Source organism: Herminiimonas arsenitoxidans (assembly GCF_900130075.1).
In the GTDB taxonomy this organism is placed as follows: Bacteria; Pseudomonadota; Gammaproteobacteria; order Burkholderiales; family Burkholderiaceae_D; genus Oxalicibacterium; species Oxalicibacterium arsenitoxidans.
Map to the genome: position 1 here is coordinate 3,627,145 of NZ_LT671418.1, position 57,671 is coordinate 3,684,815.

A 57,671-nucleotide genomic window follows, 5' to 3' on the forward strand; every position below is an offset into this window, starting at 1 on the left:
TACCGCTTGTTCCAAGGAGCCATCCAGCGTCTGGATATCTTTGACGGTTGCAGTCTGGCCGCTAGGTTGAATGACTAGCTTGTCACCCTTGCTGACTTTGCCTGCCTCGATACGACCCATGTAACCGCGGAAGTCATCTGCTTCGTGGCCATTGTGGCGCGCTACGAGTTGTACCGGGAAGCGGAATGGTTCGTCGTGCGATTCGTCGTAGACGCTGAGCGATTCCAGCAATTCGATCAAGGTTGGACCTTGGTACCAATCCAGTTTTTCGCCACGAGTCACGACGTTATCGCCAGCCAGTGCCGACAATGGAATCGGACGGATATCTTTCAGGCCCAGCGTTTTCGCGAACTCTGAATACGCCGCAACGATGCGGTCATAGACGGTTTGATCGTAGTTGACCAAATCCATCTTGTTGACAGCCACGATCACGTGCTCGATTTGCAGCAAGTGCGCAATGGTCGAGTGACGCTTGGTCTGGATCAGCAATTCCACACTGCCATCGTCGCCGAGTTTGACCTTGGAGACGTCGATCAAAATGATGACGGCATCCGCGGTTGATGCGCCAGTCACCATATTGCGTGTGTATTGCTCATGGCCTGGTGTGTCGGCGATGATGAACTTGCGTTTAGGCGTGGCGAAGTAACGATAGGCGACGTCGATGGTGATGCCTTGTTCACGTTCTGCTTCCAGACCGTCTGTCAGCAAGGACAAATCGATGGTGTCACCGACTGTGCGTTTATGTTTGGCGCGTGACATCGCATCCAGTTGATCGGCAAAGATGCCCTTGCTGTCGAACAGCAGGCGGCCGATCAATGTGCTCTTGCCGTCATCGACGGAGCCGGCGGTAATAAAGCGCAGCAAGCCACGTTCAGCCGATGCTGTGCCGGTATTCTTTAATGACAATTGTTCTGCTACTGCGCTCATCAGAAATATCCTTCTTTTTTACGTTTTTCCATCGATGCTTCGGACGTTTGATCGTCCATGCGGGTTGCGCCGCGCTCGGTGATTTGTGTGATGGCAGTTTCAGCAATGATGGCGTCGACTGTTTCTGCATCCGACGAGACCGGGCAGGTGCAGGAGATATCGCCGACTGTGCGGAAGCGCACGGTTTGCGTTTCAACTGTTTCGCCGTCTTTCGCTGGCGTCAACGGTGTCAGCGGTACCAGCAAGCCGTTGCGTGGAATCACTTGGCGCTGATGCGCAAAGTAAATCGATGGCAGTTCCAGCTTTTCGCGGGCGATATATTGCCAGACGTCGAGTTCGGTCCAGTTCGAAATCGGGAACACACGCATGTTTTCGCCCGGATGGACGCGTGTGTTGTACAGATCCCAGAGTTCAGGACGTTGCGCTTTTGGATTCCATTGGCCGAATTCATCGCGGAAGGAAAAGATGCGCTCCTTGGCGCGTGCTTTTTCTTCATCGCGACGGGCGCCGCCGATGCAGGCGTCGAATTTGTATTCAGCGATGGTTTCCAGCAAGGTCACTGCCTGTGCAGCATTGCGCGAATCGGTCAAAGGATTACGCAGGCGCACGGTACCGCGCTTGATTGAATCTTCTACCGAACCAACGATCAGGCGTTCGCCGAGTTCGGCAGCACGTTTGTCACGGAAGGCGATGACTTCGTCGAAGTTATGGCCAGTATCGATGTGTACCAACGGGAACGGGAATTTACCAGGGCGGAAAGCTTTTTCCGCCAGGCGCAACATGACGACCGAGTCCTTGCCGCCGGAAAACAGCAATGCCGGGTTGGCGCATTCAGCCGCCACTTCACGCATGATGTGGATGGCTTCCGATTCCAGCCAGTCCAGATGCTTGTTGCTGGCGCTATCGAGAAATAATTTATCAACTACTGTGTTCATAGGATCTCAGGCGTTAGTTGCTACGGGTTTGATTCTGATGAGCTTGCCGTCGACGACGTGCAAGCCGCATTCCTTGGATTCCGGGTTTTCCCACCACCAGCGTCCGGCGCGTACATCTTCGCCTGGCTGGATCGCACGGGTGCAAGGCTCGCAACCGATGGATGGAAAGCCTTTGTCGTGCAGCGGGTTGTACGGCACGTTATTGCTACGGATGTAGTGCCAGACATCTTCTTCCGACCAATCCGCGAGCGGATTGAACTTGATCATGTCGTGTGCTTCATCCTGCTCCTGCACATCAAGTGCGGAGCGGGTAGTCGATTGCGCACGGCGTTGACCGGTAACCCATGCATGCTTGCCGGCCAGAGCGCGATTCAGCGGCTCGACCTTGCGGATGCGGCAGCATTCCTTGCGCATGTCCACGCTTTCATAGAAAGCATTCAAGCCGTTTTGCTTGACGTAGGCATCAACTGCTTCCGGCTGTGGACGATACAGTTCGACGTCGTAATCGTAGGTTTCCTTGATGCGGTCCAGCACGCTCAGTGTTTCTGCATGCAGGCGGCCGGTTTCCAGCGTAAAAATGCCGATAGACAGCTTGTCGCGCAGGATCATGTCGGTCAGCACCATATCTTCCGCCGCGAGGCTGGAAGCGAACACTGCAGGCGCGAACTGATCCGCCACGCGTTGCAGTGTTTCTTTGGTGGCCGCTACCAGCGCGGCGAAGTCTGCTTCATTCATTTTGGTGCCACTGCCTGACGGTCTACACGACGGAACAGAGGTGTCTTCTTGTCCCATGATTGTTGATAGCTTTCGGAGAAGTCGCTCAAGCCCTTCAACGCATCATTGACGTCGCGGTCAGCACGTACGGCAAACGAGTTGAAGCCAACGCGCTGCATATAGAACAATTGGTCGCGCAATACATCGCCGACTGCACGCAGTTCGCCGGTGTAGTCGAAACGCATGCGCAAGTTGTAAGCGATCGAGTAACCACGACCGTCACCAAATTTAGGGAAATCGACTGCGATCATTTGCAGCGTAGCGGTGTCGTCTTTCAATGCTTCCGGACGTTCGTCGCTGGCGAGCCAGACGCCGACGTCGTTGCGTGCTTTCAAAGTAGCAGCTTGCGCTTGCCATACTGTCAGCGGCACGATGACTTTGCCAGTCGGGACGGCAACGGTTTCAGCGGTTTCGCCTTCAGCCAAGCGCAACAAGGTCCAATCGTCTTCACCGACTACGGCTTTATCTTTGATGATGTTAAGCATATGCATCTTCTCCTGCGGCGTGCGCAACCTTGATAGGCGTTGCGTACACATGTTCCTTGAATGGCGTAACGCCGATACGACGTGTGGTATCGATGAAGCGTTCATCTTCGATACGGTCACGTACATACACTTCGAGCAAGCGTTCTATCACGGTCGGCATTTGATGCGCCGAGAACGATGGGCCGATGATTTTGCCGATCGAGCTGGTATTGCCTTGCGCGCCACCGATCGACACCTGATACCACTCCGAGCCATCCTTATCGACACCGAGAATGCCGATGTTGCCGACGTGATGATGACCGCAGGCATTGATACAGCCGGAGATATTCAATTCGATATCGCCGATGTCATGCTGGAAGTCGAGGTTGTCGAAACGCTCGGCAATCGCTTCTGCAATCGGAATCGATTTGGCATTCGCCAGCGAGCAGAAGTCGCCACCTGGGCAGCAAATCATGTCGGTCAGCAAACCGATATTCGGCGTTGCCAATCCCTGTGCTTTGGCTTCTTGCCAGACTGTGTACAGATCGGACAATTTGACGTCGGACAGCACGACGTTTTGTTCATGCGTGACGCGCAGTTCGCCGAAGCTGTAGCGATCCGCCAGATCAGCCATGAAGTCCAGTTGTTCAGCAGTCGCATCGCCTGGAGGCACGCCGGTTTTCTTGACGGACAAGACCACGGCTGCATAGCCTGCAACCTTGTGTGCCTTGACGTTGCGTGTCAGCCAGTTTTTGAATGCTTTGTCTTCCGCTTTTTTCGCTTCGAAATCTGCGTTATCTGCAGATAGCGTTTCGTACGCTGGCGCAGTGAAAAATGCAGCGACGCGATTCAACTCTTCTACAGTGACGGTTCCTGGACCATCTTTGATGTCTTGCCATTCGACTTCGACTTGACGGCGATATTCTTCGATGCCGATCGCTTTGACCAGAATCTTGATACGCGCTTTGTAGATGTTGTCGCGACGACCGTATTGGTTGTAGACGCGCAGGATCGCTTCCAGATAAGTCATTACGTGTTGCCACGGCAGGAATGCGCAGATCTCGCTGCCGAGGATAGGCGTACGACCCATACCGCCGCCTACCATCACGCGGAAACCGATTTCGCCCTGTTCATTCTTGATCACATGCAAGCCGATGTCATGCACGGCAGTCGCAGCGCGATCTTCTTTGGCGCCGCTGATCGCGATCTTGAATTTACGTGGCAGGTAAGCGAATTCCGGATGGAAGGTGCTCCATTCACGGATGATTTCTGCATACGGACGTGGATCGACGATTTCATCGGCGGCTACGCCAGCCAATTCGTCTGAAGTCGTGTTGCGGATGCAGTTGCCGGAAGTTTGAATCGCGTGCATTTCGACTGAAGCCAGTTCGGTCAGGATGTCCGGTGTTTCTTCCAGATTGATCCAGTTGAACTGGATATTCTGACGCGTCGTGAAATGGCCATAGCCGCGGTCATACTTGCGGGCGATATGGCCAAACATGCGCATTTGTGCCGATGACAGCAGGCCGTAAGGCACTGCGACACGCAGCATGTAGGCATGGCGTTGCATGTACAAGCCGTTTTGCAGGCGCAGGATACGGAATTCGTCCTCTGCCAATTCGTCGGAGAGGCGACGACGGACTTGATCGCGGTATTGCGCGATGCGTTCTTTGACGATTTGATGGTCGTATTGATCGTAGCGATACATCTCAATTCCTTAGTAAACTAACTTAAAGGCAACGGTCGTCAGCGTGGTGGCCAACAGAACGCGCAATACTTTTTCCGGTATGGCTCGCGATGCCAGTGATCCCAATGTGATGCCAGGCACGGAGCCGAGCAACAACATGGCTAGCAATTCCCAATGGATCGATCCGAGCCACCAGTGGCCGAGCGCCGCAATCGCGGTCAAAGGCACTGCGTAGGCTATGTCGGTACCGGCAATTTCAGCCGGTGTCAGGCGTGGATAGAGCAGAACCAGTATGGTGGCGCCGATTGCACCGGCACCAATAGATGAGATTGTAACCAATGTGCCAAGAATTGCACCCGAAACTATGGTCGCTGTGACCAGTTTTTTGCCATGGAATTGACGGTTAGGATGAGCGCTCATCCAGTTTTGCAGGCGGGTACGGAAAATCAGGGCAATCACGGTCAACATGACCGAGCCAGCGATCGAATAACGGATGACTTGGCCGATTTCCTTGTCCAGGCCGCCCAGGTACTTCAATACGAGTGTGGTCAGCACGGCAGCAGGCAAGGCGCCTATGCACAGTTGCTTGACGATATTCCAGTGCACATTGCCTTTGTAACGGTGGGCAAAGGTGCCGGCGATCTTGGTAGTGGAAGCGAAGGCGAGGTCCGTGCCGACAGCTACCGTAGGCGATACGCCAAACAGCAGGGTGAGTAGCGGTGTCATCAGGGAGCCGCCGCCGACACCGGTCAAACCGACCAGCAATCCGACAGCAAAACCTGAAACAATATAAGTAACGGACATAAGACCTCGCGCAAAGTAGGGCGAATAGTAATAAACTTGAGCCTTATTCCAAACTACTTACTAATTATTTGCTTATATGCTTTTTTGATATAAGCAATGATGAAAAATGATTGAACGCAATTTCAGTCGAAAACATGAGGGGAAGACATGAATCTCCATCAACTTCGCTTCGTTCGGGAAGCGGTGCGACAGAACTATAATTTGACGGAAGCGGCCAAGGCGCTGTTTACCTCGCAGCCGGGTGTTTCCAAAGCAATTATTGAGTTGGAAGAAGAGTTGGGCGTGGATATTTTTTCGCGTCACGGCAAGCGGATACGCGGCCTGACCGAGCCGGGGCGGGCAGTGTTGAAGTCGGTTGAGCTGATCATGCAGGAAATTGACGGCCTCAAGCGCATAGGCAATGAATTCGCCGCACATGACAGCGGTAGCTTTACAATTGCGACTACGCACACGCAAGCGCGCTATTCCTTGCCTAAGGTGGTGCAGGCCTTTACACAGAAATTCCCAAAAGTAAGATTGTCTTTATTGCAAGGCAATCCGAAGCAAGTGGCGGATATGGTCTTGATGGGTCAGGCCGATCTGGCGATAGCGACGGAATCGATCGCCAGTATAGATGGTTTGATTTCATTGCCGTGTTACCAATGGGAACATCAAGTAGTGGTGCCGCTGGATCATCCATTGCTGAAGTCCAAATCAATCACGCTGGAAGAAATCAGCGCTTATCCGCTGATTACCTACGATAGTGCGTTTGCCGGTCGTAACAAGATTGATCATGCTTTCAGCCTGCGGAATCTCAAGCCGGATGTGTTGTTGGAAGCAATCGATGCCGATGTCATTAAAACCTATGTCGAACTGGGCATGGGCATAGGCATCATCGCGGGAATGGCTTTTGATCCTGAGCGCGACAAGAATTTGCGTGCGATCCCTGTCGGTCATTTATTTGGCACCAATGTATCGCGCGTGGCTTTGAAGCAAGGCGCTTATTTGCGCAGCTATGTATTTACGTTCATCGAATTATTGACGCCTACGCTCAATCGCAAACTGGTTGAGCAAGTATTAAGCGGCGAAAAAGATATGTATGAACTATAAAGAATATTCACGATTTTTTTGGAAGTAAAAGCAGCATGATAAAACCGGTAAACACCGATATGGCCGAGTACTATGCGGTCCGTAACAATTTCGACGAAGAAGATATTGAAAATCCGGATGGCGCAGATGCGCTCGACGACATCATGGAGAACCTGCGCAAGTTCATGACGGATCAGCATGTGCTGGAACTTGCATGCGGCGACGGTTACTGGACGGACGAGCTTGCAGAATATGCGGCATCGGTGCTGGCAACGGATATCAATCCGACGCTGATCGAGCAGGCCAAAGAACGAGAGTTGCCGGAAGAGATCGTACAGTTCGCCGTTGCTGATGCGCTGGATCCGCAAGTCGAAGGTGAGTTCAACGCTTGCTTTGCCGGCTTCTGGTGGTCGCATGTTAAACGTCAGGATCAGGTTGAAGTGATCGGGCGTATCCGCAAGATCATTGGTCAGGACGGCTTATTGGTGCTGGTTGATAACTCGCACGTAGAAACCGAAAAAACCGTGATCGCGCGTACTGATCTGGAAGGCAATACTTACCAGATTCATACTTTGCCTAACGGTGAGCGTTACGAAATTCTGAAGAATTACTACACCAACAGCACCTTGCGCAAACGTCTTGGACCTTTGTTAAAAGATATGCGCGTTCATCATTCTGAACACTACTGGATGCTGACGGCGCGTTTGCGATGAATGCTTTATCGTCGGCACATACATACGGGAGCATAGTGTGAGATCAACCCGAGCCACAGCCGCCGTCGAGCGGCTGAAAGAACGCAGTGGTAACGAACACTACGCGATGGTGCGTACTTCCGACGAATCGTTTTATCTGGTCGATAACGCAGGAGAAGGTGCACCCGTCATCCTGTGTGAACGACTGCCACTGGATGACTTTGTTACCTTCGTCAAAGCCTACGGTCCGCAAAAGCCGAGACGACAAACCAAATCCGATATCGCGTTTGAAAAGCAATTGGTCAAACGTTAAATGCAAGCCTATGGTTTTGTTAACTCCATTTAAAGCATGACAGTCGAGCAAGCTGAGTTGATCGATCTGATCAGCTTGGATCATGTGTCAGGTTCGTGTAAGTTAAGCATCCTTGATCACCTGATATGGGATGACGATCATCTCGTCAAACTTCAATTAAAAATAAATAACTATTTGCAATTGATAGAAAGCGGCGAGATTTATATCTTGTATCCCGCTGTGCGTGGACAGGATTTTCTTATTGATATCCAGTGCATCTACGCGCCGAACGCCATAGCCCGCGCCTTTCTGGAGCGAGCGCAAAACATATTGATAGATGCAGGTTATGCAATGCATTTCGGCCCACTCGGTTCTGCCTATGCGGACGATGTGCCCGATGATTGAGTAAATCAATTGGATATGAGCGGCATATCTACCGGTAAATATGGTTATTCGGAATCCGAATTGAGGTATCCTTCCTTCCCTAGGCGCAACATCCATCGCCTTTACCCTTAGCGATTCTGGTTCTGTGTGATTGTTTGGTATGCCGACAAGATCACAATCTCTGAAGCGTAGTTTAATTTTTATAAGGATTGAAGAATGAGACAAATATCCCGCGGCAGCAAATTACTTCTTTGCGCATTCGCAGCAGCAAGTTTTTCTGCAAGCGCTCTGGCCCAAAGCTGGCCGAACTCGACAGTAACCGTTGTCGTTCCATGGCCACCAGGTGGTCCATCCGATATCGCTGCACGTCCTGTTGCTAAACGTTTGACCGAAGATCTCGGCCATCCTTTTGTTATTGATAATCGCGGCGGTGGCGGCGGTAACATCGGTAGCGCGGCAGTTGCACGTGCTCCAGCAGATGGCAACACTTTGCTGATTACTTCCAGCGCACCGATTGTGATCAATCCTAGCCTGTACAAAAAAATGACTTTCGATCCGAGCAAAGATTTGGTGCCTATCACCAATCTGTTGCGCGTACCGTTGGTACTGGTTGCGAACCCTAACGTTCCAGCCAAGGACTTGAAAGAACTGATCGCTTACATCAAGACTCAGCCACAGTTCTCCTACGCATCTGCTGGTTCAGGTACACCACAGCACATGACTGGTGAATTGTTCAAGAGCGTGACCAAGCTGGATATCACACACGTTCCTTACAAAGGTTCAGCTCCTGCGATTTCCGATTTGCTGGGCGGTCATGTACCTGTGATGTTTGACAGCATGATTGCGATCATGCCGCACATCAAGAGCGGCAAGGTAAAAGCGATTGCAGTATCGGGCGCACAACGTTCACCACAATTGCCTGACGTGCCAACTTTTGCTGAAGCTGGTTACCCAGCAGTAGTTTCCTATGCTTGGTACGGTTTCTTCGCACCAGCAGGCACACCAAAAGCAATCGTCAACAAGATCAATGCTGAAACTCTGAAAATCATGAAAGAGCCAGCATTCAAAAAAATCTTGGCTGATACCGGCTCTGACTATGTTGGCGATACCCCAGAAAACTTCGCTGCCTTCGTAAAAGAAGAGTCAGTGAAATGGGCGAAAGTCGTGAAAGAAAGTGGCGCGACTGTAGACTGATGTTGATCTTCGGTCTTGCCATGGGCGAGATTGAATGATGATCTAGTCGTGGACGTATCGCGACATATTGAAATGCCCCGTGTTGTACAGCGGGGCATTTTTACATTCAGATGGTGCTTCGCGTCTTTGTCAGCACGGAAAATAAAAAAGCGCCGATTTGGTTACACTACATATTCTCTATTTATTCTTTGCGAAGTTTCATCATGTCCGATTCAATTCGTTTGGCGACTGCACAAGATGCCGCTGCTATTTGCCAGATCTACAATCCTTACATCCTCAATACGGTCATTAGCTTTGAAACGGAAGCCGTCAGTGTCGAAGAGATGGCGCAGCGCATAGAAGACGTTTCAGCGGAATTTCCATGGCTGGTATATGAAGAGCAGGGACGCATACTCGGTTACGCCTATGCGGGTAAATGGAGAATCAGAAAGGCTTATCAGCATTCGGTAGAAAGCTCGGTCTATATTGCGGAAGACAGCGGCGGCAAAGGAATCGGTACCTTGTTGTACCAAAGATTGATTGCTGAATTATCCAAGCAGTCGATACACGCCGTATTCGGAGGCATAGCATTGCCCAATCCTGGCAGCGTTGCCTTGCATGAAAAACTGGGCTTTGTGAAGGTCGGACATTTGCCGGAGGTCGGCAGAAAGTTCGATCAATGGGTAGATGTCGGTTACTGGCAACTTATTCTGTAAATCCCCACCATAAAAAATAAAGGCCGCAAAAGCGGCCTGTCAGAACTGTTTAAACGCTGCTTAATCCAGCGTTGCAATCACCGGTGTGTGATCGGATGGCTGCTCCCATTTACGCGGCACCTTGTCGATCACACAGGCAGTACACCGCTTTGCCAATGACGGCGACAACAGGATGTGATCGATGCGCATGCCGCGATTCAGGCGGAAGCCCATTTGGCGATAATCCCACCAGCTAAACAATTTTTCCGGCTGTTCAAACATGCGGAATGCATCGGTGAATCCCATCTCTTGCAATCGGACGAAAGCAGCACGTTCCGGCTCCGACACCAGTATCTGACCTACCCATGCCGCCGGATCGTGTACGTCGCGATCTTCCGGTGCGATGTTGTAGTCACCCAGCAAGGCCAGGTTTTCATGCTGCTTTTGTTCTTGCGCCAGCCATTCGTGCAGGGCACTCAACCACTTCAATTTGTATTGATACTTATCCGATTCCGGCGATTGACCGTTCGGGATGTAGGCGCACACGATGCGGATACCTTCGATGGTGCCGGCGATGATGCGCTGCTGTTCATCTTCAAACAGGGGATTGTTTTTGACGACATCTGTAATCGGGTGACGTGACAGGATGGCGACGCCGTTATAGGTTTTTTGGCCGCTGAAGACGACGTGATAGCCGGCGGCTTCGATTTCCGCAGCAGGGAATTTCTCATCGACAGTTTTTGTTTCTTGCAGACAGAGCACATCGACTGGATTGTCGGTCAGCCATTGCAACACTTGCGGCAGGCGGACTTTGAGGGAATTAACGTTCCAGGTAGCTATTTTCATGTTTTGTTGCAATCCATTCGTGATGCGGGTTTGTGGCGTGAGCGAGAGGATAGTTTTGTTATCCAGTTTTTCGCTTTTGATGCGGGATTGTATCAGTCGTACCGCGGTAGGCGGCGCGGCGCGATATTGTCATTTATTTATCTTGGTCTGTGAGGCATGCTGCTTGCCCAAAACAGACGCTTGCCGTAAAATCTACGCACCATTTCGTCTCACGTGACTGGCGAATCCGGCCGATTTTCTCCGCTTTTATGGGTAAATCAGGTCGTAAGGTGGGTCTATCCACCGTGAAGCGTGAGATTTCATTGCCGTGCGCCTGGGTAGCCCGAATGGAGAGTACGACTGAGGCTGCCTGCGCGTTCACATTTTGGCACCCTCATTCGATCCCAGGTTGTTGTTTTGCTTTGTATAGGCATGTCTTTACAGTTCGTTCGATTCTGTTTTGGCGTGCTGTTGTGCATTGGATTATGGCTTCCTGCCCATTTTTTTGAACGATTGGAGTGATTCATGTTTTCAAAAGACCAGACCCTGGCAAAAACAGATGCAGAATTGTGGTCGGCCATCCAGAAGGAAAATAACCGTCAGCAAGAACATATCGAGCTGATCGCATCCGAGAACTACACATCGCCTGCGGTGATGGAAGCGCAAGGTACGCAACTGACCAACAAGTACGCCGAAGGTTATCCAGGCAAGCGTTACTACGGTGGTTGTGAATTTGTCGATATCGTTGAACAATTGGCGATCGATCGCTTGAAAAAATTGTTTGGCGCAGATGCTGCCAACGTACAGCCGAACTCCGGTTCGCAAGCTAACCAAGGCGTGTTCCTGGCTGTATTGAAACCAGGCGACACTATCATGGGTATGTCGTTGGCAGAAGGTGGTCACTTGACGCACGGCATGGCATTGAACATGTCCGGCAAGTGGTTCAACGTTGTCTCCTACGGTTTGAACGAAAAAGAAGAAATCGACTACGACGCGATGGAACGTCTGGCACGTGAACACAAGCCTAAGCTGATCATCGCTGGTGCATCGGCTTACGCATTGCGCATCGACTTCGAACGCTTCGCTAAAATCGCAAAAGAGATCGGTGCCTACTTCATGGTCGACATGGCGCACTACGCCGGTCTGATCGCTGCTGGCGAATATCCGAATCCAGTGCCATACGCAGATTTCGTCACATCGACCACGCATAAATCCTTGCGCGGCCCACGCGGCGGCTTCATTCTGATGAAGGCTGAACACGAAAAAATCATCAACTCGGCGATTTTCCCAGGCTTGCAAGGCGGCCCATTGATGCACGTGATCGCTGGTAAAGCAGTTGCGTTCAAAGAAGCGCTGGAGCCTGAATTCAAGGCGTATCAACAGCAAGTCGTGAAGAATGCGGACGCATTGGCCAAAGCACTGATCGCACGTGGTCTGCGCATCGTTTCCAGCCGTACCGAATCGCACGTGATGCTGGTTGATCTGCGCGCGAAGAAAATCACCGGTAAAGATGCAGAGGCCTTGCTCGGTTCCGCACACATCACTTGCAACAAGAACGCGATCCCTAACGATCCAGAAAAACCATTTGTCACTTCCGGTATCCGCCTCGGCAGCCCGGCGATGACCACACGTGGTTTCAAGGAAGCGGAAGCAACCAAGGTCGGCAATCTGATCGCCGACGTATTGGATAATCCAAACGATGCAGCAACCATCGAACGCGTGAAAGCAGAAGTCAAAAAATTGACCGCAGCCTTTCCAGTCTACGGTTGATCGTTTGATTTAAAGTTTGTTGTAGTTGAAAAGTGCTCTTCATTGAAGTGAAGGGCGCAGCAAAATGGCCTTGTCAGAGTAATTTACTCAGACAAGGCCATTTTGGGATGTTGGCTTAGGTAACATTGGTATTTGCTTTGCATCATTTTGCAGGTGAACATATTTGTTTCGCTGACGTAACGATTCATAAGGCCACGCACCGCGATGAAATGTCCTTTTTGCCAGCATGACGATACCCAGGTTCTCGATACACGCGTTTCGGAAGAGGGCGACAGCATACGTCGTCGTCGTCGCTGCGTGAATTGCGATAAGCGTTTTACGACTTACGAGCGCATCGAATTAGCGATGCCGGTGATCGTGAAGAAGAACGGCAGTCGCACCGACTACGATCCCAAGAAGCTGCAAGGTAGCTTGCAACTTGCCTTGCGCAAGCGTCCTGTCTCGGCTGAGGCAGTTGATGCGGCGATTCATCGTATAGAACAAAAGCTGCTTTCCAGCGGCGAACGCGAAGTGCTTTCTGGTCAGATCGGTGAGTTGGTCATGCGCGAGTTGCAACGCCTCGACAAGATTGCCTACATTCGTTTTGCCTCGGTCTATAAGAGTTTTGAAGACGTGGCCGAATTCCAGGACGCGATTGCCGAAGTGGGGCGTGAGCGCAAACCTCCAGCCAAATAACGTTAGCTAACGACGAATGAAATTCGCCTACACCATCATTTATGTTCCGGATGTAGCTGCATCCTTGCAATTCTTTGAGCAGGCATTCGGATTCTCGCGACGCTTTCTGCATGAGTCCGGCACCTATGGTGAGCTGGAAACCGGCGCGACGACGCTAGCATTCGCATCGCACGACCTCGCTGAGATGAATTATTCAACAGGGCATATTGCTGCCCACACTTCACCCAAACCACTCGGTATTGAAATCGCCTTCACAACAGACGACGTACAAGCCGCGCATGCAAAAGCTTTGTCTATCGGTGCTACAGAACTGTCACCACCGACGGCCAAGCCGTGGGGGCAAATCGTTTCCTACGTGCGTTGTCCTGACGGCTCCTTGGTAGAGCTGTGCACGCCGATTGTCTCTTGATTCATCCATGAGTGACGCCAGAGTCGAGCAACTGCTGAGCGATTTTCGCCTCGTTAATCCGGATCGATACGATTTGGTGCAGGCAGTTCGCAAGACGATTTATGCGACGGTAGCGCATGCTTCAGAGCGTGTGATGTATGGCGGTTTTATGTTCGCAGCGCCGAAAGACTTCTGTGGTGTCTTTGCCTACGCTGAACATGTATCCATCGAGTTTGGACGTGGTTGTGATTTGCAGGATGATTGGCGTGTTCTGGAAGGTAAGGGCAAGTTGCGTCGCCATATCAAGATACATGCTTTGGATGAAATCAAGAGCAAGCATCTTGCTACTTACATCGCGCAAGCATGTACGAATGTGAATGATTAATTCGGCCGCATCGCAGTAAGCTTCATTAAATATCTCGTACTACATCTAGTGCGTATCCAATAGTTTTTCATTGCTTCACTCTTCGAATTCTCAAGCTTGAAAGACTGTGCATCTGCTTGCAGACCACGGTGTATATAGCATTTCACTTTCCACTTAATAAAATTTCCCATATTGATGGGATACGAAAAATACTAAAAAATTGCCACAATAATAATTGTCAAAGAGGCTATTTCTCTTTGAGGAATGCAGTTCACCTTAACTGAGCATCACGCGCATTGGGGAAAGACACTGGATGATGGCATCGACGGAACATGGATTTTCACTGATTGAAGTATTGATCTCGGTTTTTGTCTTGGCAGTTGGTGTGATCGGTGCGGCCGGTATGCAACTGACCGCTTTGCGGACGACGCAACAATCTGTATTTCAAACCAAAGCATTGCATCTTGCGACGGAAATGGCAGACAAGATGCGCGCCAATGTCACCCAGATGCAACTTGACGATGCGATCAATCCATATTTGCGCGTCGACTATCAATCATCTTCAATCACAACATCTCATCAATCTACCCATCATTGCTACGGTACCGATACGCATTGTGATGCCGGACAGCTAGCCAGTTTTGATATCGAGCGATGGTTGCGGCGTATCGATAAGGAATTGCCTGGTGGACGCGTACGTATTTGTCGAGATGCCGAGCCATGGAATACGGCAAACCTCCATTTCAATTGGGATTGCGTAGCGGCGAACGGGATGGCATCGATTGCATCATTGGTAATCAAAATCGGTTGGCCGGATAAAAATCATGATGGCAGGTCGACTGGCGAGAGCAGCAAACAATTTACGCCAACTATAGTGCTGACTGTTGCACCGTATGCCAAATGAAGCGGGGGAATTCAACTCGTTGCTTGCAAGTGATTGGCATGTCACGTCAACAAGGATGGACGATCGTTGAGCTAATGATCGCCATGACGCTGGGTTTGTTCATCCTCCTAACGGTAACCGGCTTGCTGTTATCGAGCAAGGCTGCTTACGTCGCGCAGGATCAGAGTGGCCACGTCCAGGAAACGGGGCGCTATGCGATGGAAATTTTATCGCGCGCGATACGCCAATCTGGTTATGAAAACTGGAATAGTGAATGGATGCCTGTTCTTGCTACCGCAGACTTTAGCCCGAGCGTGATGGGCATGGATGCGATGACCTTGAAGAAAACAACGGCTGGACTGGAATCACCTGTCTCTTCGTCTTCCGACGTGGTCAATGGTAGCGATATTCTGGCCTTGCGTTTCTTCGGTGATGGCGATGTTGTCCTTAACTGTGCAGGCTTGATCGTTCCTGCTGCAACATCAACAGTTGATGCGGAGCAGGAACGAGGCTGGAGCATCTTCTTTGTAGCAAAGGATAGTGCAGGCGAACCTGAGCTGCGTTGCAAATATCGTTCCAAAACAAGTTGGAATGCCGACGCTATTGCGCGTGGTGTGGAATCCTTTCAGGTCTTGTATGGCGTCGATGTAGATGGTGACGGTTTGCCTGATCGTTTTATCAATGCCAGTGCAGTCGACGATTTGGATGATGGCTTGTTGTTGACGGGCGTTAACGCCGTGGCACGTGCAGCAGACAAAAATCGCAAGACGCATTGGAAGAAGGTGCGTTCAATCAAATTTGCATTATTGATACGCGGCTCGCAAACAGCGCGTGATGATGCCCTGATTGCCGAACACGATTTGTTTGGTGCTGAATACGCGAATATGCATGCAGCCAGCGATAAAGGTGTACGTCTCAAGGAAGATGCACTGCCGAGCGCCATGCGCAATCGGATCAGGAAGGTTTTTACGCAAACCATACAGTTGCGTAATGATGTCGCGGGTAGTGGTGCGTGAGAGCTTGTTTGGCATCGTGCCGACGTCATCAGTATGGCGTGACTTTGGTCGTCACGTTATTGATGCTGGTTGTGGTTTTGCTATTGGGGATTGCCGCGGCGCAGATTGCCTTGCAGGGTGAGAAATCATCACGCAACGATAGAGATAGGCAGATTGCTTTTCAGGCTGCCGAAGCTGTATTGCTGGACGCAGAAATGGATATTGAGCATTCGCCGGATGCGGATAGATCACGTAGCTATATTTTCTCCAGCAGCAGTGCGCTTGGTTTTCCGGGGGAAGCAGATGCTGCTTGCGGTAGTGGTACACAGAATATTTATCTGGGTTTGTGTCGCTCTGCGGCAGAAGGTGTTGTACCCGTATGGCAGACCGTCAACTTCATGGATGGGGATGATAAAACAAGCCACTCGGTGCCATACGGCAGATTTACAGGACAGTCTTTTCAAACTGGTGCCGGTTCGTTGTCGGCCAGAGTACCTCGTTACATCATCGAATTGATGACGCATAGAAAGGTCGGCGAGAGCACTGATCAAGCTGATTATCTCTATCGGATTACGGCTATCGGTTTTGGTACGCGCGAGACGACACAAGTGGTATTGCAAACGGTTTATCGCAAGGCTGGTCGATGAGCGTTCGTTTCGTTCTTTCGTTATTCATTTTCATAAGCACTCATGCGATTGCAGTGCCGGAAGTTGACCTCGCCAGTTCCCTCTTGATTTCTATGCGTTGTACTTCTGATCCATCAGGGAAATTAACCATTTCAGGTGCGACGGTATCTACAGATGGTGCACATCTGTATCAGACAGGACTCAATCCGCTGACATGGAGCGGCAGTTTGAAGAAATTGTCGTTAAAGCAGACAGGTAGCCGCGGTGCTGCAGCACTATCTGCCGAGTGGGATGCGGCAGATATCTTGACTGGTAATGGACTGGTTCCGGCGAGACCGGATGCAGATGCGCGTCGTATTTACACTGCAAGAATAAACGCCGATCTATCGTTAAGCATGATTCCGTTCTCTTGGACTAACTTGTCCATTGCGCAAAGAGCTGCGCTGAATACCTCGCCACTTAATAGTGCTCATGATGACTTGGGCGAAAAGCGTCTGTATTATTTACGTGGTGGCCGTAGATACGAAATAGGTCAGGCAGAGGGCATCTTCCGTGCACGTGATCGCGTGCTTGGTGCGATTGTGCATAGCGCTCCGGTATTTGGTGGCGCGCCTTCCAGCAATGTGCAAGGCGTTGATTATCGTGAGTTTCATGAAGCAAATAGGGCGCGTCGTCCAGCGGTGTATGTAGGAGCGAGTGACGGTATGTTGCATGCCTTCGATGCAACGACTGGTGAAGAGCTATTTGCTTATATCCCCCATGCATTGTTTGAGCGTCTCGGGCAATTGACATCACCGAATACTGCTTATGTTCCGTATGTGGATGGTGCGATTACGGTCGCAGAGGCACGTATAGGCAAGCAATGGAGCAGCGTGCTGGTGTCCGGCATGGGCGGCGGTGCGCAGGGAGTGTTCGCACTGGATGTGACTGTGCCGGAGCAATTTGAGAAGGGAGCGGGTGTTCTATGGGAATTTACCGATGCAGATGATCCTGACATCGGTAATCTCTTTGCTCCGGCAGCCATTGCAAAATTCAAAATGAGCGTCGTCAAAGGCGTACCTACGTACCGATACTTTGCCGTCGTTACTAGCGGACTGAATAACTACCGTGATGACGGTAAAGGCAAATTCAATGTAAGTGCATCAAACGCACTTTTCTTGCTGGCTTTAGATAAAGCACCATCAGAAAAATGGGTAGCAGGCCTTAATTATTTCAAATTTATTGTGCCAATCAGCGATCAAAATTTGCCAAATGGCTTAGCTGCGCCTGCATTCACCCTTGCCGGGGACGGCGCAGTGGATGTTGTTTATGCAGGTGATTTGCAGGGAAATATGTGGCGTTTCGATTTCAGCGGAAGCGCACCGTGGCTGAATGTCTTTGGTGGTGCATCACCAAAGCCTTTATTTGTCGCGGTGGATGCCAACAAGAATAGACAAGCCATCACACAAAAGGCCAATGTCGTCTTTGCGCCTGAACGCGGTTATCTAGTGTCGTTCGGTACGGGGAAGTTTATGGAGGCAAGTGATCTTCAGGAAAACGCTTTCAGAAAACAATCCTTTTACGGGATTCTAGATAATGCAGGCGAGAAGATCGCAGGACGTCAGCAGCTAGCAGAAAGACGTTTGGCAGTCAGTACTGCTCGCAACGATACGCTGGAAATTAGTGGCGACGTTTTCAAATATGGCAGCGCTGGTTCTGGCGAGAAGGGCTGGTACTTCGACTTCATTGATTCCGATAAAACAGGTGAGCGCAGCATCAGTTCCGCACAAATTATCGATGGAAGATTGTTCTTCAATACCTTGATTCCCAGTAATGATCCTTGTAAAAGCGCGAGTGGACGTTCCTATGTTCTGGATATCTTCACTGGTTTGTCTGCCATTGCAAACTGGACGGGCTATTTATCAAACATGAGTGTGGCGAATGTTCCGATGATGGTGATAAGCACTTCAAGCGAAGTGACGGAACGAGATGCCACTGGCAAGCGTCGCATCAAGGAAAAACTGGAAGTTATCGATCCTCTTACCGGCAAGGTAAAAGAGGTGATCGTACCGACCAAAGAAAACGTACTTGAGACAGTCAAGACGGCTGGTCGCCTAAGCTGGCGTGAAATCGTCAACTGGGTCGAATTGCGTAGCTCTCTTAACAAAAAATAGGACGACATCATGCGAAACAGTAGCGGTTTCACAATGATAGAAGTGATGGTTGTATTAATCATCATGGCAGTTCTTTCTGCAATTGCCTTCCCGTCATATCAGGAGTCAATATTAAAGACGAAACGGGCAGAGGGACGCGCAGCATTGATGAAGACGATGCAACAGCAAGAACGTTATTATTCTTTGCATACGACTTATATGCCGTTTTCTTCAACATCCACAGATGTAAACGAAAAGAGATTCAACTGGTTTTCTGGCGAACACGCGAAGGTGAGTGCTTATGAAATTAGCGCACAGGCATGCAATGGGGAAGAAATCCGTACTTGTGTTCTATTGATCGCACAGCCGGGAACGGCTAAGGTAAATGCCAGCTATCGTGATCCAGTCTGTGGTCAATTGATGTTGACCAGTACTGGCGAAAAATCGGCTGGTGCAAATCATTGTTGGTGATGTCATGCATTCTAAAATCAAATGGTGCAGTGGATTCTCCGTTGTTGAGTTGATGGCAATACTGGCAATCGTGGGAATTGCCTTGTCTATAGGCATTCCCAGTTTTCGCAGCATGATACAAAACCAACGATTGGCAACAGCGACGAATGCCTTGTTTATGTCGGTTAATCTGGCACGTTCGGAAGCGATACATCGCGGTACGCGTGTCGATCTGGTGCCTAAAGATGGATTGAAATGGAATAATGGCTGGGTCGTTTTCATCGATGAAAACAATAATCAACGTCCGGATGCGGATGAAATCATCGTGTATTCGCACGATGCGTTGGATCGTGAGATGCGGATCACGCCCAGCTTTACCGATTCGAAAGTACAATATATCGCATTCAATGGCACTGGACGCACGCGCACCAATGCGAGCAGCCAGACTTCGCAATCGGGGAATTGGTTGCTGGAATTGGGGCCGCAATCGCGCAAGATCGTGATCAATTTTCTCGGTCGGCCACGTGTGTGTAATCCGGCCAAAGAAACGGCAACTTGTTGATCAGCATCAGCGACAGTTGCATATACCAATTATTTATCACCATACACAAAGAGTCTCGTGGAAATTCATAGCGACGTACAAGGTATCCGCCTGGCATTGGAGCTTGCCGCCAAAGGCATGTTCACGACGACGCCTAACCCGCGCGTTGGTTGCGTCATCGTCAAGGAAAACAAAGTCATAGGCACCGGTTATACGCAACCGGTCGGTCATGCACATGCCGAAGTACAAGCGCTGAACGATGCAGCTGATCGCGGCTTCGATGTGGCTGGTGCAACTGTGTATGTGACGCTGGAGCCATGCAGCCATCACGGCCGCACGCCACCTTGTGCTGATGCCTTGATTCGTGCGCGTGTGGCGCGCGTGGTCGCGGCTATCGCCGACCCGAATCCATTGGTGGCAGGGCAAGGATTGGCGCGACTGGAAGCAGCGGGAATACAAGTCTCATGCGGCGTGCTGGAAGAGGAAGCGCGCGAAATCAATATCGGCTTCCTGTCACGCATGCAGCACGGCAAGCCGTGGGTGCGCATGAAGTCGGCGGCTAGTCTGGATGGCATGACCGCGCTGCATAACGGTATTAGTCAATGGATTACCGGAGATGAAGCGCGTGCCGATGGTCATTACTGGCGCGCACGTGCTTGCGCCATTCTGACCGGCATAGGCACCGTGATGGAAGATGATCCGCAACTGAATGTGCGTGCCATCGATACACCACGCCAACCGCAACGCATCGTGATCGATAGCCATTTGCAGATCAGTACACATGCGCGCGTGTTGACGGGTGGCGGTACCTTGATCGTGGCGGCACAAGCCAATCCCGAAAAAGAAAAAATTCTGCGTGATCTAGGCAATGAAGTCATCGTCTTGCCGAATGCCAGTGGCAAGGTCGATTTGGCAGCACTGATGCTGGAACTAGGTCGTCGCCAAATCAATGAGCTACATGTGGAAGCTGGCTTCAAATTAAATGGCTCCCTGATTCGTGAAGGCTGCGTCGATGAGCTGCTGGTTTATTTGGCACCGACATTGCTGGGCGATGCGCAGCGCATGTTTAATCTGCCCGTGCTGGAGTCGCTGGAGCAGAAAAAGAATCTGACTTTCCATGAGGTCAAGCAGATCGGTCCCGATTTGCGTATCCTTGCTCGTTTCATCTAACTTATTTCGTTTTCATCATGTTTACTGGAATCGTCGCCGCCATCGGCAAAATTACTACCATTTCTCCTCTCGGCGATGCTGCTGCGGGGCATCGCCTGACAGTCGATGCGGGTGGCTTGCCACTGGCCGATGTAGCCTTGGGTGATTCGATCACTTTGAACGGCGCATGCATGACGGTGGTGGCCAAGACAGACAAGCAATTCGAGGTTGATGTTTCTCGTGAGAGCTTGAATTGCACGGCTGGGCTGGATGCAGTCGGTGAAGTCAATCTGGAAAAAGCAGTCACCTTGTCAGAGCGCCTTGGGGGCCATCTCGTATCCGGCCACGTTGATGGTTTGGGCGTTGTCAGCAAGTTCGAGCCAGTAGGTGAATCGTGGCTGCTGGCTGTAACTGCGCCTAAAGAATTAGGTAAATTTATCGCGGTAAAAGGTTCTATCGTGATCAACGGTGTATCGTTGACGGTGAATACTGTTGCCGATAGTGCTGATGGCTGTACCTTCTCTGTGAATCTGATTCCGCACACCGTTCAAGTCACTACGCTCAAGCATTTGAAAGTGGGTAGCAAGGTGAACTTGGAAATAGATTTGATCGCACGCTACGTTGAGCGCATGCTGAGCGCAGCCAAATAAGTATTTGAATTCAACAAAAATCCATGAGAAGCAAGTTTGCTCCTCATGGATTTTTTTTGAATCTAATGCTTCAGTTTTTGCCACGCCTGCTTATCCCAAGTAATGCCATGGCTATAACTTTAATATCTTGCTCACTTTGGCACGCCGGATAGTGTTTTAAACGTGACGTATTGGCTTGCAGATCGACAGCTTAAAACACCCAGCGATAGTTGGCCGCTAGCCAATATGATGGTGCTTCTCCTTGAGTTGTTGCATTCAGCATCACAGAAGTCATTCCATTACCGACTTTGCTTTCGATTCCCAGTCCAACGCGTAACCACTTCTGCATCAAATTCTGTCCCGGGAAAGTGAATGGTCCGCCACCTGCGCCGATGATTTGACCACTAGTAGTTGTTCCCGTGTTTTCAAAACGATGCGCGGCTTCCATGCGACCCAAGATGTTAATAGAGTCATTGAGTGGGCGGACTGCATCTATACCGATACGTGCTGTGGTCGCATGTTCAGTGCGTTCGTTCCACAGCACCGGGAAGCCATTACCTTGTTCTGTATATTCATCAATACGCGTTTTCATATATGTAAGGCTGGCGTATGGTGTCAGTTTGTTCTTGCCCAACGCAACGGCATCTTTCCAGTCCAAACGTATGCGCGCACCCAATGATTTCATATCCGGAGCGCCATATGTGTGTGTCATTGTTCCTGCATTCAGATACGCACGGTCAAGGCGCAAATCTCCGCTTCCGTAATAAGCACTTAGCGTTGCAAATACAGACGTATTCGGTAGCAACAGGATTAACTCGGGTAATACATATGTACTTTGGGTTGTCGTATCGCCACCCAATCCCGTACTTGCACTACTGTATGTGCGGCCAACTGCCATATTCAACTGTGCAGATGTATTAAAGCGATGAGCGTAACCGACTTCTGCTGCACCCAGCTTACTATCATAAGCACCATGATCTTGACGACCCACATCGCCACTGGTCCATATGCTGGAACGTCCTGCAGGCAAGAGTGAGCGCATCGGATTGCCATGTATGCCATGCATGACAAGGTCAGCATCGTTGTGAGCCAATAAGGCAGAATTGGCCACGCGCTGTAAGCCGGCTGTGAATTCTGGGACGTTAATCATGCCCGAGCCCATGCTAGTGACGCGAGCAATGAAGGCTGAGTCATTATCGAGGACCCCTGCCACAACGTTGCCATCGGCACTAACGACACGTGCATCTTTAGTATTTTGGCCAGTAACAGTTACGCCGTTCGCAGCCAGCCATTGTTCGATGGATTGCATGCCAGTGGCCTCAGTCCATCGAAATGCGCGATCAGCACCGCTAGCTAGCTGACTTTTTCCGACGACAACATCACCAACGGAATTAACACTATGTGCGAAGGAGGTAGTGCCACCTAATGTGCCAAGGTCGGTCATTGCATTGCTAGCTTCGGTCCAACGGAAAGCGTGATGTATATTGCCGCCAATGTCAGATTCTCCGACAACTACATTGCCAGCGGAATTGACAGCATTTGCAGACGCGGTAGTGCCGCCTAATGTGCCGAGATCGATCATAGTATTGCTGGCTTCAGTCCATCGAAATGCGCGGTCATCAGCGCCAATCTTACTTTCTCCGACGACCACATTACCAGCTGAGTTAACGGCATTGGCAAAGGAAGATGTGCCACCTAATGTGCCAAGGTCGGTCATTACATTACTAGCTTCGGTCCAACGGAAGGCGTGTATTACATTGCCGCCAATATCAGATCCTCCAACGACTACATTACCAGTGGAATTAACACCAGTAGCGATGGAGAAGCCACCTAATGTGCCGAGGTCAGTCATTGTATTACTGGCTTCTGTCCACCTGAAGGCGTGATTTGTTAAGCCGCCAGTAACGGTATCGCCCAACCAACAACCACAGTGCCGGTGGAATTGACGGCGAAGGCAACCGAGGAATCACCACCTAATGTGCCAAGGTCAGTCATCGTGCCGTTAGCTGCACTCCAGCGGAATGCACGAATGAATACATCGCCGTTAGTAAACGAATCGCCAATGACAACATCGCCGTTAGAACTGACTCCGCGGGCAAAGGAAGTAGAGCCGCCTAATGTGCCTAGCTCAATCAGTTCTGTTGCCAGTACCTGTTGTGATGCATATGCTGTAGCCACAAGCAGAAGCATGCCGATCGCACGTTGTAATTTCTTTTTCTTGTGCTTGAGTTTCATATTGCGTGCCCCTTTGACTCTACACCAGAGAATTCCTTGCCTTTCGCATGTAATAATTTTTTGTATATGCAAAGCTTCGTTTCTTTCTGTTTCTCGCATGCGACGTTTTAAAACGAAGATGTTCAGAAAAGCATAGTTCCTATACAGAGACGTTTGAGGAGAACGTCATCAAGGTGTCATAAATCTATTATGATTTTTAGTTATAGTACAAGAACTGCAATATGTAGTAGTCAAAAAACTTGTTCCTCAGATGGGAGTAACGGCGTGTTATGACTTTGAAACACGTCGCAACTGCGATAACCAGACTGCTTCTGTCAAAGCGAGCCGGATGTTCTAAGGGCGAAAATGTAATTGAATAAAAAAGGGCACCTGCAGGTGCCCTTTTTACATCCAGTGCTTGACGTCTGTTTGATAACTAGAATTGTGTTTTAAACATAGGGGCAGTGTTGGATGAGAATTAACGGTTAGCGGTGGGCTGGCAACTGATTATATCCATGCTTCACGTTGTCACTAGCAAGCGCATAGCAAGCCCGCCCATCGTCGATGAGTGTACGTTCCATGGCATAAGCCGGTGTTGATTTTCTGGAGGCAATTAATTCGATAAACCACAAGGTACGTGGTTGTTGCCCGAGCAAGTCTTCATGATTCTGTACAGTAACCTGGCTTTGGTGCCAGACGACGTTGCTGCTTGAAGGCTGATTCATCTGAAATTATTTCTGCAGCAATGTGGTGTTGGCGAGGAATTTTACTATTTGGATTCAGCCCAGGTTTTGATTCACACGACCGAGCTGGATATCTTTACAGCAGTAAAGATGCGTAGCTTGGCCCAATAGTGATGGGAGAGGAAGCCTATCTGAAAGTTTGATGCATACGATCTCACGATTGATGCACCGATATCATATCCATGCGCTACGTTGATGCACACAAATGCCAGCCGAATAGGTCGCGGTGATGGTGCGGTCATCGCCCAGCATGGCAAGCGCAAACAATTGTTCTTCAAGACTGTTGGTAGTCGCGCTGCGACGCGAGAGCAGCGGCGTGGATTGTGGATCGAGCACAATGAAATCTGCCTCGCAACCTGTTGCGAAACTACCGATGGTTCCTTCCAGTTGCAGTGCGCGCGCACCGCCCAGCGTTGCCATATAAAACATGCGCTGTGCAGCGAGGTGGATGCCGCTCATCCGTCCGACTTTGTACAGCTCGTTCATGGTTTGCAGCATGGAGAAACTGGTGCCACCACCGACATCCGTTGCGAGTGAAACGGGCATGTGCAATTTATCGGCGCCGGCAAAATCAAACAAACCGCTGCCAAGGAATAAATTGGAAGTAGGGCAGACCGTCGCCACCGAGTGTGTGGCCGCCATACGTGCGCGATCACCATCATCCAGCCAGATGCAATGTGCATACAAGGCGCGTTTGCGCATCAGACCGCAACGATCGTAGACATCAAGATAGCTGCGGCTGTCGGGAAATAATTCTTTGACCCATTTGACCTCATCGGTATTTTCGGCAACGTGAGTCTGAATATAGGTGTCCGGATATTGGGACGCTAGTTCTCCGGCCAGTTTTAATTGCGCATCGCTGGAGGTCGGTGCAAAGCGAGGCGTGATGGCGTAATGCTGGCGACCTTTGTTATGCCAGCGATTGATCAGGGTTTCGCTGTCGCGGGCGCTGCTTTCTGGTGTGTCCAGCAGGAATTCAGGCGCGTTTCTATCCATCATCACCTTGCCGGCAATCATGCGCAGATTGAGTGCATGACTGCGACCAAAGAACGCATTGACCGATTGCGGATGCACAGTGCAATAGACTGCAGCAGTAGTCGTGCCGTTGCGCAGCAATTCCGCGAGGAAGAAATCAGCTACTTCGGTCGCGTGTGCTTCATCGTCGAAGCGTCCTTCAGTTGGGAAGGTATAAGTATTGAGCCAAGGCAGCAGGCCGGATGCTGGCGAGCCGATGATGTCCGTTTGTGGATAGTGCACGTGGGTATCGATGAAACCAGGCGTGATGATCTTGCCACGCCAGTCATGGACCGTTGTGCCAGCTGGGAGCGTAGATAACAACTTGTCGTAATCGTCGGCCGCAACGACTTTGCCATCGGCGATGACCAGCAAGCCGTCGGTATGCCAGAGCGTGGCATGTTCGTCGAATGCAGGATCATTGCAAAAATGCAGCAGGCTGGCGCGGTAGGCTTGTACGTTAGAAGTCATGGCTAGTAGTAATCGGTAAAAGTAAATGTAGAGTGAGAGCTGGTTTTCAGGGCTAGGTCAGTAGCGGGAATACTTGCTCTTGATGCTTGTCGAGATGTTTGTGGCTTTGCAATTCCCATAACTGCATGAGTTGCGCAACGACCGCGATTGCAATGCTGGCAGGCTCCTTGCCATAAATGCCGGGGATGCCGATAGGGCAGGTCATCTTGTTTAATTGTTGAGCAGTGATGCCTCGATCTTGCAGACGATGTTCGAATTGCTTGCGCTTGGTGTAAGAGCCGATCAGGCCGAACCAGGCGACATCATCGCGCCGCAATATCTGTTCTGTCAGTTGTTGATCCAATGCGTGGCTGTGCGTCATGACGATAAAGTAGGCGCCGGGATCAGCCTTGGCGACGACGGCATTGGGAACATCTGTTGCTTCGATGGTGACGTGCGGTGGCAAGTCAGTCGGGAACATGTCTTCGCGTTCATCGACCCAGATGACGCGGCAGGGCAAGGTGCTTAACATGCGCACCAGTGCGGTACCCACATGTCCGGCACCGAACAGCACGACCTGTGGCTGGTGGGCGTGGCATAAGTCGAGCAACCAGCGACGTCCGTGCATATCCTTGGCAATATGCGTGGCGCTGGCAGTGCGGAACATGCTTGCCTCCAAGCCATTGTTAGGCACACTTAAATCGTATGCTTCGCCATCGATTTCATACAGCATGGATGGGTCATCCGATTCCAGCGGAACCGCACGCCAGACATTGACGCCATCACGACGGCAACGCTCCAGACCTGCCAGCATCGTCGCGGCATGCTGATCGATGATTTCAAAAGCCAGGAACACGACTCCGCCGCAGCATTGACCCAGACTCGGGCCGAGAGCGATGCGTTCGATTCTAGCCACCGGATGTTTATTGTTGTGCTCAGCCAGCATGGCGCGCGCAATCTGCGCGGCGCGCCATTCCAGATGACCGCCGCCTATGGTATCGAATTGCTGCGTGGCGTTAAACACCATGCGCGCACCAGCTTCACGCGGTGCTGAGCCCTGAATGTTGGCGACTGTTACCAGTACGCAGGGAGTGGTAGCAGCTTCCGGTTTTTGCAAGGCTTGTAACCAGGTAGTCATGGTCTTGCTCCTTCCCTAGTGCGTTGCGGCACGAACTGCATCGACCGCATCCAGTATCGCTTCGCTGGTGGCCGGTGCACGCAGTGGCGGATTGATGCGCTTGTCACCCACTGCGGCAATCGCATCGCGTATGGCCAGGAATACGGAAAACGGCAACAACAATGGTGGTTCACCAACCGCTTTGGAGCGGTGTATGCTGTCCTGCACATTGCTGTTCTTGAATAGCTTGACGCGGAAATCTGCGGGGCAATCCGAGACGGCAGGAATTTTGTAAGTGGATGGCGCATGCGTCATCAGCTTGCCCTCTTTGTTCCACCACAATTCTTCCGTAGTGAGCCATCCCATACCTTGAATGAATGCACCTTCAACCTGGCCCAGATCAATCGCCGGATTGAGCGCTTCTCCAGCGTCGTACAGCGCATCGGCGCGCAACAACTTCCATTCGCCAGTGAGAGTGTCGATCACCACTTCGGATACTGAGGCCGCGTAAGCGTAGTAATAGAAAGGATGGCCGTTCATGGTCTTCGCATTCCAATGTACGCGTGGCGTCGAGTAAAAACCGTCAGACCAGAGCTGGATGCGCGCGACGTAGGCCTGCATCACCAATTCAGGGAAGGAGATCGATTGTTCGGCTGCGCTTACTTTGCTGTCGGCGAAACTGATGGCAGTGACTTCGACGCCGAAACGCTGCGCAGCGAAGACGGCGAGACGATCACGTATCTGCAATGCCGCATGTTGTGCTGCCTTGCCATTGAGGTCGGTGCCGGTCGATGCAGCAGTAGCAGACGTATTGGCTACCTTGCTGGTATCGGTTGCGGTACAGCGTACGCGGTCCAGCTTCAGGCCGAATGCATTCGCGACGACTTGAGCGACCTTGGTGTTGAGGCCCTGACCCATTTCGGTGCCGCCGTGATTCACGAGTATCGAACCATCGGTATAGACATGTACTAGCGCGCCAGCCTGATTCAAGTGCGGTACGTTGAATGAGATGCCGAACTTGACCGGTGTCAGCGCCAAGCCTTTTTTCAGGATTGGGCTGCTGGCATTAAATGCGTCGATGGCGAGGCGGCGCGCCTGGTAATCGCTGCTGGCTTCCAGTTCGTCGACCAGCGCGTGGATGATATTGTCTTCGACCTTCTGTCCGTAATGCGTGACATTGCGGGCGTCAGGGCCGTCTTCATCACTACTGCCGTAGAAATTGACGCGTCGTACTTGCAGCGCATCTTTGCCCAGATTGCGCGCGATTTCATCGATGATGTATTCAATCGCAATCGCACCTTGTGGGCCGCCAAAACCGCGGAATGCCGTATTTGATTGCGTATTCGTTTTGCCGCACATGGCATGGATTTCAACGTCCGACAGATAGTAGGCATTGTCGAAATGGCAGACGGCACGCGTAGCAACCGGACCAGACAAGTCGGCGGAAAAACCTGCGCGTGAAATCATGTCGATCTTGGCGGCCAGAATGCGACCATCATCGTCGTAGCCTATCTCGTAATCGTAGGCAAAGCAGTGGCGCTTGCCGGTGACGATCATGTCGTCATCGCGATCGGCACGCAGTTTGACCGGACGGCGCAGACGAGCGGCACCGATAGCGGCAGCACAGGCCCACAAGGCTGATTGCGATTCCTTGCCGCCGAAACCACCGCCCATGCGGCGGCATTCGACCAGGACATCGTGTGAGGACAGATTCAAAACGTGTGCGATGTGATGTTGCATTTCGCTCGGGTGTTGCGTCGAGCAATGCACATGCATGCCGCCACCTTCTTTCGGAATGGCATAAGAAACCTGGCCTTCCAGATAAAAGTGTTCTTGCCCGCCGACATTGAAATTACCTTGCAGCTTGTGTGGGGCAGCGGTGAATGCGACAACAGCATCGCCGCGCTTCAGGTGCATAGGTGGCAGGACATAGGATTGCGCGGCATGCGCGGCGCGCGGTGTCAGTACCGCTGGCAATTCTTCATAGTCGATGACACCGAGTCGTGCTGCACGTCGTGCGGATTCGTGGCTATCGGCGATGACCAAAAAGATAGGTTGACCAACATATTGCACCAGACCATCTGCCAATATCGGATCGTCGTGAATGATGGCACCGCATTCGTTTTCACCGGGGATGTCATCGGCAGTCAGGACGGTGACGACGCCAGGTGCTGCTTTAACTTTTGTCAGATCGAGCGAACGGATGCGCGCATGTGCTTTTTGCGATAAGCCCAGTGCAGCGTGCAGAGTGCCCTGCAACTCAACGATGTCGTCTGTGTAGGTTGCTTCGCCAGTGACGTGCAGGATGGCAGATTCGTGCGGGTGTGGTTTGCCGACTGCGTTGCCGCTTTGTAGCGCGGTGGCAGAAAATTTTTCAGACATGAATAATTCGGTTTGCTTGTTCATCATGATTTCCTCAAGCAATCTGCGCAGTGGCAGTGCTTGCCGCAAAGGCGCGTAAAGAGCTTGGCGCCATGGGTGTATCGGCGCGTGTTTCCAGCCAGTAGCGATACAACAGATTTTGCGCAGTCTTCATGCGGTAGGCCGATGAGGCACGCATGTCGGACAGCGGCGCATAATCCTCGGCCAGCAATGCGATGGCAGCACGCACGTTTTCTTCACTCCATGCCTTGTCGTTCAGCGCAGCTTCGGCTGCTGCTGCACGTTTGGGCGTGGCTGCCATGCCGCCGTAGGCGATGCGCGCATGACGTACCTCACCATCAACAAGCTCGAAGGCGAATGCAGCGCAGACAGCAGAGATGTCCTGATCGAAGCGTTTCGATAATTTATAGGTGCGGAATACGACGCCAGTGCGCGGCAATGGTATCCGTACTGCTTGTACAAACTCGTTGGTTTGCAAGGCTGATTTTTGATACGCCAGATAAAAATCTTCCAGCGGCATGCTGCGTTCACCATCGACACTGTGCAACACGATGTATGTGCCGAGCGCGATCAACCAAGGCATGGAGTCACCGATAGGCGAACCATTGGCCACATTGCCGCCCAGCGTGCCTGCATTGCGCACGGGTAGTGAGGCAAAGCGTTGCCATAGTTCAGACAATTCCTCCGGGTAATGCACGTGAGCTGCGGCGTAGGATTTTTCCAGTGTGACGCCAGCGCCGATTTCCAGCCAGCCGTTTTTTTCTTCTATGTTTTTCAGTTCTTCGACCTGGCCGATGTAAATAATGTCGCCAAGGTCACGCATGTGTTTGGTCACCCACAAGCCGACATCAGTAGAGCCGGCCAGGATGCGTGCCTTGGGCAGTTCGGCGCGTAATGCTGCCAGTTGCGCCAGCGTACGCGGCGCATGAAAAGTCTGGCCAGCGTAGCTGATGCTGAGTGGTTCCTCGCGTTGCAATCCGCGCAAAGCGTCGGCAACGTGAGCGCGATCGAAATGTACTTCTGGCAGTTCACCCATGCGACGTGCCGCATCAATGATAGGGCGGTAGCCGGTGCAGCGACAGAGATTGCCTGATAAGGCATCGTCGATCTGTCTGGTGCTCGGAGCTACATTGGATTTTTCATGTTGCAGATACAAATTCCACAAGGACATGACGAAGCCAGGCGTGCAGAAGCCGCATTGCGAGCCGTGGCATTCGACCATAGCTTGTTGTACTGGGTGGAGGCAACCATCGGCCTGTTTCAAATCTTCTACTGTGAACAATGCCTTGCCATCCAGCGTGGGCAAAAATTGTATGCAGGAATTGACGGTGTTCAGTTCCAGTTTGTCGCCGCGCAGTTCGCCGACGACGACGGTGCAGGCGCCGCAATCACCTTCGGCACAACCTTCTTTGGTGCCGGTGCAATGCAGGTCTTCGCGCAAATGTTGTAAAACGGTACGGGTATTGGACTGGCCTGTCACTTCGTGAGTGGCGCCGCGGAAGTAAAAGCGAATCGGTTCTGACATGATCTGTGTGCTCTGTTGAGGTACGACGTATAGATAATTAAAAACAATCACATGCTGTTTTTATTTCTTTTGGAAATGACACAACAGCTGCTCTCGTCTGTTGATGCCATCTCTTTTCTTAACGTTGCCGCAGAATATTGCGCACCTGGTATGGCAAGAGCCGACGAGGGCGCAACATCTGCTGCTTGTTGCTTTGTTTACTTGTTCAACCCAGATAAATCAGCTTGAACATGAACAAGGCGGCAATAATCCAGATCATGAACGACACTTCTTTTGCGCGGCCGGTCAGCAGTTTCAGTGCTGCGTAGGTGATGAAGCCGAGTGCCATACCGTTTGCAACGGAATAGGTGAATGGCATGACGATGGTGGTGATGACTGCCGGTATGCATTCGGTCGTATCTTCCCAATCAATATCGCGCAGTTCTCGCAACATCAGGCAGGCAACGAAAAACAATGCAGGCGCTGTAGCGTAGGCAGGAACGACACCAGCCAACGGTGCGATGAACAGGCACAGCAGGAACAGAACGGCGATGGTGACGGCGGTCAGACCGGTACGGCCACCGGCTTGTACGCCAGCTGCACTTTCAATATAGGCGGTTGTACTGGAAGTGCCAAGCATGGAACCTGCAATGATGGCGCCACTGTCTGCGAGCAAGGCTTTATTCAGACGTTCTATCTTGCCGTTTTTCACCAAACCAGCGCGTTGTGCCACGCCCATCAAGGTACCGGTTGCATCAAACAGTTCAACCAGGAAAAAGACCAGTACTACGTTGATCAGGCCCATGCCCAGCGCACCTTTGATGTCCAGTTGGAACAAGGTTGGTGAAATCGCAGGAGGTGTGTCGAACACGCCGCTGAAATGATTGCCGCCGAAGAAGAAACTCATGACGGTCACGGCCAAAATGCCGATCAGCATTGCACCTCTTACCTTGAGGCGATCCAGTGCGACGATCACGATGAAGCCGATGACTGCCATAACGGCTGGAGCTTTATGCAGATCGCCCAGGGTAACCAGAGTGTTCGGATTAGCGACGACGATGCCCGCATTTTTCAGTGCAATCAAACCGAGAAACAGTCCGACACCGGCGGGGATCGCCGTTCGTAAGGAGTTCGGGATGCTGTTGATAATCAGCTCGCGGACCTTGAACAGACTGACCAGCATGAACAGGCAGCCGGAAATAAATACTGCGCCCAGCGCGGCTTGCCACGAATATCCCATACCAAGCACGACGGCATACGAGAAATAGGCATTGAGGCCCATGCCTGGTGCCAGGCCGATAGGGTAGTTGGCGTACAGACCCATGATCAATGTACCGATCGCGGCTGCCACGCAAGTGGCGACGAAAACCGAGTCCTTAGGCATACCCGCGTCACCCAGTATCGATGGGTTGACGAAGATGATGTAAGCCATCGTGAGGAAGGTGGTTAACCCTGCCAATAACTCGGTACGTACGTTCGTACCGTGGTCGCTTAACTTGAAATACTTGTCCAAAAATGTCATCTGCTTGTCTCCTGATTATTATGCTTTGTATGCTTGGACGTTTGCCATCTAATGTGGATGTCGTTCAGCGTATCTAATGTCGTCGAAATTTGCTTAAGCAATGTAATGCAGATGGAATATCCATTATAGGATTGCCGCTATATGGCGCAGGGCATTTCCACGGCTTTGAACACCGGCGGCGACGGTATTGCCTGATCGGTTGCAGATAAACAACTCCTGTCGGCTGGTACATGCATTGCCATCTCCTGTCCGGTGTTGTTTTCTGGCTTATTTTGCAGGTTTTTCAATATCGATTGTTGCAGATAGCAGACGTGACCGCTGGATTTTCATCTCAAATGAAAATCCAGCTCATTTCGCGTTGCTCGGCGGTGTTTGCCACGTCGTACATGATGGATGGATCGGCTGAATTGAAAGCCGATTTGTCCTTGCGTGCGGCTAGCGCAAAGCGGCTTGTCCTGCGATGGGCAAGGGCGTGTCTTTTTCTGCAACAGGGCTGTTGTTCCCACTGAGCTGGATCACGACTACACCTGCGATCAAGAGGAGGGCGCCGAGTACGCGTCCGCTGCTTAACTGCTTGGTTGCGAGGCCGAGCATGCCGAAATGATCGAGTGCCAGCGACGCGATGATTTGCCCTGTCATGGCGGCACCAACAAAGCCCATCGCTCCCAATCGCGGTATCAGCATCAGCGCCAATGAAATGAAAATGACGCCGTAGAGGCCGCCGGACCAGATCCAGAGCGGTGCTTTGGATGCAAAGTCCATGGAAGGCATGGGCAGGCGCAGCAGCAAGATGAGCGGCAGCAATACGCAGATGCTGAGCAGCAGCGAAACCAGTGTCGCCCACAGCGGATGTCCAAGGCCTTTTCCCAGTATCGCGTTGACGCCGCCTTGCAATGGCACCATCGCACCGACGCCGGCAGCGATTAGCATCATTACGAGTGATTGAATCAAATGCATCATGTATCCTTTTCATTGAAGATTTGTTGAAACTTTATTTCATCGACTCGGCAAAGTGAAATTCCATTTACCTATCCAGGACATGCATGAAATGAATACATTGCGTCGCATCGATCTCAATCTGCTGGTGATACTGGATGCCTTATTGGCTGAGCGGCATGTCACGCGTGCAGCCGAGCGTTTACATTTGAGTCAACCGGCAGTCAGCCATGCGCTCGCTCGTCTGCGCGAGTTGCTGGATGACCCCTTGCTTGAACGTGTCGGTAGTGTGTTGGTGCCTACGCCGCGTGCGCTGGACCTTGTAGAGCCGCTGGCTGAAGCGCTGGCGAAGGTGGAAGCGTTGCTGACACCGGACGTGTTTGAGCCAGCTGTGGCGAGAAGAAGTTTTCGTCTGGCGATGTCGGATTATGGCGCGGCCTTGCTGTTACCGAATCTGGTAAGAGATCTCCGCCGCGAAGCGCCGGGTATTGATCTGGTGATTACGCAAGGCAGTCGCGATGCAGTGCTGGATCAATTGCTGAATGGTGAAATTGATCTGGCCGCCGGTGTGTTCCCCAATATGCCGCAAGAGTTGCGCTCTGCCAGTCTGTTTGAAGAAAGCTTTGCCTGTCTGCTGGATAAAAGCACTTTATCGTCAGGCGGTAAATTAACTCTCGCAAATTATCTTGCGCGTCCACATGTCGGTGTTGGGCGCGGCGGCGGTGCAGTGGAGGTTGGTCAGGCACTGACTGCGATACGTGAACACAGGCGCGTGGCCGTTGCTCTGCCGCATTGGAGTGTGGCACCGCAATTGATAGCCGGCACCGATCTGATACTGACGGTTGCTTCCAGAGTTTTGCGTCAGATACGGCATCCGGAACTGGCAGTGGTTCCGGTGCCGTTTAAAGTGCCTGCGTTTTCGTTTGTGCTGGTCTGGCACCAGCGACGTGATGACGAGCAGGCACTGACTTGGTTGCGCGAGCGGATCGCGGAAAATGCCTGTGCAGATTGAAGTGAGTCAGGCAATTATTTACGACGCAGCTTAGCTATCGCTAAGCGCGTATCAGTGCGACATCAGGCAGCGTTACTGGCGATAGCTGTGCGTTGCGGCATGGTTGGTGTGCTCACTAGACGCAGTTTTTCTGGTGCCGTTCGAGAAGTAGATATCTCCACAGCTTGCCGTTCGAGTTTGAAAATGCTGACCACCTGCATCAGTTGATCGGCCTGATCCTGTAGCGATTGCGCAGCGGCGGCGGATTGTTCTACCAGTGCAGCATTTTGCTGTGTGCCTTCATCAATCTGCGTGATGGCTTGTCCGACTTGTTCTATACCCGCACTTTGTTCCTGGCTGGCGCTACTGATCTCGGCGACGATCTCGGTGACGCGCCCCACGCTGGCAACGACTTCATTCATGGTAAGACCGGCTTGCTGTACCAGCTTGCTGCCGTTGTCGACTTTTGCGACTGAGTCATCAATTAGTGCTTTGATTTCTTTGGCCGCCGCCGCGCTGCGCTGTGCCAGGCTGCGTACTTCAGATGCCACTACCGCAAAACCGCGTCCTTGCTCGCCGGCGCGTGCAGCTTCGACCGCGGCGTTGAGCGCCAGAATATTCGTCTGGAAGGCAATGCTGTCGATGACGCCGGTAATGTCGACAATCTTTTTCGATGAGGCATTGATTGCTGCCATCGTATCGACAACCTGATTGACGACGCTACCGCCTTGTCGCGCTACATTCGAGGCGGAGACAGCAAGCTGATTGGCTTGTTGTGCATTATCTGCATTCTGCTTCACGGTCGAGGTCAGCTCTTCCATTGCGGATGCGGTTTCTTCTAGTGAACTGGCCTGTTGTTCTGTACGCGACGATAGGTCGATATTGCCACTGGCGATTTCGCTGGAGGCGCTGGCGATGGTTCCGGTGCCGCTGCGTACCTGCGTGACGATGCGGTGTAGATTGTCGTTCATGGTTTTCAATGCGGCCATCAACTGACCGACCTCGTTGGTCGTCTTGACGAGCACCGTGCCACTCAGATCACCTTCAGCCACGCGTCGGGCGACGCCGACTGCTGTATTGAGTGGTCGGGTGATGCTGCGCGTCACCCACCAGCCCACTGCAATCGACAGCAGCAGAGTGATACCGGCCAATATATTGATGATCGTACGTGCTTGCCCGGAGTCACCGCTGGCAGCGTTGCCAGCTGCACTCATCAAGCCACCTTGATAGTCGAACATCGCATCCAGTGCGATAAAGTATTTGACCTGTACCGGCATGAAGACATTATCCAGATAGGCTTGGGCTTCTGCTGTCTTGCCATCTTGTGCCAGTTGCAGCAGGGCGTCGCGCGCCGGGACATATTGATCGCGGGCGTTGATGGCAACGTTGATAAACCGCTTGTCTTCTTCGGTTTGTGCAATGGCCTTGATCTGGTTCAGACCTTCATTCATTTTTCTATCTGCCAGCTGCGTGTCGTCTAGCAGATTTTTTATTTTGGCCGGATCGCTGCTCAGCATGATGTCGCGCAGGTTCAAGGCTATCTTGTTGACTTGAATTTGTATGGTGTTGGCTAGCACCGTTTTGGGATAACGGTCTTTGGTGATTAGATTGATGCTGTTGTTGAGTTGTAGCAATTGGGTATTGCTGAGTACGGTAATGACGATCAGTAATGCAATCACGATGCCGAAACTGAGAGTCAACTTCTGACCTATTTTCATGTTGGCAAGCATCTTCATGGGTTTACCTTTAAGAAAGGGTGATCGCAAGCCACAGTCGCGGATGGACTGTGGCTCATAGGATGTTTTTGATTCGTCGTGGTGTTGTGTCTTACTTTGCTTGGAAGTTGCGCAAGAAATCGAGCAGGATTTGGCCGGATACTTCAGCATCATCTGCTGTCATGGTTTCCAGAGGGTTATGACTAATACCACCGTTGCCGCAACGGGTGAAGAGCATGGCGACATCGGTCATTTTGGAGATCGCCATGGCATCGTGACCGGCACCGGATGCAAGCTTGAATGGCTGTACGCCAGCGCGTTCTGTTGCTTCTGATAATTGTTGCATCAGCCATGGTGCGCATGGTGCGGCCGGCGCGGAAACTGTTTGTTCTGCCTTGTATTCGATATTGCGTCGTGTGCAAATGTCAGCGATTTGTTGCAATACATCGGCGACGGCGGCTTCGCGTACTGTATCAACCGCAGCGCGTATATCCAGCGACAGTACACAGCGGCCGGGGATGACGTTGGTTGATCCGTTTGGCACCTGCAATTGGCCGACCGTGCCAACCAGCGATGCGCTTTGATGTTGGGCGCAGCGTTGTTCAACGTAGAGAATGATTTCAGCAGCGGCAGCGGCAGCATCCTTGCGCATAGTCATAGGCGTGGTGCCGGCATGACTGGCGACGCCTTGCAACTCAATCAGGTAACGCGAACTACCTGCGATGGAGGTGACGATGCCGACCGGCAAGCCATGTTGCAGCAGCACCGGCCCTTGTTCGATATGTACTTCGACATAGCCGAGCACATCGCTTGCATCGCGGGCAATCGATGGAATCGTGTTGACGTCATGTCCGGCTTGCGTGATCACGTCGCGCATGCTGATGCCGTCACGGTCTGTAATATCGAGTAGAGACAGATCGAACTGGCCAATCACGGCATTGCTACCGAGGAAAGTGCTTTTGAAGCGTACGCCTTCTTCTTCTGCAAATCCGATCACTTCAAAATGAAATGGCAGTGTCTCGCCGCGCTCATGCAAGTGTTTGACGACGGCTATCGGTAACAAGATACCTTCGCGACCATCATATTTACCGGCGTTACGCACGGTATCGTAATGCGAGCCGGTGATCAAAGTCTTGGCTGCCGGATCGGTAGACAAGTAACGGCCAACCACGTTACCGACGGCGTCGATGTGCGCGTACATGCCGGCTTCGCGCATCCAGTTCGCCAGTTGTTCAGCAGTACGTTTATGGGTAGGCGTCATGTATGTGCAAGTGAGACCATTTTCGTCTTCACTCCAGTCACCGATTTCTTCGGCCCATGCCATCACGGCATTGCCTAATGTCGGAACATGACCGAGCAAATCGTTGATGCGCATTTCTGCGATGCGTCCGATTTGTCGCAGCGCTTCTTGTAACTCATCTTCAGGATGGTTTCTGAGGCGACGTGTAAATGTGGCGATGATCGCTTTGCGCGTCAGTCCTTTACCAGTTGCTCCTTTGACTGCGAGGATGAAAGGGAAGCCGAATCTGGCGTTGTAGTTGGCATTGAGTTGTTGCAGCGCTGTAAATTCTTCCTGGCTGCATAAATGCAAACCAGCCTGGGCTTGTTCGCCAGTTGATTCTGCTGTCAGCTCGCCTGCAATCGCTGCCTTGCCTGCCAATTCCGGGTGAGCCAGGATCAGACCGAGCTGTTCCTCGCGGCTGGCATGCGCAACGACTTCCTGCATGGCTTGCTTGAGTGCTGTGATGTTGCGTAGCGGACGTTGTGCTGCGGTTCTTTCCGGTATCCAGGGAGAGTGCTCATAGATGCCGTGCAGAGTGTCCACGAAGGTTTTCGTGTCGCAGTTATTCAAATGTTCCAGAGTCGTCATGTTCTTATCGGCAGCTTAGGTCTGACCGATCCTTGTCTTGTATGCTGAGCGAGTGAGTCCCGCCGTTGGCCGCCGTGAAAATGGCGTATGGGCAGAGCGGCATTTTTCGGAAAAAGTGCCGTTGATCATCGGAGTAATGGCTATGCTTGGGTCGCGAGTTTTGCTATCGCGTATCTTTTATCCACTGGATGGCTATTGCTTTCCATGGCTGTCTCCTGAATGTTTTAATTTACTCTGCATCGCTTTTTAAGCTGCAGGTTTGTGAGTCGATACTAAAGTAAATTGCACAGCACGATATATGGAATAGCAAATAGTCGAATTCTAGATTCGGATATAAAGGGAAGGCCGGGAAGCCTTACTTTGTCATGCTTTTGGCGGCAGCGCTGACTTGCGCTCTGAGCCATTTATGTTCGGTAGCCTGATGCACGCGTTCATGCCACAACAGGTAAAAACGTAATGGCGGAAATTTGATCGGTACCGTATAACTTTTGAGCCCTAGCGTCTTTTCGTAAAAGCGTGCGAATTGCTGACCTGCAGTCAATACCAGATCCGTTTGCGCCACCATATAAGGCAGCATGCGGAAATGGGCTGACTCCACCACAACATTGCGTTGCAGATTTTGTTTTTCCAGAAAAGAATCGATCGTGCCGTGATAGCCGGGCAGAATTTGTGACGGTGCTGCATGCGGCAAGCTCAGATAATCTTCTATCGTCATATCTTCAGCACTGGTGCGTCGCGCGTAGGCACAATCGGAGCGCATCAAGCAGACAATAGGATCATCGAACAGTTTAGACAGGTGCAGGTGCTCGGGCATTTCATCCCAGTTGGCGATCACCAGATCAAGCTCGCCATCTGACAGCAATCGCACGTAATCTGTTTCCGGTCCGAGCGCATGAATGACGATGTGGCTTTTTGGCGACTCGCGACGCAGACGGGCAATCACTTCCGTAAAGAATTGCGTATTCATGTAATCGGGTGCGGCGATGTGAAAGGTGCGCGCTTCTTCTTGCGGCACGAAGGCCGTCTTCGGAATGAACAGATGTTCTGCTTCATCGAGTATGCGTTTGGCCGACTTCATCAGGCTCTCGCCATGCTGGGTCGGGACCATGCCGCGCGCTCCACGTACCAATAAAGGATCGCCAGTCAGCTCACGCAATTTGCGCAAGGACGCTGAAATGGATGGTTGTGGACGATTCAATTTCAATGCCACGCGCGAGACATTCTTTTCGCACAGCAGCATATAAAGAATACGAATCAGATGGATATCGAGATGATCGGGCAGCCTGGACATTCGTTGTCTCCGGTAGGTGATTGCACGCAGGCAAACATTCGGGATAAATCAAATACCGAATGTCCCACATTTCGAACTCATTGTTGTATATCAAATTCTATATGTCAAATATAAGAGATCAGCAATGTATTAAGTGGCTGGGACGTTTATCGTTCCAATAGTCTGGTTGCAAGCAGGTATATAAATCTGTGTGGCTGGATGTTGTGAAGATCATAAGGTCGCAGCGGCATGTTCGGTAGCGGGAAGGTGTGGCGTAATACGCTGCTACCAGTCTCGTTACTGACAGATACGACCAATTCGGGACGCATAGTCCTGCTCATTTGCAGAGCGCGCAGTGGCGGATGAGAATCAAACGTGGGGAAGACATGGAAGCATTATTCGTATCGTACGGCGTCGAGTGGCTCAATCTGCTGGTGCGCTGGTTTCACTTGATTACCGGCATCGCCTGGATCGGCGCGTCGTTTTATTTTGTCTGGCTCGATAACTCTATCCGTCCTCCCAAGCCAGGCAGCGACTTGGCCAAGAAGGGTGTCTCTGGCGAATTGTGGGCTGTGCATGGTGGCGGTTTTTATAATCCGCAAAAATATCTGGTTGCACCGCAAGAGTTACCGGAAGAATTGCACTGGTTTAAATGGGAAGCGTATGCAACCTGGCTCAGCGGTTTTGCCATGTTGTTTATCGTCTACTACTTCAATGCATCAGCCATGATGATAGACAAGTCAGTCGCTGATTTGTCTTCCTGGCAGGCTATCGGCGTCGGTCTTGGCACCTTGCTAGTTGGTTGGGTTGTCTATGATTTGCTGTGTCGTTCGCCCTTGGGCAAGCGCGAAGGTTTGCTCGGCATCGTCATGTTCGTGTTTATTGTCGGTGCAACGTATGTGCTGACTCATTTGTTGAGCGGTCGTGCTGCTTACATTCATGTCGGTGCGATGATCGGTACGATCATGGTTGGTAATGTGTTGATGGTGATTATTCCTGGACAGCGCAAACTGGTCGAAGCGATGAAAGCTGGAAAATCGCCAGATCCCATCTATGGCAAACGCGGCAAGCAACGTAGTGTGCACAATAACTATTTCACGCTGCCGGTGTTGTTCATCATGATCAGCAATCATTACGCGATGACATACACGCATGCTTATAGCTGGCTGGTGTTGGCAGCGATCATGGCAGCGGGCGTACTGATTCGTCACTTCTTTAATCTGCGTCATGCCGGCAAAGTATCGTTGGCTTATCCGATTGCAGGTGTGTTGTTATTGGTGGCAGTTGCCATTGCGATTGCACCGCGTCCGATACCGAAACCCGCAGTAGCTGCTGTGACAGCTCCAGCAGTCGCGGCTACAGCAACGACCGCGGCAGTAGCTAGCCCTGTAGCAGTGGCAGCTACGACGACAAGTGATTTTGAGCATGTGCAAAACGTCATTATGCAGCGCTGTGCCAGTTGTCATTCAGCTCAGCCGACGCAAGCAGGATTTGCTACAGCTCCTGCTGGCATGATGTTGCAAACGCCAGAATTGATACGCCAGCATGCGACCAAGGTTTATCAGCGTGTTGTGCAAACCAAGGACATGCCATTAGGGAATATGACGCACATGACAGATGAAGAGCGTGCCTTGATTGGGACATGGTTCGAGTCTGGAGCGAAATAAAAAGCGCAAGAAGTTGCTCGCCTAGCCGATACTGAAAACATCATAAAAAATATAACGAGGAAACATATGACCACAATCACGATAGACGGCTTCACCCTGACAGCAGAGCAGGTAATTCAAGTTGCGCGCGCACAGAACGGTAGTTACGCCCAGGTTGCGTTGGCTGCTACTTCCCGCGCTGCCCTCAAAGAAAGCCGCGACTACATCGAATCGACCTGGATGCACGACGAAGCACCGATGATGTACAGCTTCAACACCGGTGTAGGTTTGCTGAAAGACACCCGCATCAAGGTTGAACATATCGAATTGTTCCAGACCCAATTGATCAAGGCGCATTGCGCCGGCATCGGTGAACCGTTCTCGGAAGAAGTCAGCCGCGCCACCATGCTCTTGCGTGCCAATGCCTTCGCCAGCAATTACTCGGCACCACGGGTAGAAGTGGTTGATCGCCTGTTGGCCTTCATCAATGCAGGTATCCATCCCATCATGCCGCAAAAGGGTTCAGTTGGCGCTTCCGGCGATTTGGCCCCATTGTCCTATCTGGCCGCAGCCATTGCCGGTTTCGACGAAGCAGAAGTGATGTACCAAGGTCAGCGCATGAGTGCACCACAAGCCATTACCAAATCCGGTGTAGGCCCAGTCAAGTTCGACCTGAAAGCTAAGGATGCATCCGCCCTGATCAACGGTTGTACCGCCTCGCTGGCAGTTGCTGTTCTGGTCGCACGGGACGCCCGTAATTTGCTGAGCGACGCCTGCCTGTCACTCGGTTTGACCTTGGAAGCCATGCGTGCAGAAATGGCCGCCTTCGATCACCGCATCCAGCAAGCCCGTCCACACGCCGGTCAAATCAAGACCGCCGCCATCATCCGCAAATTGCTGACGGGTTCCACCCGCACCACGCATGAAGCACGTGCCGTACAGTTCCCGGAAGAGTCACGCCGTACAGATATTCCCTACAGCGCCCGTATTCAAGACGTCTATTCATTGCGCTGCTCACCACAAGTCTACGGCCCGGTCTTCGATGCACTGGACTACATCGACAACATCATTGACAAGGAAATCAACTCCGCTACCGACAATCCACTGATCTTTGGCAAAGAAGGTGGTGGCTTTGAAATCATTTCCGGCGGTAACTTCCATGGCCAATACCTCGCACAAGCGATGGATTTGCTGGCGATGGCCATTACCGATCTAGGCAGCATCTGCGAACGCCGTGTGGCACGTCTGATCGATCCAACCTTGTCATGGGGCTTGCCACGTAACTTGATGAGTGGTGTCCGCGGCGTCAACACTGGCTATCCGGTGGTGCAATGTTCCTTGAGTTCACTGGTGATGGAAAACCGTACGCTGTGCATGCCGGGCAGCGTGGACAGCATTCCGGCCAAAGGCAATAGCGAGGATCATGTCTCGAACTCGACCTGGTGCGCACGCAAGGCAGCGACGGTCGTCACCAATACGCAATACATCATCGGTGTGGAGATGTTGCTGGCAGCGCAAGCGCTGACGATGACGGAAGATTTATTGCCGGGCTTTGTGCTGGGACAAGGGACGCAGGCAGCGTATGACGAGATCCGCCAGCAGATTCCGGCTTGTCTGGACGGTGATCGCTGGTTCCACAACGATATCCAGATGGCGCATTCCTTTGTAACCAGTGGATCGGTGCGTGAGGCGGTGGTCAAGCAGATTGGTGAATTTGTCTGATTGTAGTTAGAAGGCGGAGCGATCATATCGATCGCTTTGTTTGCCGCCGAATATAAAAAAGAGCCACGTTATCGTGGCTCTTTTTTATTGTCTTTAACATCTAAAAATCAAACGAAACATCATTTATTCATGCACGAATCTAAATAAAAAACGCGCAACTTGTATAAACAAGCTGCGCGTTTGAAATGGGATTAGCTTGTTTGTATCAAGCTATTGAACCATCAGAAGCGATGGCGCAGACCCAAGGCCAAACTGTTACCTACGGATTGCTCGGTAATCTTGTCGTACATATAGATCGCATACAGATCAGTGCGTTTCGACAGGTTGTAGTCGTAACCAACTGATGCGGTATTGCGTTTGAGTGCAGAGCCGATTGCCAGGCCATCACGCTTGGTATTAGCCCATGAAGCGAGTATCGCACCTTGGCCCAGCGGGATGCTGGTACCGAGTTGCAGAGTCTTGTCCTTGAAGTCTATGTCATGCGCAGTTTGGTTGTAGGTGGCAAACAGCTTGGCCACAGTGAAGTCGTAGCTACCACCGACAAACCATGCTGTTTGGCGTGCTGCTGTCATGCCGCTTAGCAGTGGAACATTGGTCGCGGGTTGAACATTGTTCTGCGATTGCTCCAGAGGATTGTTGACTTTCACCTTTTGGTAGAACGCAGTCAGTGCCAGTGGACCATTGAAGTACAAGACGTTGGCACCGACGTTGTTTTTACCTGACTTGCCTGCTACTTCACCAAACTGGTAATGGAAGTTGGCTTTCAGGCCGCCGATATCTGGCGTGGTATAGATGATTTCATTACTCCAACCGGTGTCGCCGGCTATCGTGTTGGTCCAGCCGGATGCATTGAACCAAGGTACATCCATGTGCAAGATCAGTGGCGACAGTTGGAATGAGTCGCCGAACGGATTGAACAAAATCGATGGCAAGAAGTTGGGCGCTAAATCGCGACCGAGAGAAATCGCACCAAAGTTTCCAACCAAGCCGACGTTGGCATCGCGGGAGAAGAATGTTTCATTGCCGTTGAAGCGGCCGGAAGCGCCGGTGTCAGCACGGAAGAAGGAAGTCAGATTGAATTTGGCTTTGAGTCCGCCACCGAGATCTTCGGTGCCTTTGAAGCCGAACCATGATGTGGTCAAGCCGCCGCTGTTGACGCTGTTGGTACGTCCTGTGTCGCCGCTGTATTTCATCGAACCGACATAGTTATCGACCAGACCCGTTACTTCGACTGATGATTGTGCCATTGCCGGCAGCGCGACCGCTGCGCTGATGGCAATAACGAGTTGTAGTTTTTTGAACTTGTTTTTAGCTGGGTACATCCCTGTCTCCTGATTTTTATATATAGAAAATATACTTCTGGTCACCTTCATCTGAAGAAACACACGTCTGTGTCTGAACAGCTATCCGTGGAACCGCCACGCCGGTACAAAAAACTTGAGAAATTAGATGGAAAACGGATGGGTAGCGCGCCAATGGTTGGCGATATCAATACGACGCGTTATCCACACCTGATCATGTGCTTGCACGTAATCCAGAAAGCGGGCCAGAGCTGCCGCACGTCCAGGTCGACCGATTAGACGGCAATGCAGACCGACCGACAGCATCTTCGGCTGGTTCAATCCTTGTGGATCACCTTCGCGGTACAAGACGTCGAACGCATCTTTCAAATAGTCGAAAAATTGCGCGCCAGAGTTGAAGCCTTGCAGTGCGGCGAAGCGCATGTCGTTGGTATCTAGCGTGTAAGGAACGATCAGTTGTGGCGTCGTGACCGGCTTGCCGTTTGCATCGTGATGGGCAACTTGCTCCCAGTACGGCAGGTCGTCGGCATAGCTGTCTGCGTCATAGGTAAAACCACCTTGTTCCATTACCAGTCTGCGCGTGTTGGGAGAATCTCGACCGGTGTACCAACCCAGCGGCGCACTACCAGTCAGTTCGCGAATGATGGAAACAGCTTCGGCTATATGTTTGCGTTCGGTTGCTTCATCGATGTTTTGATAGCTGATCCAGCGCAAACCATGCGCCGCGATTTCATGACCGAGTTCACGGAAGGCGGCGACGGCTTCAGGATTGCGTTGCAAGGCGCGGGCTACGCCGAAAATGGTCAACGGTATCTTGCGTTCTTCAAACATGCGTAGCAGTCGCCACAGACCGGCACGGGAACCGTATTCATAAAGCGATTCCATACTCATGTGGCGCGCCGGGAAACTTTGTGCGCCTATGATTTCGGAAAGAAAGGTTTCTGAACCGGCATCGCCGTCGAGTACAGAGTTTTCTGCGCCTTCTTCGTAATTCAGGACAAATTGCAAAGCGATGCGGGAGTGTCCAGGCCATAGGGCATGCGGCGGCTTGCGGCCGTAACCGATTAGATCGCGGGGGTAAGATTGCTTGCTCATGTCTCCAGCCTTTGTCGTGATGACGCGTGATGCGGCTTTATGTGTATTTGCATTGAATTATGTCTGCTGAAGTGATGATTGATATAAGGTGAATCGTATATAGATCAAAGGTTAGCGGTATATGATCTGCGCCAGAGACCAAGAGTAATGCGGCACTGAAAAATAGGGGGAATGATGGGAAAACTAAGTACACATGTGTTGGATATTACGCAGGGAAAACCTGGTGCAGGCGTCAAAGTAGCGCTGTATGCCGTCAACGATACTGGCAAGAAACTACTCAAGAACGCGACTACCAATCAGGATGGTCGCTGCGATACGCCCTTGTTGCAAGGCGATGAAATGCAGGCTGGGCGCTATGAACTGGTATTTGCCGCCGGCGATTATTTTGCCGGGCAGGGGGTGGATTTGCCATCGCCGAGATTTGTTGATGAAGTTGTGCTGGCCTTCGGCATTGCAGATGCAACGCAGAATTATCACGTACCTTTGGTGGTGTCGCCCTGGTCATATTCGACTTACCGAGGTAGCTGAATATCTCGCTTAGCCACGGTGATAACAACAACGCCCCTACTTACGTAAGTAAATAGGGGCGTTTTTCTAAGTGCAGCTCGTCATTCAAAGCCGGTTAGACGCGGCTTTACGGTTAGTCCACCAGACAATGCCTGCAGTAACAAGCAACAACAATGTGGCTGTCGCCATAACAGCTACGAATGCACCATCGAATGAAGTGCGAGCAGCAGCATTGACCATCTGCGCCATATCCGGCGTCAGGTCTTTACTCACGATGAGCGCTTCATCCAGACTGTCCCAGGTGATGTCTGGCAAGGCCATGCTGTCGGGTAATACCAGTCGGCTTGCATACACCAGGGACAAGATGCTGCCCATGAGCGTGACACCGACGACACTACCCAATTCGTAAGAAACTTCCTCGATAGACGCGGCCATACCGGCACGGTCAGTAGGCGCGCTTTGCATAATCGTGCTGGATGCCGCCGTCATGGCCGCACCGATACCAGCGCCGAGCACGATCAAGCATGCGATCTGTATGGCAGTTGCTGCATCATGCAGAAACAAATATGCACCCATGCCCAGTCCAGATATCAGCAGTGAAAGCGACAAGACAAAAGCACTACCCAGACGCGGCAATATACGCCCCGTCAGTGGGCCGGCCGCGAAGGCTGCAAGCGAGAGCGGGAGTATGAAAATACCCGCTTCCAGCGGTGACATGTCGAGCACTAATTGCAAACGCTGAGTAAATACCAGCTCCATCCCCAAGAGTGCAGCAGCAGAGACGATTGCTGCGGCTACGGAGGATGAAAACATCGTATTTCTGAAAAGAGAAAAGTCGATGAGCGGATGCAAACTACGCTGCTGGCGTCTCACGAAAATGGCGAGAAATACGATACCGATCAACAGCGCAACAACAGCGATTGCCCAGGAAGGTTCACGCTTGCCGATTTCCTTGAGGGCATACGTTACGCCGACCAGGCCAGCCATGATCTGCAAGGAGCCTACAAAATCCCAAGGACGTGTCTTGTTCGCTTGTCCTTTCGGTATATACATCCATGCCAACGGTATTGCCACCAGTACGATAGGCACGTTGATGAGGAATACAGAACCCCACCAGAAGTATTCAAGCAACAGTCCACCGACGACAGGTCCCAGCGCGGCACCGCCAAATGCGACTGCTGCCCAGATACCAATCGCGACAGAGCGTTCGTTTTCATCGGTAAAGGTTAAGCGAATGATGGATAGCGTTGCCGGCATCATCATTGCTGCACCAACAGCCAGTAGTGCACGCGATGCAATCAATGCGCCGGATGTTGGTGAATAGGCCGCGCACAAAGAGGCGATACAGAAGATCACAAGGCCAGCAATAAACAGAGACTTGTGTCCCAGCCTGTCGCCCAGCGTCCCCATTCCCAATAACAGTCCGGAAACGATCAAGGCATAAATGTTGACGATCCACAGCTTGGCAGAAGCCGATGCAGACAGATCGGCTGTCAGACGTGGCAGTGCCGTATACAGCACCGTCATATCGACGACGATCAGCAGTAGCGCGATGGAAACGATGGCCAATACCAGCCACCGACTGGAGGAAGGGATGGCAGGAGAGTGTGTCAGTGCGTGCTTATTCATGGCTGAGCTCCTTCATCATCACGACGGATACGGTTTGAAAACCATGCGTCTTGAAAAACCGATGGGCGGCATGATTCTCTACGCCGCTTTCAAGGAACAGGCGTTTGATGCCGCGTGCCAGCATTTGCTGTTCTACCCATACGATCAATTGATGGCCTAGACCTGCACCGCGATAGTCCGGGTGCACGATCAGATCGTCCAGCGAGGCATAAGGAGTGGACGCATCTTGATTGCCAATAGAAACAAGCGCCATCCCGGCGATCACGCCGTCGATGTCTGCAACCGCGATCAAGCTGTCTGCACTTGATGGGTTTTGTGCGAGGGTTATTTTGAACTCTTCACGTAGCGTTGCAGCAAGATCGCCACGCCAGCGGGTAGGCGTTTCTGCACGCGGGCCTTGCAGCTCCGAGTGTGAGATGTATTCTGTGCGTGCATTCATCACGAAGAGCTGGGTAAGCGCCTCGATCTTTGCCGCGTCTGTACACCAGCTTATGGTGACAGTTTTTGGAGAAATGGATTTTTGGTTCATGACTATTTTGGTTCTAAAAAGAGCCTATTTGTTGTGTAACGGTGACTATCATCCATCAATATTAGATTTGGACAAAGTTAAGTACCATCTATAAAATAGATGGATGGAATGGACTATTGATCGTATGAAGCAATTTGTCGCGACTGCAGAGGCAGGATCTATCTCTGCGGCTGCGCGTCGCTTGGGTAAAGCGCAATCCGCTGTCAGTACAGCGATAGGCTTGCTGGAAGCAGATCTTGGCTTCGAGTTATTTGATCGCTCCCGACGCAATGTGCAACTGACGCCAGCCGGCGAAGTGATGCTGCTGGAAGCGCGGGAGTTATTACGCCAGGCGGAAGGATTGGATCAGCGCGCGTTATCACTCGCGGCAGGACAGCAGGCCAAGCTGTCATTGGCATTGGATGAGGCCTTGCCTTATCTTGCTGTCGGTGCGCTGGTAAAGGAAATATCCGAACATTTCCCCTCACTAGAATTAACCCTGCTTAACGGAACCGCAACCGAGGTTGCCGAGTATGTGGAAAAGCAGCGCGCAAGCGTAGCCTTTCATTTCGACCGCGGGCCAAGTTCGCTCTCATTTGCGCAAAAGCATATTGGCAGCGTGCCGCAAGGAATCTTTGTTGGGCGAGGGCATCCGCTCACAAAAATCAAAAAAATTACACAAAGAGATCTCGCCAAGCATCGCCAATTGTTGATGCACATGGATGACTTTTCCGATCCTGCACTCAGTCCTTCTGTTTGGCACTCAGATAGTTTTTACAGTATTGCCGGCATGGCAGCCGATAGAATCGGCTGGGCCATACTTCCCTTGAATATTGCCGAGTACGAAGAATATCGATTGCAGTTACAAGAGCTTCCTTGTGAGGAATTTACGCTGCCGGTACTGTCGGTCCGCATGCTTTGGTTGCAAGGACATCGACCGGACGCCACAACACAGTGGGTGCAAAAACGTTTGGCAGAATTGCTGCATACTGTGCTTTGAATTTATATCGCCAGCATGTGTCTATGCCTTGCGTATCAAATTTCCAACATGTAACAAGTGAGTTAATGAGGCATCAATTAATCGATAGAATTTGTCGATAGTTGGCGTGTTATTGAATAGTCGTTATGTTCGCTCCGGTAAGCAGTGAGCCGGTCAAAACAAATCGCTGAATTTTTTGAATGAATCCATTTCAGGAGAATAACGATGTCGATCGATAAAGTCCTTTACCGTGCTCACGCAACTGCAACTGGCGGTCGTGATGGTCGTGCTGTCTCATCCGATGGCGTGTTGGATGTCAAGCTGGGCACACCGAAAGAACTCGGTGGCGCAGGCGGTGCAGTTACCAATCCGGAGCAACTATTCGCCGCTGGTTATTCCGCCTGTTTTCTCGGGGCAATGAAATTTGTCTCTGCACGTGAAAAAATCACATTTCCACAAGATGCAACCGTGCAAGGCAATGTCGGCATCGGTCAAATTCCAACCGGCTTTGGTATTGAAGTTGAGCTGGAGATATCACTTCCCGGCCTGGACCGAAAAGTAGCAGAAGCATTGATTGAAAAAGCGCACGTTGTTTGCCCATATTCAAACGCAACTCGCGGCAATATCGACGTCACCTTGACTTTGGTCTGATCAAAAGCACGCTCCTACTTACATGCGTAAGTAGGAGCGTGCTTTAAGCGCGAGTTCTTTTGCGATACAAATCAACTGTATTAATGCGATGCGATCTTTGCGGCAGACATTGCATGGACCTCATGCATGAATTGCTGAGGCGATACAGGTCTTCCCATCCAATAGCCTTGCAGCGTGTCGCAACCCAAGGAAGTCAGAAAATCCTGTTGCATATCAGTTTCAATTCCTTCCGCGACTATACGTAAATTCAGCGCATGTCCCAGAGCGATGATTGCAGCAACAATAGCCGCATCGTTAGTTCCATGTGACAGTTCGCGTATAAAACCACGATCAATTTTCAGCTCACTGGCCGGCATGCGTTTTAGGTAGAGCAAGCTGGAGTAACCAGAGCCAAAATCATCGATCGAAATTTCCACACCTAATTGCGCCAGGCTTTTTAATACCAGCAAACTAGTCTCGACGTTATACATCGCAGTCGATTCAGTTACTTCCAGAATCAGGCAGTTCGCCGGCAGACGATTCCTCGTGAGCGTTGCCGCGACTAATTCGACCAGGCTGTCTTGACGGAACTGGATCGCTGATACATTGACCGCCATCTTCCAGGTCGAGTAACCGGCGTCATGCCATACACGCATTTGTCTGCATGCTTCATTCAGAACCCATTCTCCGATGGGGACTATTAATCCTGTTTTTTCCGCAATGGGAATAAAGTCATCAGGCTCAATGATTCCGCGTGTTGGATGCTTCCAGCGCAACAAGGCTTCAGCTCCTGCAACTGCGCCATCAACTGCGTGAAACTTTGCCTGGTAATCCAAATAGAATTCACCACGCTTCAATGCATTACGTAGATCTTGAATGAACTGGAGTTGATTGTGCGCGTTGGTATTCATCGATGTTTCGAAGAAGCGATAACTCGCACGGCCAGTATTTTTGGCGTGGTACATCGCTGCATCGGCATTGACTAACAAGTCATGATCCGTGACGCCGTCCTCAGGAAATATGGCAACGCCGATACTGCTGGAGATACAAAAATCATAGCCGTTTATTTGAAAAGGCTGATTGATGATGTTGACCAGTTTATTGGCGACGGGAGCCGCATCTTCCGGATCAATAATGTCGATCAAAACCACAAACTCGTCACCGCCCAAACGAGCCACCGTATCTTGCTCGCGTAGACTGTTGCGGATACGCGCTGCGACTTCGATCAGTAGCAAATCACCGGTGTGGTGGCCGAGCGAATCATTGATGGTTTTAAAGTCGTCCAGATCAATGAACATGATTGCGAATCGGCTTTTTTCACGGGTAGCGTCCGCCAGCATTTGCTTCAGTCTATCTTCCAGAAAACCACGATTTGCCAGCTTCGTTAAATTGTCATGCAGCGTTTGTTGCGTTAATTTTGAGTTTGCATCAGCGAGTGAGCGGGCGAGTTTTGCTGTTTGCGACTCTAATCTTGCATCCAGAACGGATGTTAGTAATGCGAGTATCAGAATGGCCAGCGTAGCACCAGTGACTATGATAGTTAGTCGGCTCGACTCAATACCATCGGCCGCTGCGGTACAAATGCTACCAATTGGAAAGTTGGCTGCAGCCATCCCTGTGTAATGCATACCAACAATCGCACCGCCCAGCACGATGGAAGCCAGTGCTCTGAATATCTTCGTATGACGCGTGTCTTTGCGCAGCTTGAATGCGATCCACAGTGCTACACCTGATGCAAGGATGGCGATCGCAATAGAAGCGATAAATAGAAAGATGTCATATTCAATAGCGGGACTCATGCGTAATGCAGCCATGCCTGTGTAGTGCATGGCGGCGATAGCGAAGCCCATAATCACGGCGCTAACGACTAGGTGAGTGATAGGAAGCTGAGGTCGATTGATTTGCCAAAGAGCAAATCCAGACGCGAGCACGGCAATGATTAAAGATAAGACTGAAATCTTAAAATCGTAGCTCAGTGGTATTGGTAGTTGAAACGCCAGCATGCCTATGAAATGCATGGACCAGATTCCGACTCCCATCGCGATCGCTCCGACAGTCAGCCAGCCAAAGATGTTTTTGCCGCGGAGAGAGTTGATCCTGCCGGCTAGATTCAGTGCCGTGTAAGACGCCAGAATGGCGACCAGGAAAGAGAGAAATACCAATGACGAGTTATAACTGGCACTTAGCATGACGTACCTCATTCAATAAGGCAGAACATTGCGCAATTACACAGTGGCGGTATTTCTCCAGTCATACGGCTAGCAATCAGCCGAAAACGTGAATTTGTTAAAACACCTTATATTTACTGTTGATTCTCGTCAATAAAATTAACAAATTTCTGACATGCCCTTTAGTGTCAGAGGGCATTTGTGTATGTATTTTTCAGAATGAATTTAATGCGTCTCCCATAAATATGAGAGGCGTAGCGCACGAGACTATCTACGAGCGGTATGAATTAGTCGCAAACAAACTGGCATTGCGGCCCACTACGACCAACCGATTTTCCGCTCGGACATTGCTTGATGTCCATGGTGCACATTGTTACATTCGAACCCGATGATGGTTCTGGCGCTGCTTGTTTAACTGGCGTGCTGCTGCATGCAGTCACTGCCAATAAAGCGAATAGAGTAGCCATATTTTTTAGAAAATTCATGATCTTTGTCTCCAAGTGATGGGCACGAAGGAAAAACGATACTCTCGCTTTTGGATTAACGATGCAACAATTGCTGACGATGTTCTTAGAATAAAACCAGAACGACAGAGCCCGCCACGATCAAGCCAGCGCCCAATGCGGTGGCCCAAGTCAGTTTCTCTCCAAGAAAAATCACTGCCAGCAGAATCGCGAGTGCGACGCTTAATTTATCGATAGGTGCGACTTTGCTGACAGGGCCTAATTGCAACGCGCGGTAATAACACAACCATGACAAACCAGTGGCGATGCCGGACAGAATCAGGAAGAGCCAACTGCGCGTGCTGATCGTATCCGGGTATTGCCATTCGCCGCGCAGCGAAATGATGAGGCAGCACACGCCGAGAATGACGATAGTGCGTATGAAAGTCGCCAGATCTGAATTCAGCCCGGTTACGCCCAGCTTGCCGAAGATCGCGGTCAGTGCTGCGAAAAAGGCGGATGCCAGTGCGTACGCAATCCAGTTTGACTGTAGGTTCATGAATTCGCTATTCAGTTAATTTGGCTGCTTGCGTGCATGCAACCAGCTAAACACGGCCGGCATGATGGACAGGATGACGATGCCGATCACTATCAAGGTCAAATTCTGGTTGACCCAAGGAATGGTGCCGAAGATATGTCCCGCTGCGACCAGCAAACCGACCCAAATAATTGCGCCGGTGACATTGTAGAAGAAGAATATACGTGGCGGCATGGCACCGAGTGCAGCGACGAAAGGTGCCAGTGTGCGGACGATGGGAACGAAGCGGGCCAGGATGATGGTCTTGCCACCGTGTCGTTCAAAGAAGGCGTGCGTGCGAGCAATATGTTCTTCCTTGACGAAAGGTATGCGATGCGTATCGATAGCCTTTTCCCTGACGATAGTACCTATCGTAAAGTTGAGTGCATCACCGATGATGGCGGCGCTGCTCAGCAGCACAAACAGTATCCACGGATCGAATAAACCTTTTGCTGCGAGTGCACCGGCAACAAACAGCAATGAATCTCCTGGCAGGAAAGGCATGACGATCACGCCGGTTTCTACAAAGATTACCAGGAACAAAATCAGATAGATCCATGCGCCGTGCAGCGCCACCAGTTCGGCAAGGTGGGCATCCAGATGGAGAAACCAGTTGAGCGCCAGATCGATGATTGTTTGCATATCTATTCTTTATAAATGTGGATCAAGCTCGAAGTGAGCTGTAAATACATGCCGACGCCAGCCAAAGGCGATGACGTCTTGCTATCTCAGGCGTGATTATGCCTTGATGCCGGCAACAGGCGCTTTGCGGCAAGATTAAATATTTTTCATATTCGCCGTGCCTAGCGAGCACTTCAGTTGACCAGAGTCGAACTAAAACGTTTCATTTTGGCAGCTTGATGCCTTGGTATGGGCGGATGAGGTGTGAAGAACGACATTTGAACAAGGTATTTTCTCGAATAGAGATGAAACGAGTTCTACTTGCTCGGGGGGGGAGATGTGATGTGGGCGGGATTGCAGAGCGGAAAAACTAGCTAGTTTTTCCGCTCCATGGTTTTACCAGCGATAAGTTGCGGTCAATTTTGCTGTACGCGGATTACCGTAGATGCAGCGTGTTTCGTCATAGCAGCCGGAAATGTATTCCTTGTCCAGCAGATTGGTGACATTGAAGGCATAGCGCCAGCGGCCATAATCGTAATGCATGGCAGCATCGAGCACGGTGTAGGAAGGAATGCTCAGCGAATTATCCGATGCGCCAAAGCTGGAGCCTACATAACGCACACCTGTTGCGACGCTCAAGCCGCCGCCGAATGTGTAGTCAGCCCAGAGTGATGCAATCTGTTTTGGTACCGGAATGCTGACCGGCCAATGCCCGAGACTGTCGTTGTCTGCTTTCACATTGCGCACATCCTGATTGGTATAAGACGCAATGACTTTGAGGCGCTTGCTGACTTGCGCCAATGCTTCCAGCTCGATGCCGCGTGAGCGTATTTCACCGGTTTGTTTCCATGCAAAAGTACTGGCCCAATTCATGACATTCGTTTGATTGACCTGGAAAACAGCAGCAGTGATAAAGCTTTGCGAACCTGCAGGCTGGTATTTGACACCCATTTCAATCTGCTTGCCTTTGGACGGTTTGAACTGCTTGCCGTTTTCATCCAGACCATATCCTGTTTGTGGTGCGAATGAAGTGGCGTAGCTGATGTAAGGAGCCAAACCATTGCTGGCTAGATACACGAGACCGGCTCGGCCTGTGGTCGCGCTATCTTTCTGTGAGTCTGATGTACCACCGATAATGTCATGAGTATCTGTTTTTGATTGGTCGTGTCGCGCATTCAGCGTCAGTACCCAACGATCATTAAATTTCATTTGATCTTGTACATAGACACCAATCTGTTGCAAACGCTCTTTGACCTGTGATGGATTGTTAAAGTCAGACAGATTAATTGGTGTGTAAACCGGGTTGTACAGATTCAGTGGCGAGGTGTGTATGTAATTCTCATCCTTCGTTGAATTTTGAAGCTGGAAATCCAAACCAACCAAAACCTTGTGTGCCACATTGCCAGCGACAAAATCGGCCTGCAACTGGTTATCCATTGCCCAGCGGTCGTATTGGAATTTGGCGATTTCCGCATCGCGGTTAATAGTCGTTAATGAACCAGGCTGGAAACCAACCCCATAGACCATATTGTTATCGAGACTGAGATTGGAGTAGCTCAGGTTTTGGCGAAACTTCCACGTATCGTTGAAGCGATGCTCGACTTCATAGCCGAGTGAGTACTGTTTCTTTTCATACTTCACAAAACTCTGGTCGCCGGTATACACATTGCGCGGAATGCGACCATTGGGATTGGGCAATATGGTACCCACGGCCGGATAGAAATTGTCATCCGGTGCGCTGATATCGTCGCGCAGATAGCTGGCGAATACGGTCACGCTGGTATCGCTGTTAGGCCGCCAGGAAAAAGACGGTGCCAACATCTGGCGTTTGTCGGTGCCCGGATTGTCGTGAATATTCTGTTGTTTGACCAGTCCGGTTAAACGATAGGAAAACTCACCGTTGTCATCAATCGGGCCGCTGAGATCTATTCCAGTCTGTACTCTGGCATCAGTGCCGTATTGCATTTGAACTTCGCGATAAGGTTGTGTTGTAGGTCGCTTGCTCACCATATTGATGACACCGCCCGGGTCGCCTTGGCCATACAGAACGGAAGCAGGGCCACGCATGACTTCTACACGTTCCAACTGATAGGGGTCGATCATCCAACTGGCCAAATTGATGGTGCTTGGCAGTTGCAAGCCATCTTTGTACATGGTCGGAAATAAGCCGCGTATCGCGGTGTACCAGTCGGAACGATTGTTCGCGCCGTAGGAAGAAACGCCAGGGGTATAACGCAAGGCTTCGTTGACGGATTGCACGCCTTGATCTTCCATGCGGTCGCGCGTGACGACAGAAATTGATTGCGGGATTTCAATCAAGGCCGTATCGGTTTTGGCACCTGTTGCGCTGCGTTTGGCAACATAACCCTTGACTGGGCCGTTGGCGGTTTCTTGTTCAAGATTGCCGACGACGCTGACAGCCGGCAGGGTCGTGTCTTGCGTCAAAGGCTTGCGTTGCAGACGATAACCGCCATTCGCGCCATGGATGGCTTCCAGTTGATGTGCGGTGAGCAGGGCTTGCAATGCACCTTGCACTGAATAGCTTCCTTGCAGGCCGGGACTGCGCAAGTCGCGTGTCAGATCGGGATCGATGGCAACCATGACACCCGCTTCGCGGCCGAAGCGACCAAGCACTTGATCCAGCGAGCCGGCCGGGATGTTGTATAGACGTGCGGCGGTGCTGCTTGTTGTATCTGGCGTCGCGTTCTGTGCGTAGACAGGGATGAGAGTCGTGGTGCTGACGAGCAGCAGGCTGCACAGTGCGAGTCGTGCCGCGTAAGCGACTGGTTTCAAGGTCGGCGGCGTGTCACCACATAAATCGATGGCCGACGGTGAGCGGTAAGGCATGGTGTTTCCTTTCTGTACATGGTCCTGGAAGTAAGGTGCTGCTTGTGTTTGCAGCGTTCTTATTCCTGTTGATGCACGAGTTCGGGAAATCTGCCTGCCATTTGAAAAATATTTTTGCCTTGCATACGCGTACTTGCATGTATGCATATCGAGGTCACGTTTGTCCTGCAGCCTCTACGGTAGTCCAGTAGCGTGTTCGTGTGCGGATTTGTACTGGCAGGATTTCGCTCAATAAGCCAAGTACGGCATCCACATCGTGTAGCGGGAAGGAGCCGCTGACGAGCAGATCGGCGACCTTGGATTCGCAGCGCAAGATGCCTTTGCGATAGCGCGCCAGTTCTGCAATGAAGTCAGTCAAGCGCATGCGTTCAACTACCAGCATGCCGTCTATCCATGCTGTCAGCGCGTTATCTAGTGCGTATGGCGGTAACACAGCGATGGCGGTAAAGCGTGTTTGTTGTCCAGCATTGACGCGTACTGGTGTATCGCCGCTGGCGGCGGTGACGTCAACCGCACCTTCCAGCACGGCGACGGCAGTAGCTGCCGAGCGATTGGCAACATCGTGCGCGACAGTGAAGCGCGTGCCGATAGGATGAATGCGACCATTTGCGGTGGCGACTTCAAACGGTCTGCCTGCAGCATCGTGCGCAGTGGTGACCATGATCTCTCCGCTGTGCAGGATGATCTGTCGCAGCACGCCGTCAAAATGTACGTCGATAGCGGTGGCTGTATTGAGCAGTACTTGCGTACCATCGGCCAGTACGATGTTGCGTTGTTCACCAGTAGCCGAGTGATGATCGGCAGCCAGCGTGTGCCATATTGCTTGTTCGCGCGCGATCATCACACTGCCGCTGATGACGCCGAAGCCCAGCAGTGATTTCAATACCATACGGCGTGTATTGCCATCAGCGCTACGTAATACCGAACGCAGGAGCGGTGGCGCGACGCCGCTGCCACCATTGCGCACATCCTGTCCTAGTGTGGTCAAACGTTGCCATGCACGTTCATGTTCACGATTCGCGCTACGCCATGCGATACAAGCGCGTTTATCCACTTCATTGCTGGTACCAGATTGCAGAGTCACCAGCCAGACGATGGCTTGCTTGACGATGGCAGGATCGATCTGTGCATCGTTATCGGGAGCGAATAAAGGGCGGGATGACATCGTGAAAATATTCTTTATTACGTCGCGTAGACAGCCGCATAGCAATGCTGAAAAGCTCTGATCATGGATTTCTGCACGGCGTTAACCGACATGTCGAATTGCGCACCGATTTCTGCATAACTCAATCCATCCAATTGTGAGAGCAAAAAGATATCGCGTACACGCGGCGACAAACCATCAAGCACACGACTGACGGCGGTCAGTGCTTCCACGACTAGCATGCGGGTTTCCGGCGAGGGTGAAGTTTCTTCCGGCAGCGCGGCCAATGCATCCAGATACGCACGCTCCAGTGCCAGCCGACGAAAATATTGCGCCATCAATCGTGTGGCGACGGTGGTGAGGTAGGCACGTGGTTCGCGTATCGATGCGGTATCGCGTGCCGTTAGTATGCGAGTGAAAGTGTCTTGCGCCAGATCGTCGGCATTGTCGATATTGCCTAATTTGCGGCGCAATAAGCTGACCAGCCAACTATGGTGATGGCTATATAGATCAGAGACAAAATTGGAATGAACTGCTGTCGCCACAAAAAAAACTCCAGACGTATGCCGACTATAGCGGCAAGCTGGCTGGCGACCGATGATGGGGCACTGGCTTGCTTATTTGAGAATGATTCTCATTATTTCATTTGAGGATTGTAGGCGTCAATCTTTGCATGGTGCTGTGTTGCGCGCGGTGGACAAAGGGAGGGTGTTTGTCTCTGAATATTCATTCAGGTAAAACGCGGGCGAAAAAAAGCCTGCATCCGTGAAGAAGCAGGCTTGAGGGGTGTTCGCCACTAACCTA

General features: G+C 51.4%; 54 protein-coding genes and 1 riboswitch (1 of these 55 running past the window's edge). Of the genes, 24 read left to right on the plus strand and 30 right to left on the minus strand.

What is annotated here, in order from left to right; genetic code table 11:
- The 6 genes in view from BQ6873_RS17155 to BQ6873_RS17180 are tightly spaced (at most 9 nt apart) and all read right to left on the minus strand, a layout consistent with a single transcriptional unit that may run on beyond the window.
- Window positions 1-927, minus strand: the 5' portion of a protein-coding gene (locus tag BQ6873_RS17155; RefSeq protein WP_076593743.1) for a sulfate adenylyltransferase subunit 1. It extends 405 nt beyond the left edge of the window; the window shows 927 of its 1,332 coding nt (coding positions 1-927); the start codon lies at window positions 925-927; its stop codon lies off the left edge, out of view.
- Window positions 927-1,862, minus strand: coding sequence for a sulfate adenylyltransferase subunit CysD (gene cysD / locus BQ6873_RS17160; protein ID WP_076593744.1), 936 nt, complete (start codon window positions 1,860-1,862; stop codon window positions 927-929). Before cysD ends, BQ6873_RS17155 begins: the two co-directional genes overlap by 1 nt.
- A gap of 6 nt (window positions 1,863-1,868) precedes the next feature.
- Complete coding sequence (locus tag BQ6873_RS17165; RefSeq protein WP_076593745.1) at window positions 1,869-2,597, minus strand: phosphoadenylyl-sulfate reductase; 729 nt, start codon at window positions 2,595-2,597, stop codon at window positions 1,869-1,871.
- Window positions 2,594-3,121: a DUF934 domain-containing protein gene (locus BQ6873_RS17170; RefSeq protein ID WP_076593746.1), complete on the minus strand. Its 528-nt coding sequence runs from the start codon at window positions 3,119-3,121 to the stop codon at window positions 2,594-2,596. Before BQ6873_RS17170 ends, BQ6873_RS17165 begins: the two co-directional genes overlap by 4 nt.
- Window positions 3,114-4,808: a nitrite/sulfite reductase gene (locus BQ6873_RS17175; protein WP_076593747.1), complete on the minus strand. Its 1,695-nt coding sequence runs from the start codon at window positions 4,806-4,808 to the stop codon at window positions 3,114-3,116. Before BQ6873_RS17175 ends, BQ6873_RS17170 begins: the two co-directional genes overlap by 8 nt.
- Before the next feature lie 9 nt (window positions 4,809-4,817).
- The gene (locus BQ6873_RS17180) at window positions 4,818-5,591 is read right to left on the minus strand and encodes a sulfite exporter TauE/SafE family protein (RefSeq protein ID WP_012080304.1); all 774 of its coding nucleotides are present in this window, start codon (window positions 5,589-5,591) and stop codon (window positions 4,818-4,820) included.
- A 147-nt stretch (window positions 5,592-5,738) separates the two neighbouring features.
- On the opposite strand from BQ6873_RS17180, the gene BQ6873_RS17185 reads away from it, so the two are divergent.
- From BQ6873_RS17185 to BQ6873_RS17210, 6 genes are all read left to right on the plus strand, one after another.
- On the plus strand, window positions 5,739-6,680 hold the full coding sequence (locus BQ6873_RS17185) for a CysB family HTH-type transcriptional regulator (protein WP_076593748.1): 942 nt from the start codon (window positions 5,739-5,741) through the stop codon (window positions 6,678-6,680).
- Window positions 6,681-6,715: 35 nt separating this feature from the next.
- Complete coding sequence (locus tag BQ6873_RS17190) at window positions 6,716-7,372, plus strand: class I SAM-dependent methyltransferase (RefSeq protein WP_076593749.1); 657 nt, start codon at window positions 6,716-6,718, stop codon at window positions 7,370-7,372.
- A 37-nt stretch (window positions 7,373-7,409) separates the two neighbouring features.
- Complete coding sequence (locus BQ6873_RS17195) at window positions 7,410-7,664, plus strand: hypothetical protein (RefSeq protein WP_076593750.1); 255 nt, start codon at window positions 7,410-7,412, stop codon at window positions 7,662-7,664.
- Window positions 7,665-7,700: 36 nt separating this feature from the next.
- Entirely contained in the window at window positions 7,701-8,048 is a 348-nt protein-coding gene (locus BQ6873_RS17200; protein ID WP_076593751.1) for a DUF6572 domain-containing protein, read from the plus strand.
- Window positions 8,049-8,243: 195 nt separating this feature from the next.
- A complete protein-coding gene (locus BQ6873_RS17205) occupies window positions 8,244-9,221 on the plus strand; it encodes a Bug family tripartite tricarboxylate transporter substrate binding protein (RefSeq protein ID WP_076593752.1) in 978 nt (325 codons plus the stop codon).
- A gap of 203 nt (window positions 9,222-9,424) precedes the next feature.
- Window positions 9,425-9,916 carry an arsinothricin resistance N-acetyltransferase ArsN1 family B gene (locus tag BQ6873_RS17210; protein WP_076594203.1) on the plus strand — a complete coding sequence of 164 codons (492 nt, stop codon included), beginning with the start codon at window positions 9,425-9,427 and terminating at the stop codon, window positions 9,914-9,916.
- Window positions 9,917-9,976: 60 nt separating this feature from the next.
- Here BQ6873_RS17210 and xth read toward each other — a convergent pair whose 3' ends face one another.
- Entirely contained in the window at window positions 9,977-10,741 is a 765-nt protein-coding gene (gene xth / locus BQ6873_RS17215) for an exodeoxyribonuclease III (RefSeq protein WP_076593753.1), read from the minus strand.
- A gap of 203 nt (window positions 10,742-10,944) precedes the next feature.
- A riboswitch (ZMP/ZTP riboswitch) is annotated at window positions 10,945-11,067 on the plus strand.
- Window positions 11,068-11,245: 178 nt separating this feature from the next.
- Between xth and glyA the strand changes: the two genes are divergently transcribed.
- From glyA to BQ6873_RS17275, 12 genes are all read left to right on the plus strand, one after another.
- A complete protein-coding gene (gene glyA / locus BQ6873_RS17220; RefSeq protein WP_076593754.1) occupies window positions 11,246-12,490 on the plus strand; it encodes a serine hydroxymethyltransferase in 1,245 nt (414 codons plus the stop codon).
- 204 nt (window positions 12,491-12,694) lie between these two features.
- Complete coding sequence (nrdR, locus tag BQ6873_RS17225) at window positions 12,695-13,165, plus strand: transcriptional regulator NrdR (protein ID WP_076593755.1); 471 nt, start codon at window positions 12,695-12,697, stop codon at window positions 13,163-13,165.
- A gap of 16 nt (window positions 13,166-13,181) precedes the next feature.
- The gene (locus BQ6873_RS17230; protein WP_076593756.1) at window positions 13,182-13,574 is read left to right on the plus strand and encodes a VOC family protein; all 393 of its coding nucleotides are present in this window, start codon (window positions 13,182-13,184) and stop codon (window positions 13,572-13,574) included.
- A 7-nt stretch (window positions 13,575-13,581) separates the two neighbouring features.
- Window positions 13,582-13,938 (plus strand): DUF1801 domain-containing protein, encoded by a 357-nt coding sequence (locus tag BQ6873_RS17235; protein ID WP_076593757.1) that lies wholly within the window; start codon window positions 13,582-13,584, stop codon window positions 13,936-13,938.
- A 295-nt stretch (window positions 13,939-14,233) separates the two neighbouring features.
- On the plus strand, window positions 14,234-14,821 hold the full coding sequence (gene pilV, locus BQ6873_RS17240) for a type IV pilus modification protein PilV (protein ID WP_231949393.1): 588 nt from the start codon (window positions 14,234-14,236) through the stop codon (window positions 14,819-14,821).
- Window positions 14,822-14,859: 38 nt separating this feature from the next.
- The gene (locus BQ6873_RS17245; RefSeq protein WP_076593759.1) at window positions 14,860-15,816 is read left to right on the plus strand and encodes a PilW family protein; all 957 of its coding nucleotides are present in this window, start codon (window positions 14,860-14,862) and stop codon (window positions 15,814-15,816) included.
- An 8-nt stretch (window positions 15,817-15,824) separates the two neighbouring features.
- Window positions 15,825-16,442, plus strand: a complete 618-nt coding sequence (locus tag BQ6873_RS17250) for a pilus assembly PilX family protein (RefSeq protein WP_231949395.1) — start codon at window positions 15,825-15,827, stop codon at window positions 16,440-16,442.
- Window positions 16,439-18,574 carry a pilus assembly protein gene (locus BQ6873_RS17255; RefSeq protein WP_076593761.1) on the plus strand — a complete coding sequence of 712 codons (2,136 nt, stop codon included), beginning with the start codon at window positions 16,439-16,441 and terminating at the stop codon, window positions 18,572-18,574. The genes BQ6873_RS17250 and BQ6873_RS17255 overlap by 4 nt, the downstream gene beginning before the upstream one ends.
- A gap of 9 nt (window positions 18,575-18,583) precedes the next feature.
- A complete protein-coding gene (locus BQ6873_RS17260) occupies window positions 18,584-19,024 on the plus strand; it encodes a type IV pilin protein (RefSeq protein WP_076593762.1) in 441 nt (146 codons plus the stop codon).
- Window positions 19,025-19,028: 4 nt separating this feature from the next.
- Window positions 19,029-19,565: a GspH/FimT family pseudopilin gene (locus tag BQ6873_RS17265; RefSeq protein WP_076594204.1), complete on the plus strand. Its 537-nt coding sequence runs from the start codon at window positions 19,029-19,031 to the stop codon at window positions 19,563-19,565.
- 57 nt (window positions 19,566-19,622) lie between these two features.
- Complete coding sequence (gene ribD / locus BQ6873_RS17270; RefSeq protein WP_076593763.1) at window positions 19,623-20,714, plus strand: bifunctional diaminohydroxyphosphoribosylaminopyrimidine deaminase/5-amino-6-(5-phosphoribosylamino)uracil reductase RibD; 1,092 nt, start codon at window positions 19,623-19,625, stop codon at window positions 20,712-20,714.
- 17 nt (window positions 20,715-20,731) lie between these two features.
- Entirely contained in the window at window positions 20,732-21,343 is a 612-nt protein-coding gene (locus BQ6873_RS17275; RefSeq protein WP_076593764.1) for a riboflavin synthase, read from the plus strand.
- A 190-nt stretch (window positions 21,344-21,533) separates the two neighbouring features.
- Here BQ6873_RS17275 and BQ6873_RS17280 read toward each other — a convergent pair whose 3' ends face one another.
- The 9 genes from BQ6873_RS17280 to BQ6873_RS17320 form a co-directional block, all read right to left on the minus strand.
- Window positions 21,534-23,174, minus strand: coding sequence for an autotransporter domain-containing protein (locus BQ6873_RS17280; RefSeq protein WP_076593765.1), 1,641 nt, complete (start codon window positions 23,172-23,174; stop codon window positions 21,534-21,536).
- Window positions 23,175-23,212: 38 nt separating this feature from the next.
- Entirely contained in the window at window positions 23,213-23,557 is a 345-nt protein-coding gene (locus tag BQ6873_RS17285; protein ID WP_076593766.1) for a hypothetical protein, read from the minus strand.
- Window positions 23,558-24,021: 464 nt separating this feature from the next.
- Window positions 24,022-24,261, minus strand: a complete 240-nt coding sequence (locus BQ6873_RS17290) for an adenylyl-sulfate kinase (RefSeq protein ID WP_076593767.1) — start codon at window positions 24,259-24,261, stop codon at window positions 24,022-24,024.
- Between the two features lie 192 nt (window positions 24,262-24,453).
- Window positions 24,454-25,764 carry a guanine deaminase gene (gene guaD, locus BQ6873_RS17295; protein ID WP_076593768.1) on the minus strand — a complete coding sequence of 437 codons (1,311 nt, stop codon included), beginning with the start codon at window positions 25,762-25,764 and terminating at the stop codon, window positions 24,454-24,456.
- A gap of 52 nt (window positions 25,765-25,816) precedes the next feature.
- The gene (xdhC, locus tag BQ6873_RS17300) at window positions 25,817-26,881 is read right to left on the minus strand and encodes a xanthine dehydrogenase accessory protein XdhC (protein WP_076593769.1); all 1,065 of its coding nucleotides are present in this window, start codon (window positions 26,879-26,881) and stop codon (window positions 25,817-25,819) included.
- A 15-nt stretch (window positions 26,882-26,896) separates the two neighbouring features.
- Window positions 26,897-29,266 carry a xanthine dehydrogenase molybdopterin binding subunit gene (gene xdhB / locus BQ6873_RS17305; RefSeq protein WP_076593770.1) on the minus strand — a complete coding sequence of 790 codons (2,370 nt, stop codon included), beginning with the start codon at window positions 29,264-29,266 and terminating at the stop codon, window positions 26,897-26,899.
- A gap of 10 nt (window positions 29,267-29,276) precedes the next feature.
- Window positions 29,277-30,767: a xanthine dehydrogenase small subunit gene (gene xdhA, locus BQ6873_RS17310; protein ID WP_076593771.1), complete on the minus strand. Its 1,491-nt coding sequence runs from the start codon at window positions 30,765-30,767 to the stop codon at window positions 29,277-29,279.
- A gap of 205 nt (window positions 30,768-30,972) precedes the next feature.
- Window positions 30,973-32,268: an NCS2 family permease gene (locus BQ6873_RS17315; RefSeq protein WP_076593772.1), complete on the minus strand. Its 1,296-nt coding sequence runs from the start codon at window positions 32,266-32,268 to the stop codon at window positions 30,973-30,975.
- A gap of 435 nt (window positions 32,269-32,703) precedes the next feature.
- Window positions 32,704-33,225: a DMT family transporter gene (locus BQ6873_RS17320; protein ID WP_076594205.1), complete on the minus strand. Its 522-nt coding sequence runs from the start codon at window positions 33,223-33,225 to the stop codon at window positions 32,704-32,706.
- Between the two features lie 91 nt (window positions 33,226-33,316).
- Between BQ6873_RS17320 and BQ6873_RS17325 the strand changes: the two genes are divergently transcribed.
- Window positions 33,317-34,216, plus strand: a complete 900-nt coding sequence (locus tag BQ6873_RS17325) for a LysR family transcriptional regulator (RefSeq protein ID WP_197685182.1) — start codon at window positions 33,317-33,319, stop codon at window positions 34,214-34,216.
- A 62-nt stretch (window positions 34,217-34,278) separates the two neighbouring features.
- Here BQ6873_RS17325 and BQ6873_RS17330 read toward each other — a convergent pair whose 3' ends face one another.
- The 3 genes from BQ6873_RS17330 to BQ6873_RS17340 all read right to left on the minus strand — a co-directional run bounded on the left by BQ6873_RS17330 (window position 34,279) and on the right by BQ6873_RS17340 (window position 39,071).
- Window positions 34,279-35,931, minus strand: coding sequence for a methyl-accepting chemotaxis protein (locus BQ6873_RS17330; RefSeq protein WP_076593774.1), 1,653 nt, complete (start codon window positions 35,929-35,931; stop codon window positions 34,279-34,281).
- Between the two features lie 91 nt (window positions 35,932-36,022).
- The gene (locus BQ6873_RS17335; RefSeq protein WP_076593775.1) at window positions 36,023-37,780 is read right to left on the minus strand and encodes an allantoate amidohydrolase; all 1,758 of its coding nucleotides are present in this window, start codon (window positions 37,778-37,780) and stop codon (window positions 36,023-36,025) included.
- A gap of 355 nt (window positions 37,781-38,135) precedes the next feature.
- Entirely contained in the window at window positions 38,136-39,071 is a 936-nt protein-coding gene (locus BQ6873_RS17340) for a LysR substrate-binding domain-containing protein (protein WP_076593776.1), read from the minus strand.
- Between the two features lie 365 nt (window positions 39,072-39,436).
- Here BQ6873_RS17340 and BQ6873_RS17345 point away from each other — a divergent pair, with 365 nt between their 5' ends.
- Together BQ6873_RS17345 and BQ6873_RS17350 are read left to right on the plus strand one after the other, a co-directional pair.
- Window positions 39,437-40,717 (plus strand): urate hydroxylase PuuD, encoded by a 1,281-nt coding sequence (locus BQ6873_RS17345; protein ID WP_076593777.1) that lies wholly within the window; start codon window positions 39,437-39,439, stop codon window positions 40,715-40,717.
- A 66-nt stretch (window positions 40,718-40,783) separates the two neighbouring features.
- Window positions 40,784-42,418, plus strand: coding sequence for an HAL/PAL/TAL family ammonia-lyase (locus BQ6873_RS17350; protein ID WP_076593778.1), 1,635 nt, complete (start codon window positions 40,784-40,786; stop codon window positions 42,416-42,418).
- Window positions 42,419-42,639: 221 nt separating this feature from the next.
- Here the strand turns inward: BQ6873_RS17350 and BQ6873_RS17355 are convergent, their stop codons facing one another.
- Complete coding sequence (locus BQ6873_RS17355; protein WP_076593779.1) at window positions 42,640-43,740, minus strand: porin; 1,101 nt, start codon at window positions 43,738-43,740, stop codon at window positions 42,640-42,642.
- A gap of 123 nt (window positions 43,741-43,863) precedes the next feature.
- A complete protein-coding gene (puuE, locus tag BQ6873_RS17360; protein ID WP_076593780.1) occupies window positions 43,864-44,814 on the minus strand; it encodes an allantoinase PuuE in 951 nt (316 codons plus the stop codon).
- 174 nt (window positions 44,815-44,988) lie between these two features.
- Here puuE and uraH point away from each other — a divergent pair, with 174 nt between their 5' ends.
- Window positions 44,989-45,342: a hydroxyisourate hydrolase gene (gene uraH / locus BQ6873_RS17365; RefSeq protein ID WP_076594206.1), complete on the plus strand. Its 354-nt coding sequence runs from the start codon at window positions 44,989-44,991 to the stop codon at window positions 45,340-45,342.
- An 84-nt stretch (window positions 45,343-45,426) separates the two neighbouring features.
- Here uraH and BQ6873_RS17370 read toward each other — a convergent pair whose 3' ends face one another.
- Together BQ6873_RS17370 and BQ6873_RS17375 are read right to left on the minus strand one after the other, a co-directional pair.
- A complete protein-coding gene (locus BQ6873_RS17370) occupies window positions 45,427-46,950 on the minus strand; it encodes an MFS transporter (RefSeq protein ID WP_083664505.1) in 1,524 nt (507 codons plus the stop codon).
- Window positions 46,943-47,479, minus strand: coding sequence for a GNAT family N-acetyltransferase (locus tag BQ6873_RS17375; RefSeq protein ID WP_083664506.1), 537 nt, complete (start codon window positions 47,477-47,479; stop codon window positions 46,943-46,945). Before BQ6873_RS17375 ends, BQ6873_RS17370 begins: the two co-directional genes overlap by 8 nt.
- A 103-nt stretch (window positions 47,480-47,582) precedes the next feature.
- Between BQ6873_RS17375 and BQ6873_RS17380 the strand changes: the two genes are divergently transcribed.
- Both BQ6873_RS17380 and BQ6873_RS17385 read left to right on the plus strand, forming a co-directional pair.
- Window positions 47,583-48,458, plus strand: a complete 876-nt coding sequence (locus BQ6873_RS17380) for a LysR family transcriptional regulator (RefSeq protein WP_076593782.1) — start codon at window positions 47,583-47,585, stop codon at window positions 48,456-48,458.
- A gap of 204 nt (window positions 48,459-48,662) precedes the next feature.
- Entirely contained in the window at window positions 48,663-49,088 is a 426-nt protein-coding gene (locus BQ6873_RS17385; RefSeq protein WP_076593783.1) for an organic hydroperoxide resistance protein, read from the plus strand.
- An 80-nt stretch (window positions 49,089-49,168) separates the two neighbouring features.
- On the opposite strand, the gene BQ6873_RS17390 is transcribed toward BQ6873_RS17385, so the two are convergent.
- The 7 genes from BQ6873_RS17390 to BQ6873_RS17415 all read right to left on the minus strand — a co-directional run bounded on the left by BQ6873_RS17390 (window position 49,169) and on the right by BQ6873_RS17415 (window position 57,412).
- A complete protein-coding gene (locus BQ6873_RS17390; protein ID WP_076593784.1) occupies window positions 49,169-51,256 on the minus strand; it encodes a putative bifunctional diguanylate cyclase/phosphodiesterase in 2,088 nt (695 codons plus the stop codon).
- A gap of 266 nt (window positions 51,257-51,522) precedes the next feature.
- Window positions 51,523-51,720, minus strand: coding sequence for a hypothetical protein (locus BQ6873_RS18085; RefSeq protein ID WP_157889188.1), 198 nt, complete (start codon window positions 51,718-51,720; stop codon window positions 51,523-51,525).
- 85 nt (window positions 51,721-51,805) lie between these two features.
- Window positions 51,806-52,237 carry an EamA family transporter gene (locus tag BQ6873_RS17395; RefSeq protein ID WP_076593785.1) on the minus strand — a complete coding sequence of 144 codons (432 nt, stop codon included), beginning with the start codon at window positions 52,235-52,237 and terminating at the stop codon, window positions 51,806-51,808.
- A 15-nt stretch (window positions 52,238-52,252) separates the two neighbouring features.
- A complete protein-coding gene (locus BQ6873_RS17400; protein ID WP_197685183.1) occupies window positions 52,253-52,897 on the minus strand; it encodes a DedA family protein in 645 nt (214 codons plus the stop codon).
- A gap of 375 nt (window positions 52,898-53,272) precedes the next feature.
- Window positions 53,273-55,723, minus strand: a complete 2,451-nt coding sequence (locus BQ6873_RS17405; protein WP_083664507.1) for a TonB-dependent siderophore receptor — start codon at window positions 55,721-55,723, stop codon at window positions 53,273-53,275.
- Between the two features lie 154 nt (window positions 55,724-55,877).
- Window positions 55,878-56,888 (minus strand): FecR domain-containing protein, encoded by a 1,011-nt coding sequence (locus BQ6873_RS17410; RefSeq protein WP_076593786.1) that lies wholly within the window; start codon window positions 56,886-56,888, stop codon window positions 55,878-55,880.
- Window positions 56,889-56,905: 17 nt separating this feature from the next.
- Window positions 56,906-57,412 (minus strand): sigma-70 family RNA polymerase sigma factor, encoded by a 507-nt coding sequence (locus BQ6873_RS17415; protein WP_076593787.1) that lies wholly within the window; start codon window positions 57,410-57,412, stop codon window positions 56,906-56,908.
- Between the last annotated feature and the right edge of the window lie 259 nt (window positions 57,413-57,671).

What these genes read in the sequence shown, in the direction of transcription:
- BQ6873_RS17325 (WP_197685182.1), top strand. Translation starts at nt 33,317, where the DNA reads ATGAATACATTGCGTCGCATCGATCTCAATCTGCTGGTGATACTGGAT.
- BQ6873_RS17165 (WP_076593745.1), bottom strand. Translation starts at nt 2,597, where the DNA reads ATGAATGAAGCAGACTTCGCCGCGCTGGTAGCGGCCACCAAAGAAACA.
- BQ6873_RS17285 (WP_076593766.1), bottom strand. Translation starts at nt 23,557, where the DNA reads ATGAAACTCAAGCACAAGAAAAAGAAATTACAACGTGCGATCGGCATG.
- BQ6873_RS17400 (WP_197685183.1), bottom strand. Translation starts at nt 52,897, where the DNA reads ATGCAAACAATCATCGATCTGGCGCTCAACTGGTTTCTCCATCTGGAT.
- BQ6873_RS17175 (WP_076593747.1), bottom strand. Translation starts at nt 4,808, where the DNA reads ATGTATCGCTACGATCAATACGACCATCAAATCGTCAAAGAACGCATC.
- BQ6873_RS17330 (WP_076593774.1), bottom strand. Translation starts at nt 35,931, where the DNA reads ATGAAGATGCTTGCCAACATGAAAATAGGTCAGAAGTTGACTCTCAGT.
- BQ6873_RS17390 (WP_076593784.1), bottom strand. Translation starts at nt 51,256, where the DNA reads ATGCTAAGTGCCAGTTATAACTCGTCATTGGTATTTCTCTCTTTCCTG.
- pilV (WP_231949393.1), top strand. Translation starts at nt 14,234, where the DNA reads ATGGCATCGACGGAACATGGATTTTCACTGATTGAAGTATTGATCTCG.
- puuE (WP_076593780.1), bottom strand. Translation starts at nt 44,814, where the DNA reads ATGAGCAAGCAATCTTACCCCCGCGATCTAATCGGTTACGGCCGCAAG.
- BQ6873_RS17375 (WP_083664506.1), bottom strand. Translation starts at nt 47,479, where the DNA reads ATGAACCAAAAATCCATTTCTCCAAAAACTGTCACCATAAGCTGGTGT.
- BQ6873_RS17320 (WP_076594205.1), bottom strand. Translation starts at nt 33,225, where the DNA reads ATGCATTTGATTCAATCACTCGTAATGATGCTAATCGCTGCCGGCGTC.
- BQ6873_RS17275 (WP_076593764.1), top strand. Translation starts at nt 20,732, where the DNA reads ATGTTTACTGGAATCGTCGCCGCCATCGGCAAAATTACTACCATTTCT.
- BQ6873_RS17185 (WP_076593748.1), top strand. Translation starts at nt 5,739, where the DNA reads ATGAATCTCCATCAACTTCGCTTCGTTCGGGAAGCGGTGCGACAGAAC.
- xdhB (WP_076593770.1), bottom strand. Translation starts at nt 29,266, where the DNA reads ATGAACAAGCAAACCGAATTATTCATGTCTGAAAAATTTTCTGCCACC.
- BQ6873_RS17335 (WP_076593775.1), bottom strand. Translation starts at nt 37,780, where the DNA reads ATGACGACTCTGGAACATTTGAATAACTGCGACACGAAAACCTTCGTG.
- BQ6873_RS18085 (WP_157889188.1), bottom strand. Translation starts at nt 51,720, where the DNA reads ATGAATTTTCTAAAAAATATGGCTACTCTATTCGCTTTATTGGCAGTG.
- BQ6873_RS17200 (WP_076593751.1), top strand. Translation starts at nt 7,701, where the DNA reads ATGACAGTCGAGCAAGCTGAGTTGATCGATCTGATCAGCTTGGATCAT.
- BQ6873_RS17230 (WP_076593756.1), top strand. Translation starts at nt 13,182, where the DNA reads ATGAAATTCGCCTACACCATCATTTATGTTCCGGATGTAGCTGCATCC.
- BQ6873_RS17170 (WP_076593746.1), bottom strand. Translation starts at nt 3,121, where the DNA reads ATGCTTAACATCATCAAAGATAAAGCCGTAGTCGGTGAAGACGATTGG.
- xdhA (WP_076593771.1), bottom strand. Translation starts at nt 30,767, where the DNA reads ATGTCAGAACCGATTCGCTTTTACTTCCGCGGCGCCACTCACGAAGTG.
- BQ6873_RS17345 (WP_076593777.1), top strand. Translation starts at nt 39,437, where the DNA reads ATGGAAGCATTATTCGTATCGTACGGCGTCGAGTGGCTCAATCTGCTG.
- BQ6873_RS17410 (WP_076593786.1), bottom strand. Translation starts at nt 56,888, where the DNA reads ATGTCATCCCGCCCTTTATTCGCTCCCGATAACGATGCACAGATCGAT.
- xth (WP_076593753.1), bottom strand. Translation starts at nt 10,741, where the DNA reads ATGAAAATAGCTACCTGGAACGTTAATTCCCTCAAAGTCCGCCTGCCG.
- BQ6873_RS17290 (WP_076593767.1), bottom strand. Translation starts at nt 24,261, where the DNA reads ATGAATCAGCCTTCAAGCAGCAACGTCGTCTGGCACCAAAGCCAGGTT.
- BQ6873_RS17370 (WP_083664505.1), bottom strand. Translation starts at nt 46,950, where the DNA reads ATGAATAAGCACGCACTGACACACTCTCCTGCCATCCCTTCCTCCAGT.
- BQ6873_RS17340 (WP_076593776.1), bottom strand. Translation starts at nt 39,071, where the DNA reads ATGTCCAGGCTGCCCGATCATCTCGATATCCATCTGATTCGTATTCTT.
- glyA (WP_076593754.1), top strand. Translation starts at nt 11,246, where the DNA reads ATGTTTTCAAAAGACCAGACCCTGGCAAAAACAGATGCAGAATTGTGG.
- BQ6873_RS17210 (WP_076594203.1), top strand. Translation starts at nt 9,425, where the DNA reads ATGTCCGATTCAATTCGTTTGGCGACTGCACAAGATGCCGCTGCTATT.
- BQ6873_RS17280 (WP_076593765.1), bottom strand. Translation starts at nt 23,174, where the DNA reads ATGACTGACCTCGGCACATTAGGTGGCTTCTCCATCGCTACTGGTGTT.
- BQ6873_RS17395 (WP_076593785.1), bottom strand. Translation starts at nt 52,237, where the DNA reads ATGAACCTACAGTCAAACTGGATTGCGTACGCACTGGCATCCGCCTTT.
- BQ6873_RS17350 (WP_076593778.1), top strand. Translation starts at nt 40,784, where the DNA reads ATGACCACAATCACGATAGACGGCTTCACCCTGACAGCAGAGCAGGTA.
- BQ6873_RS17380 (WP_076593782.1), top strand. Translation starts at nt 47,583, where the DNA reads ATGGAATGGACTATTGATCGTATGAAGCAATTTGTCGCGACTGCAGAG.
- BQ6873_RS17385 (WP_076593783.1), top strand. Translation starts at nt 48,663, where the DNA reads ATGTCGATCGATAAAGTCCTTTACCGTGCTCACGCAACTGCAACTGGC.
- BQ6873_RS17260 (WP_076593762.1), top strand. Translation starts at nt 18,584, where the DNA reads ATGCGAAACAGTAGCGGTTTCACAATGATAGAAGTGATGGTTGTATTA.
- BQ6873_RS17255 (WP_076593761.1), top strand. Translation starts at nt 16,439, where the DNA reads ATGAGCGTTCGTTTCGTTCTTTCGTTATTCATTTTCATAAGCACTCAT.
- BQ6873_RS17405 (WP_083664507.1), bottom strand. Translation starts at nt 55,723, where the DNA reads ATGCCTTACCGCTCACCGTCGGCCATCGATTTATGTGGTGACACGCCG.
- BQ6873_RS17265 (WP_076594204.1), top strand. Translation starts at nt 19,029, where the DNA reads ATGCATTCTAAAATCAAATGGTGCAGTGGATTCTCCGTTGTTGAGTTG.
- BQ6873_RS17190 (WP_076593749.1), top strand. Translation starts at nt 6,716, where the DNA reads ATGATAAAACCGGTAAACACCGATATGGCCGAGTACTATGCGGTCCGT.
- BQ6873_RS17205 (WP_076593752.1), top strand. Translation starts at nt 8,244, where the DNA reads ATGAGACAAATATCCCGCGGCAGCAAATTACTTCTTTGCGCATTCGCA.
- BQ6873_RS17245 (WP_076593759.1), top strand. Translation starts at nt 14,860, where the DNA reads ATGTCACGTCAACAAGGATGGACGATCGTTGAGCTAATGATCGCCATG.
- cysD (WP_076593744.1), bottom strand. Translation starts at nt 1,862, where the DNA reads ATGAACACAGTAGTTGATAAATTATTTCTCGATAGCGCCAGCAACAAG.
- xdhC (WP_076593769.1), bottom strand. Translation starts at nt 26,881, where the DNA reads ATGACTACCTGGTTACAAGCCTTGCAAAAACCGGAAGCTGCTACCACT.
- uraH (WP_076594206.1), top strand. Translation starts at nt 44,989, where the DNA reads ATGGGAAAACTAAGTACACATGTGTTGGATATTACGCAGGGAAAACCT.
- BQ6873_RS17235 (WP_076593757.1), top strand. Translation starts at nt 13,582, where the DNA reads ATGAGTGACGCCAGAGTCGAGCAACTGCTGAGCGATTTTCGCCTCGTT.
- BQ6873_RS17315 (WP_076593772.1), bottom strand. Translation starts at nt 32,268, where the DNA reads ATGACATTTTTGGACAAGTATTTCAAGTTAAGCGACCACGGTACGAAC.
- BQ6873_RS17180 (WP_012080304.1), bottom strand. Translation starts at nt 5,591, where the DNA reads ATGTCCGTTACTTATATTGTTTCAGGTTTTGCTGTCGGATTGCTGGTC.
- guaD (WP_076593768.1), bottom strand. Translation starts at nt 25,764, where the DNA reads ATGACTTCTAACGTACAAGCCTACCGCGCCAGCCTGCTGCATTTTTGC.
- nrdR (WP_076593755.1), top strand. Translation starts at nt 12,695, where the DNA reads ATGAAATGTCCTTTTTGCCAGCATGACGATACCCAGGTTCTCGATACA.
- BQ6873_RS17355 (WP_076593779.1), bottom strand. Translation starts at nt 43,740, where the DNA reads ATGTACCCAGCTAAAAACAAGTTCAAAAAACTACAACTCGTTATTGCC.